53 protein-coding genes (2 of these 53 cut by a window edge) are annotated in these 57,671 nt (G+C 43.3%); 35 read left to right on the top strand and 18 right to left on the bottom strand.

Annotated features, from left to right (window positions below; genetic code table 11):
- From Q8M62_RS19985 to Q8M62_RS19950, 8 genes are all read left to right on the top strand, one after another.
- Positions 1-2,451, top strand: partial view of an ATP-binding protein gene (locus Q8M62_RS19985; RefSeq protein ID WP_304902623.1) — the 3' portion only. It extends 801 nt beyond the left edge of the window; only the last 2,451 of its 3,252 coding nucleotides appear in the window; its start codon lies beyond the left edge, outside the window; its stop codon occupies positions 2,449-2,451.
- Positions 2,452-2,455: 4 nt separating this feature from the next.
- A complete protein-coding gene (locus tag Q8M62_RS19980) occupies positions 2,456-2,836 on the top strand; it encodes a response regulator (RefSeq protein ID WP_304902622.1) in 381 nt (126 codons plus the stop codon).
- 39 nt (positions 2,837-2,875) lie between these two features.
- On the top strand, positions 2,876-4,207 hold the full coding sequence (locus Q8M62_RS19975) for a sensor histidine kinase (RefSeq protein ID WP_304902621.1): 1,332 nt from the start codon (positions 2,876-2,878) through the stop codon (positions 4,205-4,207).
- Positions 4,208-4,217: 10 nt separating this feature from the next.
- Complete coding sequence (locus tag Q8M62_RS19970) at positions 4,218-4,598, top strand: response regulator (protein ID WP_304902620.1); 381 nt, start codon at positions 4,218-4,220, stop codon at positions 4,596-4,598.
- Position 4,599: 1 nt separating this feature from the next.
- On the top strand, positions 4,600-5,640 hold the full coding sequence (locus Q8M62_RS19965) for an adenylate/guanylate cyclase domain-containing protein (RefSeq protein WP_304902619.1): 1,041 nt from the start codon (positions 4,600-4,602) through the stop codon (positions 5,638-5,640).
- 18 nt (positions 5,641-5,658) lie between these two features.
- On the top strand, positions 5,659-6,402 hold the full coding sequence (locus tag Q8M62_RS19960) for a DUF6090 family protein (RefSeq protein WP_304902618.1): 744 nt from the start codon (positions 5,659-5,661) through the stop codon (positions 6,400-6,402).
- Between the two features lie 151 nt (positions 6,403-6,553).
- Entirely contained in the window at positions 6,554-10,183 is a 3,630-nt protein-coding gene (locus Q8M62_RS19955) for an amidohydrolase family protein (protein WP_304902617.1), read from the top strand.
- A 573-nt stretch (positions 10,184-10,756) separates the two neighbouring features.
- Positions 10,757-12,019, top strand: a complete 1,263-nt coding sequence (locus tag Q8M62_RS19950) for an ATP-binding protein (protein WP_304902616.1) — start codon at positions 10,757-10,759, stop codon at positions 12,017-12,019.
- 260 nt (positions 12,020-12,279) lie between these two features.
- On the opposite strand, the gene Q8M62_RS19945 is transcribed toward Q8M62_RS19950, so the two are convergent.
- Together Q8M62_RS19945 and Q8M62_RS19940 are read right to left on the bottom strand one after the other, a co-directional pair.
- The gene (locus Q8M62_RS19945; RefSeq protein ID WP_304902615.1) at positions 12,280-12,744 is read right to left on the bottom strand and encodes a TspO/MBR family protein; all 465 of its coding nucleotides are present in this window, start codon (positions 12,742-12,744) and stop codon (positions 12,280-12,282) included.
- Between the two features lie 2 nt (positions 12,745-12,746).
- Positions 12,747-13,049 (bottom strand): DUF4286 family protein, encoded by a 303-nt coding sequence (locus Q8M62_RS19940; protein ID WP_092731324.1) that lies wholly within the window; start codon positions 13,047-13,049, stop codon positions 12,747-12,749.
- A gap of 96 nt (positions 13,050-13,145) precedes the next feature.
- On the opposite strand from Q8M62_RS19940, the gene Q8M62_RS19935 reads away from it, so the two are divergent.
- The 10 genes from Q8M62_RS19935 (at position 13,146) to Q8M62_RS19890 (ending at position 23,072) form a co-directional block, all read left to right on the top strand.
- Positions 13,146-13,811 (top strand): carotenoid biosynthesis protein, encoded by a 666-nt coding sequence (locus tag Q8M62_RS19935; RefSeq protein ID WP_304902614.1) that lies wholly within the window; start codon positions 13,146-13,148, stop codon positions 13,809-13,811.
- 96 nt (positions 13,812-13,907) lie between these two features.
- Entirely contained in the window at positions 13,908-14,354 is a 447-nt protein-coding gene (locus tag Q8M62_RS19930; protein ID WP_304902613.1) for a sterol desaturase family protein, read from the top strand.
- Positions 14,351-15,247 (top strand): MerR family transcriptional regulator, encoded by an 897-nt coding sequence (locus Q8M62_RS19925; RefSeq protein WP_304902612.1) that lies wholly within the window; start codon positions 14,351-14,353, stop codon positions 15,245-15,247. Before Q8M62_RS19930 ends, Q8M62_RS19925 begins: the two co-directional genes overlap by 4 nt.
- A gap of 193 nt (positions 15,248-15,440) precedes the next feature.
- A complete protein-coding gene (locus Q8M62_RS19920) occupies positions 15,441-15,953 on the top strand; it encodes an RNA polymerase sigma factor (RefSeq protein WP_092731316.1) in 513 nt (170 codons plus the stop codon).
- 4 nt (positions 15,954-15,957) lie between these two features.
- Positions 15,958-17,442 carry an NAD(P)/FAD-dependent oxidoreductase gene (locus Q8M62_RS19915; protein ID WP_304902611.1) on the top strand — a complete coding sequence of 495 codons (1,485 nt, stop codon included), beginning with the start codon at positions 15,958-15,960 and terminating at the stop codon, positions 17,440-17,442.
- A gap of 21 nt (positions 17,443-17,463) precedes the next feature.
- A complete protein-coding gene (locus Q8M62_RS19910) occupies positions 17,464-18,306 on the top strand; it encodes a phytoene/squalene synthase family protein (protein WP_304902610.1) in 843 nt (280 codons plus the stop codon).
- Positions 18,306-19,010 (top strand): lycopene cyclase domain-containing protein, encoded by a 705-nt coding sequence (locus Q8M62_RS19905; protein WP_304902609.1) that lies wholly within the window; start codon positions 18,306-18,308, stop codon positions 19,008-19,010. Before Q8M62_RS19910 ends, Q8M62_RS19905 begins: the two co-directional genes overlap by 1 nt.
- A gap of 11 nt (positions 19,011-19,021) precedes the next feature.
- A complete protein-coding gene (locus tag Q8M62_RS19900; RefSeq protein WP_304902608.1) occupies positions 19,022-19,867 on the top strand; it encodes a 4-hydroxy-3-methylbut-2-enyl diphosphate reductase in 846 nt (281 codons plus the stop codon).
- Between the two features lie 16 nt (positions 19,868-19,883).
- Positions 19,884-20,588 (top strand): fatty acid desaturase, encoded by a 705-nt coding sequence (locus Q8M62_RS19895; protein ID WP_304902607.1) that lies wholly within the window; start codon positions 19,884-19,886, stop codon positions 20,586-20,588.
- Positions 20,589-20,669: 81 nt separating this feature from the next.
- A complete protein-coding gene (locus Q8M62_RS19890) occupies positions 20,670-23,072 on the top strand; it encodes a TonB-dependent receptor (RefSeq protein ID WP_304902606.1) in 2,403 nt (800 codons plus the stop codon).
- On the opposite strand, the gene Q8M62_RS19885 is transcribed toward Q8M62_RS19890, so the two are convergent.
- The 7 genes from Q8M62_RS19885 to polA form a co-directional block, all read right to left on the bottom strand.
- On the bottom strand, positions 23,069-23,530 hold the full coding sequence (locus tag Q8M62_RS19885) for a DUF1905 domain-containing protein (protein WP_304902605.1): 462 nt from the start codon (positions 23,528-23,530) through the stop codon (positions 23,069-23,071). The two genes, Q8M62_RS19890 and Q8M62_RS19885, sit on opposite strands and share 4 nt — an antisense overlap.
- Before the next feature lie 47 nt (positions 23,531-23,577).
- Positions 23,578-24,021, bottom strand: a complete 444-nt coding sequence (locus tag Q8M62_RS19880; RefSeq protein ID WP_092731300.1) for an outer membrane insertion C- signal — start codon at positions 24,019-24,021, stop codon at positions 23,578-23,580.
- 76 nt (positions 24,022-24,097) lie between these two features.
- Complete coding sequence (locus tag Q8M62_RS19875) at positions 24,098-25,558, bottom strand: aminotransferase class V-fold PLP-dependent enzyme (RefSeq protein WP_304902604.1); 1,461 nt, start codon at positions 25,556-25,558, stop codon at positions 24,098-24,100.
- 4 nt (positions 25,559-25,562) lie between these two features.
- Positions 25,563-27,239 (bottom strand): arylsulfatase, encoded by a 1,677-nt coding sequence (locus tag Q8M62_RS19870; protein WP_304902603.1) that lies wholly within the window; start codon positions 27,237-27,239, stop codon positions 25,563-25,565.
- Between the two features lie 92 nt (positions 27,240-27,331).
- Positions 27,332-27,700 (bottom strand): DMT family protein, encoded by a 369-nt coding sequence (locus Q8M62_RS19865; RefSeq protein WP_304902602.1) that lies wholly within the window; start codon positions 27,698-27,700, stop codon positions 27,332-27,334.
- A 71-nt stretch (positions 27,701-27,771) separates the two neighbouring features.
- Positions 27,772-29,145 carry a DNA repair protein RadA gene (radA, locus tag Q8M62_RS19860; RefSeq protein WP_304902601.1) on the bottom strand — a complete coding sequence of 458 codons (1,374 nt, stop codon included), beginning with the start codon at positions 29,143-29,145 and terminating at the stop codon, positions 27,772-27,774.
- Positions 29,146-29,386: 241 nt separating this feature from the next.
- Positions 29,387-32,224, bottom strand: a complete 2,838-nt coding sequence (polA, locus tag Q8M62_RS19855) for a DNA polymerase I (protein WP_304902600.1) — start codon at positions 32,222-32,224, stop codon at positions 29,387-29,389.
- Positions 32,225-32,386: 162 nt separating this feature from the next.
- Here polA and Q8M62_RS19850 point away from each other — a divergent pair, with 162 nt between their 5' ends.
- On the top strand, positions 32,387-32,683 hold the full coding sequence (locus Q8M62_RS19850) for a hypothetical protein (protein WP_304902599.1): 297 nt from the start codon (positions 32,387-32,389) through the stop codon (positions 32,681-32,683).
- Positions 32,684-32,753: 70 nt separating this feature from the next.
- Here Q8M62_RS19850 and Q8M62_RS19845 read toward each other — a convergent pair whose 3' ends face one another.
- Complete coding sequence (locus Q8M62_RS19845) at positions 32,754-33,203, bottom strand: hypothetical protein (protein WP_304902598.1); 450 nt, start codon at positions 33,201-33,203, stop codon at positions 32,754-32,756.
- A 74-nt stretch (positions 33,204-33,277) separates the two neighbouring features.
- Between Q8M62_RS19845 and Q8M62_RS19840 the strand changes: the two genes are divergently transcribed.
- Positions 33,278-34,954, top strand: coding sequence for an amidase (locus Q8M62_RS19840; RefSeq protein ID WP_304902597.1), 1,677 nt, complete (start codon positions 33,278-33,280; stop codon positions 34,952-34,954).
- Positions 34,955-35,020: 66 nt separating this feature from the next.
- Here the strand turns inward: Q8M62_RS19840 and Q8M62_RS19835 are convergent, their stop codons facing one another.
- Together Q8M62_RS19835 and gpmI are read right to left on the bottom strand one after the other, a co-directional pair.
- Positions 35,021-35,578: a hypothetical protein gene (locus tag Q8M62_RS19835; protein ID WP_304902596.1), complete on the bottom strand. Its 558-nt coding sequence runs from the start codon at positions 35,576-35,578 to the stop codon at positions 35,021-35,023.
- Between the two features lie 181 nt (positions 35,579-35,759).
- Complete coding sequence (gene gpmI, locus Q8M62_RS19830; RefSeq protein WP_304902595.1) at positions 35,760-37,283, bottom strand: 2,3-bisphosphoglycerate-independent phosphoglycerate mutase; 1,524 nt, start codon at positions 37,281-37,283, stop codon at positions 35,760-35,762.
- A 196-nt stretch (positions 37,284-37,479) separates the two neighbouring features.
- On the opposite strand from gpmI, the gene Q8M62_RS19825 reads away from it, so the two are divergent.
- Both Q8M62_RS19825 and nadC read left to right on the top strand, forming a co-directional pair.
- Positions 37,480-37,815 (top strand): DUF4783 domain-containing protein, encoded by a 336-nt coding sequence (locus Q8M62_RS19825; RefSeq protein WP_305668241.1) that lies wholly within the window; start codon positions 37,480-37,482, stop codon positions 37,813-37,815.
- A gap of 42 nt (positions 37,816-37,857) precedes the next feature.
- On the top strand, positions 37,858-38,715 hold the full coding sequence (gene nadC, locus Q8M62_RS19820; RefSeq protein WP_304902593.1) for a carboxylating nicotinate-nucleotide diphosphorylase: 858 nt from the start codon (positions 37,858-37,860) through the stop codon (positions 38,713-38,715).
- Here nadC and queG read toward each other — a convergent pair.
- Positions 38,708-39,643, bottom strand: a complete 936-nt coding sequence (gene queG / locus Q8M62_RS19815; RefSeq protein ID WP_304902592.1) for a tRNA epoxyqueuosine(34) reductase QueG — start codon at positions 39,641-39,643, stop codon at positions 38,708-38,710. The two genes, nadC and queG, sit on opposite strands and share 8 nt — an antisense overlap.
- A gap of 91 nt (positions 39,644-39,734) precedes the next feature.
- On the opposite strand from queG, the gene Q8M62_RS19810 reads away from it, so the two are divergent.
- Positions 39,735-39,992 (top strand): DUF6364 family protein, encoded by a 258-nt coding sequence (locus Q8M62_RS19810; protein WP_304902591.1) that lies wholly within the window; start codon positions 39,735-39,737, stop codon positions 39,990-39,992.
- Complete coding sequence (locus Q8M62_RS19805) at positions 39,985-40,395, top strand: PIN domain-containing protein (protein WP_304902590.1); 411 nt, start codon at positions 39,985-39,987, stop codon at positions 40,393-40,395. The genes Q8M62_RS19810 and Q8M62_RS19805 overlap by 8 nt, the downstream gene beginning before the upstream one ends.
- Here the strand turns inward: Q8M62_RS19805 and Q8M62_RS19800 are convergent, their stop codons facing one another.
- Positions 40,396-40,635 (bottom strand): hypothetical protein, encoded by a 240-nt coding sequence (locus tag Q8M62_RS19800; RefSeq protein ID WP_304902589.1) that lies wholly within the window; start codon positions 40,633-40,635, stop codon positions 40,396-40,398.
- A 135-nt stretch (positions 40,636-40,770) separates the two neighbouring features.
- Here Q8M62_RS19800 and Q8M62_RS19795 point away from each other — a divergent pair, with 135 nt between their 5' ends.
- The 3 genes from Q8M62_RS19795 to Q8M62_RS19785 all read left to right on the top strand — a co-directional run bounded on the left by Q8M62_RS19795 (position 40,771) and on the right by Q8M62_RS19785 (position 43,921).
- Entirely contained in the window at positions 40,771-41,871 is a 1,101-nt protein-coding gene (locus tag Q8M62_RS19795; RefSeq protein ID WP_304902588.1) for a VWA domain-containing protein, read from the top strand.
- 2 nt (positions 41,872-41,873) lie between these two features.
- Entirely contained in the window at positions 41,874-43,397 is a 1,524-nt protein-coding gene (locus Q8M62_RS19790; RefSeq protein WP_304902587.1) for a magnesium chelatase, read from the top strand.
- Between the two features lie 146 nt (positions 43,398-43,543).
- Positions 43,544-43,921 carry a GxxExxY protein gene (locus tag Q8M62_RS19785; protein ID WP_304902586.1) on the top strand — a complete coding sequence of 126 codons (378 nt, stop codon included), beginning with the start codon at positions 43,544-43,546 and terminating at the stop codon, positions 43,919-43,921.
- Positions 43,922-44,056: 135 nt separating this feature from the next.
- On the opposite strand, the gene Q8M62_RS19780 is transcribed toward Q8M62_RS19785, so the two are convergent.
- Complete coding sequence (locus tag Q8M62_RS19780; protein WP_304902585.1) at positions 44,057-44,422, bottom strand: DUF1304 domain-containing protein; 366 nt, start codon at positions 44,420-44,422, stop codon at positions 44,057-44,059.
- A 175-nt stretch (positions 44,423-44,597) separates the two neighbouring features.
- Between Q8M62_RS19780 and Q8M62_RS19775 the strand changes: the two genes are divergently transcribed.
- Positions 44,598-45,974, top strand: coding sequence for a tRNA/rRNA cytosine-C5-methylase (locus tag Q8M62_RS19775; protein WP_304902584.1), 1,377 nt, complete (start codon positions 44,598-44,600; stop codon positions 45,972-45,974).
- A gap of 3 nt (positions 45,975-45,977) precedes the next feature.
- Here Q8M62_RS19775 and Q8M62_RS19770 read toward each other — a convergent pair whose 3' ends face one another.
- Together Q8M62_RS19770 and Q8M62_RS19765 are read right to left on the bottom strand one after the other, a co-directional pair.
- Positions 45,978-47,072 (bottom strand): P1 family peptidase, encoded by a 1,095-nt coding sequence (locus Q8M62_RS19770; RefSeq protein WP_304902625.1) that lies wholly within the window; start codon positions 47,070-47,072, stop codon positions 45,978-45,980.
- Positions 47,073-47,364: 292 nt separating this feature from the next.
- Positions 47,365-47,577: a hypothetical protein gene (locus Q8M62_RS19765; protein WP_304902583.1), complete on the bottom strand. Its 213-nt coding sequence runs from the start codon at positions 47,575-47,577 to the stop codon at positions 47,365-47,367.
- 180 nt (positions 47,578-47,757) lie between these two features.
- Here Q8M62_RS19765 and nth point away from each other — a divergent pair, with 180 nt between their 5' ends.
- From nth to Q8M62_RS19750, 3 genes are read left to right on the top strand one after another with little or no spacing between them, the layout of a single operon-like run.
- Positions 47,758-48,429 (top strand): endonuclease III, encoded by a 672-nt coding sequence (gene nth, locus Q8M62_RS19760; protein WP_092728026.1) that lies wholly within the window; start codon positions 47,758-47,760, stop codon positions 48,427-48,429.
- Positions 48,430-50,202 carry an asparagine synthase (glutamine-hydrolyzing) gene (asnB, locus tag Q8M62_RS19755; protein ID WP_304902582.1) on the top strand — a complete coding sequence of 591 codons (1,773 nt, stop codon included), beginning with the start codon at positions 48,430-48,432 and terminating at the stop codon, positions 50,200-50,202.
- On the top strand, positions 50,199-51,422 hold the full coding sequence (locus tag Q8M62_RS19750) for a glycosyltransferase family 4 protein (protein ID WP_304902581.1): 1,224 nt from the start codon (positions 50,199-50,201) through the stop codon (positions 51,420-51,422). Before asnB ends, Q8M62_RS19750 begins: the two co-directional genes overlap by 4 nt.
- Here Q8M62_RS19750 and gldB read toward each other — a convergent pair.
- Positions 51,385-52,389: a gliding motility lipoprotein GldB gene (gldB, locus tag Q8M62_RS19745; RefSeq protein WP_304902580.1), complete on the bottom strand. Its 1,005-nt coding sequence runs from the start codon at positions 52,387-52,389 to the stop codon at positions 51,385-51,387. The genes Q8M62_RS19750 and gldB overlap by 38 nt on opposite strands.
- A gap of 118 nt (positions 52,390-52,507) precedes the next feature.
- Between gldB and Q8M62_RS19740 the strand changes: the two genes are divergently transcribed.
- The 4 genes from Q8M62_RS19740 to Q8M62_RS19725 all read left to right on the top strand — a co-directional run.
- Positions 52,508-53,512, top strand: coding sequence for a radical SAM/SPASM domain-containing protein (locus tag Q8M62_RS19740; protein WP_304902579.1), 1,005 nt, complete (start codon positions 52,508-52,510; stop codon positions 53,510-53,512).
- Between the two features lie 278 nt (positions 53,513-53,790).
- Positions 53,791-56,376: an SLBB domain-containing protein gene (locus Q8M62_RS19735; RefSeq protein WP_304902578.1), complete on the top strand. Its 2,586-nt coding sequence runs from the start codon at positions 53,791-53,793 to the stop codon at positions 56,374-56,376.
- Entirely contained in the window at positions 56,376-57,443 is a 1,068-nt protein-coding gene (locus Q8M62_RS19730; RefSeq protein ID WP_304902577.1) for an exopolysaccharide biosynthesis protein, read from the top strand. The genes Q8M62_RS19735 and Q8M62_RS19730 overlap by 1 nt, the downstream gene beginning before the upstream one ends.
- Positions 57,444-57,455: 12 nt before the next feature.
- Positions 57,456-57,671: the beginning of an oligosaccharide flippase family protein gene (locus Q8M62_RS19725; protein WP_304902576.1), read on the top strand. It continues 1,077 nt past the right edge of the window; 216 of the gene's 1,293 nt are visible here — the first part of the coding sequence; the start codon lies at positions 57,456-57,458; the stop codon falls past the right edge of the window.

Below are 57,671 nucleotides of genomic sequence, written 5' to 3'. Positions count from 1 at the left end.
AAAGGAATAATGCTATCCTCAGATAAATATGCCTTGGGCATTGTAGGCGGGGGATTAGTCCAAATGGATTCCCAAGGAAAGCTTCTCAGCAACTTAACAACCAAAAATTCTCTGGTAGATGACAGTGTTTATTCTCTTTTATTAGATACCACAGGAACCCTTTGGGCAGGGACTAACAATGGGATTTCGAAAATCGAAATCTCTTCACCTCTGACACGATTTCTTTCCGAGGATTATGAGATTGGAAGCCTTCTTTCCCTGAAAAAATTAAAAGACAAATTATACATCGGAGGTTCAACCACGGTTTTATATCTGGATGATGCAGACGGAAAAATCAAAAAAGTAGATGGAATCCCCAATGCTCAAGTTTTTGACTTACAATTGGACGGAGACCAACTGCTTTCTTCCAATGTTGGAATATATACCATCCAAAATGGGACTGCCAAACAAATTCCTGGGACTGAAAAACTTCAGATTATTCGAATTTTGATTTCAGAAAAGCATCCAGGATATGTTTTCACGAGTGGTTCCTTCGGAATTTTTGTTTTCAAAAGAACAAAACCTCTCGGGTCCGATACGTACAAGTTTGAGCAGGTTGGCCTTTTAAACCAAATAGAGCGATACATATACACATTAGAGGAGGATGGGGAAGGTGAACTTTGGGCAGGAACCCAAGCCGGAAATCTGTTTCATATTAGCTGGGCAAAGACCGCATCTGGCAATTTGGATCTGCCTTCTACAAAAGTCCAACAATTTACAGATTCAGACGGTATCCCCGGTTTGGCAGGAAGGGTCTCCAAAGTTCAGGATAGAATTTACACTTCGGGAATTCAGGGTTTTTATTATTTCGATAAAAAAAGCAATGCCTTTGTCAGAGACTCGGTATTCAGCTTTTCCAATGAAGTGGCAAATATCAATATTGACAATTATGCGCTTCAAACTGACGAATTGGGGAGGGTTTTCATTGTATTTAAAGATGAAAGAAAGTTGGCTGTACCTCAGTCAGACGGCACCTATATCCTTCAGGATTATCCGATCAATCTTTTCACCGGAAACACAACTTCATCAATCTATTCCGAACCCGACGGAGTACTATGGCTGGGTACAGATGAAGGTCTTATTCGGATAAGCAATGAAAAATCACTACTTACTGAAGTTCCATTTCCTGTTTACTTTTCCCGTATCATTGCCAGTTCGGATACATTGAGGCATTCTTCTCAAGCCGAGGGTGCTGAAATTCATGAGATGGAATTCAAAAACAATTCTATCCGCTTTGCTTACACTGCTCCGTTTTTCATTCAGGAAAAACTGACCAAATACCAGACATATTTAGAAGGCTTTGATCAGGATTGGGGTAAGTGGGAGGAAACTAATTTTAGAGAGTTTACCAACCTTCCCCATGGCGACTATACCTTCCGCGTGAGAGCAAAAAATATTTACAACATAGTTTCCGACGAGATCACCTATAAATTTGTAATCCTTCCACCTTGGTATGCCACTTGGTGGGCCTATTTATTTTATTTCCTAGGATTGGGATTGCTAGTCTTTGGCTTGGTCAAATTTCAATCTGGCCGCCTGGTTGCCATCGAAAAAGAACGAGCAAGACAAAAAGAACTGGAGCATGCCCATGAAATCGAAGAAGCCTACCAAAATCTAAAATCCACGCAGGAGCAACTGCTCCAGCAGGAAAAACTTGCTTCGCTCGGTCAACTCACTGCGGGTATAGCACACGAAATCAAAAACCCCCTGAACTTTGTCAACAATTTCGCCGATCTCAGCATAGAACTCATCGATGAAATGCGTGATGAACTCGAAAATGATAATAAAACCGAAGCCTTGTCAATTTCTGAGGACATCAAAAGCAACTTGCTTAAAATCCATCAACACGGCACCCGGGCAGATAGCATTGTGAAATCCATGCTCCTTCACAGTCGAGGTGGAAGTGGAAAAATGGAACCCACAGACCTCAATGCCATGATTCAGGAATTTTCCAATCTCGCTTTTCACGGTATGCGTGCAAGCAAAAACCCAATCAATGTGGGCATCGAGCTGAAGTTGGACGAAAGCATCGTTAAAATCCCACTTTACACAGATGACTTCAGCCGCGTGATCCTCAATCTCTGCAACAATGCCTTTGACGCCATGCGAGAAAAAATTGAGATTGAAGAAAACAGCACAAAAAAGTACACTCCTGAATTAATCATTGTCACCAAAAGCTTAAAGGACGGCGTCGAGCTGATTTTTAATGACAACGGTCCCGGCATTCCGGAAGAAATTCAGGATAAGATTCTCCAGCCTTTCTTTACCACCAAAAAAGGGACAGAAGGCACCGGTCTTGGACTCAGCATTACACATGACATTGTCAAGCGTCACAGTGGAAACCTGACCATTCACTCCCAAATTGGAGTCGGAACCCAATTCACAATTTTTTTACCAAACCAAAATCCATAAGCTTATGAAGATTCTATTTGTAGACGATGAAAAAGATGTAGAGGCCTTGTTCCGTCAGAAGTTTCGAAAAGAAATCAAATCCGGCGAAATTGAACTGGCTTTTGCCTTTTCTGGCAAGGAGGCCTTAAACGTGCTGGGTGATGAAAATCCCCCAAAATTTGTCTACGTTTTTTCCGATATCAATATGCCGGGAATGAGCGGTTTGGAGTTGTTGGACCAAATAAAAACCCGTTTCCCAGCTATTCAGGTGAGTATGATCTCTGCCTATGGAGACAGCGAAAACTATGATCGCGCCATGAATTCGGGAGCCAAGGGCTTTTTTACCAAACCGGTGGATTTTGAACGACTGAAAAAGGAAATTGCCGAAATGGTCAAAAATCAATAAGGAGGCTTTCCCCCACTCAATTTCCAAAAAAGGAAAATTATGGACTCCCTGAAAGAGAAACTTTTGTCTGAAGCACTTCAAAAAGTCCTTGACATGACTGTCACGGATGATTTCCTTTTGGACACCATAGGCGATTATGTTGTTTCTGATGTAATGGGATTTGGCACGACCGTGGATGAGAAAATAACTGGACTTGAAGGTTTCAAAAAATTATTGGAAGATCAGCGGGAGCAATCCAGAGAAATAGCGATTCGATTTAACACAAGTTTGATCCACCAACGGATTTTTGCAAACGAAAATGCAGCCTATTTTTCTCATGACTTCATCATTACCATTAAAACCGAAAGCGATGAAAACGTACTTCCTTTGCGGTTTAGTACTGTCTTTGAATATCTTGATCAGAACTGGAAATTGGTTCATTGGCATGGCTCACAGGCTGTAGATTCGGAGAGAGACACTTGGCATAGAAATGAATTGGTCAAGAAAAATGAGGCCTTGCAAAAGCTGGTGGATGAAAAAACTGCTGACCTTATCCAAAAAAACGCTGAGCTCAAACAAGCAATTCTTACGCTGAAAGAAACCCAAACTCAACTTTTACAGCAAGAGAAACTCGCTTCTTTGGGGCAGCTGACCGCTGGCATTGCTCATGAAATCAAGAATCCGCTAAACTTTGTAAACAATTTCTCGGAACTCAGTCAGGATTTTATAGATGAGATTGCCGAAGAATTGGAAAAACTACAAGACAGCTCGGAAAAGGAAAACATTCAGGAACTTTTAGAGGATGTCAAATCCAATCTTGGGAAAATCCGGCATCATGGATCTCGGGCAGACAGTATCGTCAAGTCAATGCTGATGCATTCCAGAGGCGGCTCAGGAACTGTGGAGCCCACCGACCTCAATGCGCTGATTAAGGAATATTCAAATTTGGCCTTTCATGGAATGAGAGCCAGTCCCAATCCGATCAATGTAGAAATCCATTTGGATTTGGACGAAAATCTTGGGTTGATCACTTTAAACGCTGAGGACTTTAGTCGGGTGGTTCTCAATTTGATAAAAAACGCTTTTGATGCTATGCGCGACAAAATAAGTATGGTAGGATCAAATTATAAAGCTAAATTAGAAATCAGAACCAAGAACTTAACCAACAGAGTTTTGGTAGTGGTAGAAGACAATGGACCGGGTGTTCCGGAAGACATACGTGACAAACTTTTAATGCCTTTTTTTACAACCAAGAAAGGTACAGAGGGAACTGGATTAGGACTGAGTATCACCCATGATATTATCAAATCCCATCTAGGCACGTTGGAAATTGAATCGACGGTAGGGGTATTTACCAGATTCACAATAGAATTACCTATTAATAAAACCTAACTTTTTTCACATGAAAATTTTAATCGTAGATGATGAACAGGATGTAGAAATCATGTTTCTGCAAAAATTCAGAAGAGAAATTAAAAGCAAGCTATTGGAAGTAGAATTTGCTTTTTCGGGACAGGAAGCTTTGGAATATTTAGGACGGTCCGGATCGCCCGATGTCGTATACGTCTTTTCGGATATCAATATGCCAGGAATGAGCGGACTAGAACTTTTGGAAAATATTAAAAGCCGATTTCCCCATATACAGGTCAGTATGATCTCGGCCTATGGGGACAAGGAAAACTACAACAAAGCCATAAAATCTGGCGCAAAGGGCTTTTTTACCAAACCCGTAGATTTCGAATCCCTCAAAAATGAAATAGCAGAATTGCTTACCGACAAATAGAATGGCAAAAATCCTGGTAGTGGATGATGAGGAAGATTTGGAGATGCTCTTCCGCCAGAAGTACAGACAAAAAATTCGCTCGGGTGAGTACGAAATGTTTTTTGCGCTCAATGGCCAGCTTGCTCTTGACACCTTGAAGGAGCACCCTGACATGGACATGATCCTCAGCGATATCAACATGCCCGTGATGGATGGATTGACCCTGCTTTCTAACACCAAGGAACAAAATCCCTTGCTGAAAACTGTGATCATTTCGGCCTATGGCGACATGGAAAACATCCGAAAAGCGATGAATTTGGGGGCTTTTGACTTTGTGACTAAGCCTGTGGATTTTCAGGATTTGGAAATTACCGTGGAAAAAACGCTGAATTATATCAATCAGATCAAGTCCAACATCAAAGCAATCCGGGAAAACGATATCCTGAGAATGTATGTTGATGAGACCGTACTGAATTTCATGGGTGGCAAAGAAATTGAATCTGCCTTGATGGAAAATGAAACCATCGTTGGGACCGTCGCTTTCGTTGACCTTTGTGGGTTTACAAAAATTTCAGAAAATGAAGACCCAAATACCGTGGTGGGCTTGCTCAATGAGTATTTTGACCTGATGGTCCGGGAGATTATTGATGAAAAAGGAAGTGTGGATAAGTTCATCGGAGATGCGGTAATGGCCGTCTACCAAGGACCAAATCATCTGGAAAGAGCCATCTCCAGCTGCATTGCTATTCGGGACAAAATGGAGGCAATTCCCGAATATTCGGAAGCAACTCATTTCAAACCACAAGTGTCCATCGGCATCAACTCCGGGGAAATGGTTTCTGGAAATATCGGCTCAAAATCCCTAAAACGCCTGGATTACACTGTGATTGGAGATACGGTCAATGTTGCAGCACGCCTTCAGGCAAAAGCAAACCCAGGGCAGATTCTAATCATGGAACACTGTCAGACACAGATACCTGACAAATTTGCTTTTAATCGAATAGGGGAAATGGCCTTGAAAAATAAAGCAAATCCAGTCACAGTATATGAAGTGAGCAAGTAGAAACCTTTCTCAGCGAATATGATCTCTCTATTCCGAAAAATCCGCCAATCACTCCTCCAACAGCAAAAAATAACTCAATATCTCGCCTATGCAATCGGCGAGATTTTTTTGGTCGTGATTGGGATTTTGATCGCACTTCAGATCAATACCTGGAATGAGCTTCGCAAAACACGGGTTTACGAACTGAAAATGCTTAAAGAGCTTAAATCAACTTTGGAAAAAGACAGAAGGTATTTTTCTTCACAGATTCCCCGATTAACCACCAAGCAAAATGCATCAAATCGGCTGTTGTTTATGGTAGAGAACAAAGAAGAAAATCCCGACACCCTGAATAAATATTTTTCCAACTTACGATTTGACATCCTTTTTCAGTATAATTCCGGTGCCTATGGATCGATCAAATCAGGTGGAATTGATAAAATTTCCGACGATTCGATCCGGTCCAAAATGGCCGACATCTATGAATTTTGGATCCCCAGAAGTGAAAAGATTTTTGAGGGGCTAAGTGACTCAGACGCCATCGAAAAAGAACTTGTAGAGGCACTCACCGAAAGAGTCATCGTCAAATTGGGGAACGGCGAAAAATCCATTCAAAACAGAATAGCTGATCCCAAAGTGATTTACGATGACAGATTTTTACAGTTAATCCAACTGCACAAAAGAAACACAGCTGTCACAAAAACCCGATTAGAAAGCCTTTTCCCCCCAATGGATAACCTTCTTGAACTACTTGATGCAGAGCTTACTAATTCGAAGAAGTAGTTTCACCATTCATTGTCCCTTGAGCACGGCTGCTCTTTGAATCAAAATCTCTTTAAAAATGTCCGAATACGATCTATTTGGAATGACTTGAGTCTTAATAGTTGCATAAAACCAAAGATTCCCAGTAGATTAATTGCCCAAATAAAATCATATGAGAAAAATCACCCATCCTGCATTGCTGCTTGCCCTTGGGGCTTCGGTAAGTTTTGCAGCATTGATTCCAAGAAATAGCAGCTCAATATTCCCAATGGAAATAGCAGCTGGAATCCCCGCCGACAGCGTCAAAAAAGACAGCTTGGAGTATCCAAAATTCAAAGAACTTCCTCTAAAGCCTGAGCGCGAAGTCAAATTTACCACCAAGGAAGGGACATGGATAAGTATAGATGTGAGTCCTGACGGTAAAACGATCGCTTTTGATCTCATGGGAGACATCTACACTATTCCTATGGAAGGCGGCAAAGCGTCGCCGATCACCACAGGAATAGCTTATGAGACTCATCCGAGATTTTCTCCTGATGGAGAAAAAATCCTATTCACATCAGACCGTGCCGGTAATGATAATCTTTGGTATATCGACCTAATCAAAAAAGACACCGTGCAAATCACAAAAGATAAAACCGGTGACGTCCCCAGTGCACATTGGACCCCGGACGGTGAATACATCGTCGTATCCAAAGGCCGAAGAATTTCCAAACTTTGGATGTACCACAAAAATGGCGGAGGAGGAATCCAGTTGAATGAGAATCCGGCGACAATGAAAACCATTGATCCGTTTGTGAGCCCTGATGGAAAGAAAGTCTATTTTTCTCATCGAACAGGCGCATGGAATTACAATGCCACATTGCCTCAATATCAAATCGGGACTTACGATTTCGACAAAGGTGAAATTACCAGCATCACCTCACGGTACGGATCAGCTTTCACCCCCACACTCAGCAAGGACGGAAATTGGATGGCGTATGGTTCCCGTTGGGAAGATAAAACAGGATTGGTTTTACGCAATCTGAAAACTGGCGATGAAAAGTGGCTGGCCTATCCTGTGCAGCGGGATGAGCAAGAATCCATCGCCCCACAGGGAGTTCTGCCGGCAATGGCCTTCACCCCGGACAGCAAATTCCTGATTGCGTCATACGGTGGGAAAATCTGGAAGCTTGCCATTGACGGTAGCCCTGCCCAAGAGATTCCTTTCGAAGCAGACGTCAAATTGGCCATGGGGCCAAGACTCTATTTCAACTACGAAATCAAAGATACAACAGCCAAACTTGCCACTCAAATCCGGGATGCCGTCCCTTCTCCCGATGGGAAAAAACTGGCTTTCACTGCCTTGAACAGATTGTACGTCATGAATTACCCGGACGGAAACCCAACCCGGGTGACTTCAAACGAATTCACCGAAGCGATGCCGACTTGGAGTCCGGATGGCTCGCAGCTGGTATTCACCACTTGGGATGAAAAGCAAGGAGGACATCTTTATAAGGCATCCTTTACTCCCAAAGGTGGAGTGACTAAACTGACAACTGAATCAGCATTATACATGGGCCCTGTATGGGGACCAAAAAATAAAATCGTCGTCTTCAAAGGCTCCAATCGCCTGCTTCAGGAAGCCGAAGGCCCCGGCGTCAGCGGAGCTGAGGCAGAATTGGTCTGGATACCTGCAGCGGGGGGGCCGTCGCGAAAAATCATGAATGCCGGAAACCGAGGCAATGTACACTTCACCCAGGACACTTCGCGGATTTTCTTAAATGGGCCCGGCGGAGCATTACTCAGTGTGAAATGGGACGGGACTGACGAGAAAGTCTATGCCAGAATCACTGGAATCACGCCTTTCGGTTCTGCTGCCGATCCTCATGATGATCACGAGCATGCCAGCTTGGAAGAAATTTCCTCTGTAAAATATATCATGGGTGTACCTGTTTCGACAGCAGATGCGGTAAACTATTGCATGCTGCCGGAAGGATCCAATGCCCGCGAACCTCAGATGACACCTGCGAGTGCAAGTACTATTTTGATGGCTCCAACCGGAAACAAGGCTTTGGCCAAAGTCAACAACAACATTTATGTAGTCACCATCCCGACTGTCGGCAAAGTTCCAAGCATCAATGTGGGAGATCCGGCTTCAAGCAATTTCCCTTCAAGACAACTGACCGAAATCGGCGGGGAATTTCCTGCCTGGGAAGCCAATGGCAAAAAAGTACATTGGTCTCTTGGCAATGGACACTGGGTATATGATGTCGGTCGCGCGGAATTTGTTGAAGATTCTGTGAAAGCTGCCAAAAAGGTTAAAATACTGGCTGATGCAGACAGCGTTTCAACGCTGAAAGCGAAAGGTCCTGATGCTCTGAAACTGGCTGACTCTTTGGCAAAAGCTGAAAAAGAACGAATCAAAGAACTTTTCAAAACCGATAAAGAAAAGGCCAAAGCAGACAGTATCCACAAGGCTCAACTGAAGGAAAAAGAATCCTACAAACCCGATGAGCATCAAGTCAAAGTTTATTTTGCGAAGGACACTCCGAGCGGAAGCATACTTTTGAAAAATGCCAGAATCGTGACCATGAAAGGATCGGAAGTCCTCGAAAATGGGGACATTTTGATTGAAAATAATCGAATAAAAGCGGTAGGAGCCACTGGAACTCTGGATGCCGGAAACGCAAAAGTCATCGATGCTACCGGCAAAACCATCTCTCCGGGCTTCATCGATACCCACGCGCACATGTGGCCTACTTGGAACCTCCACAAAAACTCGGTGTGGATCTATGCTGCCAATTTAGCTTATGGAGTGACCACCACCCGTGACCCTCAGACTGCTACTACAGACGTATTGACTTATGGCGACATGGTGGAAGCAGGGATGGTTCCCGGCCCTAGAGTATATTCCACAGGCCCTGGTGTGGGCTACTGGATGTATAACCTCAAGTCCTTGGATCAGGCAAAAAGTGTCCTGAAGCAATACAGCAAATATTACAACACCCAGTACATCAAAATGTACCTAGTGGGTAATCGTCAGCACCGTCAGTGGGTAATCATGGCTGCCAAGGAACAGAAGCTGATGCCGACTACCGAAGGTGGATTGGATTACAAACTCAACATGACGCAGCTATTTGACGGGTACCCCGGTCATGAGCATTCTATTCCTGTGTATCCACTTTATTCTGATGTGACCCGAACGATTGCCGAAAGCAAAATGGCATACACGCCAACTTTGCTGGTTTCCTACGGTGGACCTTGGGCCGAAAACTTCTATTATACTACAGAAAGCCCACTGCACGATCCGAAACTGAATCGCTTTACTCCTTTCAATGAAATAAACTCCAAGGCAAGAAGAAGAGTCGGTGGTCTCGGGGGTTGGTTTGCTCCGGAAGATCATGTTTTCGAAAAGCACGCCAGAGGTGTCAATTCAATTGTTAAACAAGGTGGCTTGGCGGGAATTGGATCACACGGTCAGCTGCAAGGCTTAGGGTATCATTGGGAACTTTGGTCTGTAGCCAGCGGTAACATGAGTAATCTCGATGCGATGCGAGTCGCAACCATTCTAGGAGCAGAATCGCTTGGGCTGGACAAGGAGTTGGGAAGTATCGAGGCAGGAAAGTTGGCCGACTTGGTGATCATGGATAAAAATCCGCTGGAAAACATCCGAAACACCAATACTATCACGCATGTTGTGAAAAACGGTCGGGTGTACGATGGAAATACCTTAGATGAAATCCTACCAACACCTAGGAAATTGGATGTGAGCTCCTGGACGAAAGAGGCACCGAAAGTGACAACCTCGATCAAGGAATAATCAATAATTTTCAAAATTGATAACCTCCACTTTATCGGTGGGGGTTATTTTTTTGCCTCTCCAATTTTTTGTTAATTCCTGTCAAAAAATCAGGAAGGAAAACCTGGGGAGAAGTTTTTTGAATCACTCTGGCGAATTGAGAATCAAGGAATTGATATCTATGAATTTAGCCTTAGAGAACATAGTGTGAAAATTGAACAAAAATCCTTTGTTTCCATAGGGTTGGTACATGTTGATGATCAAAAGAAATTTGGAATAATTACGATACCGGTATCAATTTCATTAGGAAATCACTTCGTCCGACTATCAAGTTTGGGCGCATGGACAAAAGCGAAAGGCAATCCTGCTATTCAAGTGATCCTTAAAGAAATGTAAGATTCAATTCAAAACCTGCAAATTTATGAGAAGACTGAGTTTGAAGATTACTAACCTTCGGATCTGGATCGAGATTTTTAAGCTGAAATGCTATCTGGCAAACTCTTGTTGAATCAAAGAGTTGCAGGTTTTATAATTCAATATTATCAAAACTTGCAAAATTTTCAGGTTTTGATAATTTAAGTGTATCTTAAAGGTATGAAGTTTTACACACCTCGTGAAGAATACACCCGCAAATTATTGGCTTACAAGGATCAAGACCTAATAAAAGTGGTCAGTGGATTACGCAGAAGTGGCAAAAGTACCTTATTTGAACTCTATCGCAGGACGCTTTTGGAAATGGGTGTGTCAGCCAACCAAATAGTTTTCTTAAACTTTGAAGATTTCGAATTACGTAAATTTATTGATGACTTGGATGGGTTATATGCGCACATAGTCATGCAACTAGATTTGACCATTCCCGGCTATGTTTTTTTAGACGAAGTGCAAAATGTAAAGGAATTTGAACGGTTAGTGGACGGTTTGTTTGTAAAAGAAAACATAGATGTTTACATCACAGGCTCAAATGCCTTTTTGTTGTCAGGTGAACTGGCAACGCTTTTAAGTGGACGCTACATCGAAATAGCCATTTTACCATTTTCATTCCAAGAATACTTAACCGCTCGCCACATTGATACCTCAAGCAAATACCTTAATTACGAAGCTTTGTTTTTTGACTATGTCAATGAAACATCTCTTCCGAAAGGGGTTGAATTACGGGAAGGGGGTTATGACAAGCTATACGAATATTTGGAAGCCATTTTAACCACTATAATTGAAAAAGACATCACACAACGGCATCAAATTAATGATAAGCGGGCTTTTGGCAACATCGTCAAATTTGTCGCTTCCAACATTGGCAATTCGCTTTCGCCCAGCAATATTTCCAAATCACTCAAGCAAGATGGACAAAGTACCCATCACTCCACAGTAGAAAAATATTTAGAATATTTAGAGGCAAGTTTTGTATTTTACAAGGTAAATCGCTTTGATCTAAAGGGTAAAAAGCAATTGGCGACCCAAGAGAAGTATTATCTAGTAGATGTTGGACTGCTTAATGTGTTGGTAGGTAAAGACCGGACGACCGACCGAGGACATATCTTGGAGAACGTGGTTTATCTTGAACTTCTGCGTAGAGGATATAAGATTTGGACAGGCATGACGCGCAATTCGGAAGTCGATTTTGTTTGCAAAAATGCCACAGGGGACCTAGAATATTATCAAGTGTCTTGGCAAATGGAAAATGAAAAAACTGTAGACCGTGAGTTTGGGGCTTTGGAAAAGATCGGCGACAATTATCCAAAGTATTTGTTGACTACAGATTCCTTTCCCCAAAGCCGAGGTGGAATAAAGCACTTGAATGTTTTTAATTGGATGCTGGAAGGAAATAAAGGAAGGAATAGGCTCGACCCAAAGATGTGATTTTGTTCATTAGTTTATAAGCCTATATCCTTTTTTGGATTTCTTTAGCTCAACCAACGATAGATATCAGCAGCAATCGGGATCCTTGGTCATCGGATTTTTTAATCAGAAAAAAAGAGACTTTAAATTAAAAAATTGAATAGAAAGAAATAGAAGATAACTAATCTTCGGATCTGAATTGGGATTACTGACTATACTATAGCTTCTCGAAGTGTTGAATAAAAGATATATAAGCCAGAAGCGCTCTGTGCGTCCAGCCTTCAGTTCAAAACAAAAATCGCCGTATTCAATGCCGTAGCAAAGGTCACCCAAAGCAGATACGGCACCATCAGCCCTGAAGCCAGTGGACTAACTTTACGGAACTGAAGGATACAAAGGACAATCGCTACCCAAAGCGGAATTATGACCAACAGACCAAAAAGTGGGGATTGCATTCCAAAAAAAGCCGGAGACCAAAGTGCGTTGAGAATCAATTGTACCGCGTAAAGCTTCAGAATTGGTTTTTTCAGAGGATGATCGCTTTTCCAAATCAGGTAGCAGGCGACTCCCATCAGCACATAAAGCAGTGTCCATACGGGTCCAAATAGCCAGCTTGGCGGATTCCAACTGGGCTTAATGAGCGTCGGAAACCACGTTTGTACCGAAGTAAAAGTGAAAAAAGCTCCCAAGCCTCCGGCTATTTGAGGTAGGGCTATACTAATCAGAAATTTGAGGTAGTTTGGCATATTCAGATAGTTTCGAGCAAAGTCCGAAAAGCTATTGCCTTATCCTTGTAGCGCGATTGCGTCTTAGTCCGAAGTCCGGGTGCATGCTTACTTTCATACTCCATCATCAATTTTAGACTTTCGGTAAAAAACTGAATACAATAATTGGTGGATCCGTCATCCGTATCATGAATTAGCCTGAAAAACTTATGCTCATGAAAAATCCCGGTTTCCATCACTTCGGGAATATGGGTGCTTTTCATCCATAAAATAAAGTCCTGCTCGATGTCCGGGCTTACGTTTATAGTAATATTGTAGAGGATCATAATCAGTGAATGGGGTTTTATTTACTTTTGTGGCTAACAATTGCGAGACTGTAAAGTTAGGAATCCAAATACGAACTGCCGCCTACTCAATCAAATATGCACAAATATGTCCCTTCCCGTGGGGAGCCTCGGATTACCAAACTACTGATAGCCAAGATAATAATCGTTGCGCTTCATTTGGTAGGGATTATTGGTCTCAGCCTACCTGAATATCAGGATTTGTTTTTGAAACTGACTCCTGCACAGTTATTAACCTCCTTGATTTTGATTCTAGCTTTTCATAAAGGCTGGACCGACGCATTTCCGATCTTTGCAGCAGCTGCTTTTTGGATAGGCTTTGGATCCGAGATAATAGGCATCCATACAGGATATCTCTATGGAGACTATGTCTATGGCCACACTTTAGGCACAAAACTTTGGGATGTCCCCATAATTATCGGTGTCAATTGGTTTATTCTGAGTTATTTAACCGGCTCCCTTTTTCACAAAATTCCCAATGATTATTATGCTGCTTTTTTTGCTGCAAGTGCAATGACTGCATTGGATTACATCATTGAGCCGGTTGCTGTAGCCCTTGATTTTTGGGTTTGGAAGTTTGACGTTATTCCAACAACCAATTATTTGGGCTGGTTAGGCGTTTCCTTTCTTATTCAACTGATTTATCGGAAAGCAAATTTTGAAAAATCCAATCCAATTAGCGTTTTTCTATTGATGGCTTTGATTATTTTCTTTGCGATTTTAAACCTTACCTTGGAGGTTTAACCAAATTTAATTCAGAATAATTACCAATTCTCCTAACATATAACACAGATTTGAATTAAAATTTAACAAAACCATTTAAATCAAGTTGTTTCGGTAATGATTACAGCAATAGGATTTATAGCATTAGGATTTGCTGCCATGGAATTTTCTGGTTGGTTTATTCACAAATACCTGATGCATGGCCCACTTTGGATGATCCACAAAACGCATCATCAGCCTTCGAAAAGTTTTTTCGAGCTCAATGATTTGTTTTCTCTTTTATTCGGAAGCATTGCTTTGATACTAATAGTTCTGGGAGCGGAGCTACTTGACTACCGCTTTTGGATAGGTATGGGAATCAGCCTTTATGGTGTGTTGTATTTCGTGTTGCACGATGTATTAGTTCATCGTAGATTAAAATGGTTTGATCGACCAAGAAACACATTCCTAAAGGGAATTTTTAAAGCACATCAGGCGCATCACCGAACTAACCAAAAGGAAGATGCAGTCTCTTTTGGTTTGTTTGTAGTACCCAAAAAATTCTTTAAAAACGAAGAAAATTGAGCACATATTCGATAAAAGATCTGGAACAGTTGTCGGGGATCAAGGCCCACACCCTTCGTATTTGGGAACAACGCTACAATCTGCTTAGCCCTAAGCGGACAGACACCAACATTCGTTTTTATGATGATGATGACCTCAAACTTATTCTCAATGTCGCTTTACTTAATGACAATGGTTATAAAATAAGCAAAATCGCATCCATGGACATGGATGAATTGAGGCGGGAGGTAATGAAGCTTACGGACAGGACCCTCACCCACGACGACCAAATCCATGCCTTAACTATCTGTATGATAGAAATGGATGAGGACCGATTTGACAAGGTGCTCTCTACCAATATCCTGAAACTGGGGTTTGAGCAGACCATGATGAATATCATTTATCCTTTCATGTCCAAAATTGGCGTACTGTGGCAGACAGGAGCAATCAACCCAGCTCATGAGCATTTTATCTCAAATCTTGTACGCCAAAAGTTAATTGTGGCCATTGATGGACAAGTGGCCAATGGTGAAGGCAAAAAATTTCTTTTGTTTCTACCAGAAGGTGAACTTCATGAAATCTCCCTCTTATTTGCCTCCTATTTGATCAAGAGCAAAGGAAACAAGGTGATTTACCTGGGCCAGAATACTCCCAATGAAGATTTAATGGCAGTATATAAAATCCATCAGCCAGACTTCATGATGACGGTAATCACGACATCTCCCTCATCTGAACATGCCCAAGATTACCTGCACTCCCTTTCTGCCCGCTTTCCCAAAACTCAACTTTTGGTCACGGGTTATCAGGTCATCGGTCACGACCTTGTTATGCCTGTCAATGTGAAACTGATGAATTACATTCGAGATATCAAAGATTTCCTGGACGAAATGAATCTGATCTCTGAAGTAAAATAGTTTAACAAAAATATCATTCGATTAAACAAAGGCGTTTTTACCAAAAAACGCCTTTTTTCATTCTCAGAACCTTTTTTGAGGCGAATTCGCTTTGATGTTTAATTTTTGTTGAATCTTTTTGAAAAATAATTCAACATTGTGCTTGTTTTTTGTTTAATCATTACTAGATTTGATTCAACAAAAACAAACAGCCATGACGACTCTAGAATTTAGCTACTCACTTAACAAGCTTTCAAGTTCGTTAAAGCCTTTTGCCATGAAATTGACAAGAGACGTTGACGATGCAAATGACCTTTTGCAGGATACTATGGTGAAAGCATTTACCAACAAGGATAAGTTTACAGAAGGAACCAACCTGAAAGCATGGTTGTATACGATCATGAAAAACACCTTCATCACCAACTATCAGCGAATGGTGAGAAGGGGGACTTTTGTTGACACTACAGATAATCTACATTACATCAATTCCAGTGATTCTTTGATTGAAAATGGTGTCTTCGGAAATTTCACCATGGATGACATTAATGAAGCCATTGACAAACTTGATGATGTTTATAAAACTCCATTTATGATGCATTTCCGCGGATTTAAGTATCATGAAATCGCAGAGAAGCTTCAAATACCGATTGGAACTGTAAAAAATAGGATTCATATTGCCCGTAAACTGCTCAAGGAAGACTTGATCGTTTACAAGCATAAAAATTGATCCGATGAGTAAAAAACAGGTAGTGGTTATTGGCTCCGGTTTTGCCGGACTCTCAGCCGCCACACATCTTGCAAATAGTACCGGTTGTTTAGTCACCCTTCTTGAAAAAAACGATTCCCCGGGCGGTCGAGCCAGAAAGTTCGAACACCAGGGGTTTGTTTTTGATATGGGTCCCAGTTGGTATTGGATGCCTGATGTGTTCGAAAATTATTTTGCACATTTTGGAAAAAAACCATCAGATTATTACGATTTGGTGAGGCTTGATCCATCCTACACAGTAATTTATGGTGAGAATGACCTACTGGATATTCCTGCTGATCTGAAGGAATTCAAAAAAATACTGGACGAGATCGAACCCGGGGCGGGAGCGCAGTTGGATAAATTTTTGGCTCAGGCAAAATACAAATACCAAGTCGGAATCCATGATTTGGTAAATCGACCAAGTCGGTCTCTTCTCGAATTTGCCTCACCGGGCTTGCTGGTCGATATGATCCGGATGGATATTTTCCAATCCATGTCAAAGCACGTGCGGAAATTCTTTTCCCATGATAAAATCATTCGTCTGATGGAATTCCCAGTGCTTTTTTTGGGAGAAACAGCCGAAAATATCCCAGCACTTTACAGCCTGATGAACTACGCAGACATTGCATTGGGAACTTGGTATCCCAAAAAAGGGATGCACGAAATCATCAAAGGCATGGTAGCCTTAGCAGAAGAAAAAGGAGTAAAAATTCGCTATTCTGCTGAAGTAGACCAAATTGAGATCGAGAACGGACTTGCCAAAAGCGTCCGTTTGAAATCCGGGGAAAAAATCCTTGCTGATGTAGTAGTAGCAGGTGCTGATTACCACCATGTAGACAAGCATTTGCTCGACCCTGCTTACAGTAACTATTCCGAGGAATATTGGGATAAACGAGTCATGGCTCCCTCAAGCTTACTGTTTTATCTTGGAGTAAATAAACGATTGAAGAACCTTAGACATCACAATCTTTTCTTTGACGAACCGCTGGGCCCACATGCAGATGCGATTTACAAAAATCCAAGATGGCCTGACAAACCTTTGTTTTACGCTTCAGTACCTTCAATTACTGACCCAACAGTAGCTCCAGAGGGTATGGAAAATATGTTCTTGCTGATTCCACTTGCTCCAGATCTCGAAGATTCGGAAGAGATGCGGGAAAAATACTACCACATCATCATGGATAGACTTGAAAAAATCACAGGGCAGGAAGTACGCAGTCATGTAATATACAAGCGCTCCTATGCACACAGCGATTTCAAGTCGGATTACCATGCCTTTAAAGGCAATGCTTACGGACTGGCTAACACTTTACTTCAAACTGCGATCTTAAAACCCAGTCTGAAAAATAAAAAAGTAAGCAATCTGTACTACACCGGACAGCTGACGGTACCGGGCCCCGGTGTCCCCCCATCATTGATTTCCGGGGGAGTTGTGGCGAGAGAAGTGATGAAAGAAAACAATTTGTAGACAAAAAGGTATATTAAAGCAATGGATGCAATTGCGCTATATGACCAAACAACGCTAGAGTGTAGCCGTCTGATTACCCAGCGGTACAGCACTAGTTTTACGCTAGGAATTAAGACCCTGGACAGAAAGTTACACCTGCCTATTTACGCCATATATGGCTTTGTGAGGTATGCTGATGAAATCGTGGACACTTTTCATAATCAGGACAAACAAGCACTTCTGGAGCGATTTAAGAAAGATACCTATGAATCGATTAAAGCGGGCATCTCACTCAACCCTGTACTGCATGCATTCCAGTTAATCGTCAACAAATATAAAATCGACCTGGACCTGATCGAGGCATTTCTCCACAGTATGGAAATGGATCTTGATTTCAAATCCTACAACGATTCCAAATACCACGAATACATCTATGGTTCGGCCGAGGTGGTCGGATTGATGTGTCTCAAGGTTTTCTGTGAAGGAGATGTAGCCATGTATGAAAAACTGAAAGAACCGGCCTGTAAGCTCGGCGCTGCTTTTCAGAAAGTGAATTTCCTGCGTGACATAAAAAGTGATTTTGAAGAGCGGGGAAGAGTTTATTTCCCGGGTGTTGATTTTAACCAATTTAATCAGTCTGTAAAAAAGCGCATTGAAGATGATATCCAAAAGGACTTCAATGATTCCTTGATTGGAATAGAGCAGTTGCCGAAAAGCGCCAAATTGGGCGTGAAAGTCGCCTACCTCTACTACCAAAAACTATTTGATAAAATTAAAGGCCTCCCGGCAGAAACAATTACTCAAACTCGAATCCGAATTCCCAACTCCCAGAAAATATCGCTCTTGGTAGGCACCTATTTCGAATCCAAACTCGGCCTCACGTGATGGAAAAGTATATTTATCTTGGTGTAAACCTTTTTGCGATATCTTATCCACTCGCTCGATCTTTCGAACACCGGGTTAAATTCTCCTCTCATTGGTATGCGCTTTTTCCGGCTATTCTGATCACTGGAGCAGTTTTTCTGAGTTGGGATTATTGGTTTACGCAAATGGGCGTTTGGGAATTCAATCCCAGATACCTTTTAGGAATCTATTTCTTTGACCTTCCACTGGAGGAATGGCTTTTTTTCATCACAGTACCATTTGCCTGTGTCTTTATATATGAAGTTTTGATTTATTTTTTTCCAAAAGACTATTTCCAACCATTCGCCAAACCTTTTGTCTACGTCGTGATTCCCTTCCTCATTGGCTTGGGTCTCTTTCATCTGGATAAATGGTACACCTCAGTCAATTTCTTGGTAGGCGCCGCAGCACTTTTAGTGCATTTTATGATTTTCAATGATAAATACTTGGGCAGATTTATGTTCGCTTACCTCGTTCATTTGATTCCTTTGATGCTTTGTAATGGAATATTGACAGGAGGGCTGACCGAAGAGCCTATTGTGATTTATAATAATGCAGAGAATCTGGGAATCAGGATCTGGACCGTACCAATCGAGGACACGATCTATTCCATGACGCTCTTTCTTGTGAATATCAGTATCTTCGAAAGTATTCGAAGCAAAAAAAACAATCCGGGTCCAAAGTAGTTTTAATGCTTATGAAAAATCTTCAGGTTCAAATTGACAATCATTCCGGCTTCTGTTTTGGGGTGGTTTACGCCATAGAGATGGCCGAAGAGATTCTTGAAGAGCAGGGGTACCTTTTTTGTCTTGGTGATATTGTCCATAATGATGAGGAAGTCAACCGACTGACCAGAAAAGGCCTAAAGATCATTGATCATGAGGAGCTCTATGGACTGAAAGATGAAAAAGTACTTATCCGTGCGCATGGAGAGCCCCCTTCTACCTACGAATTGGCCATAAAAAATAACCTGACTCTGATCGATGCAAGCTGCCCGGTGGTACTGAAGCTGCAAAATCGAATTAAAAATTCTTTTGACAAGGACGAAACGATCTACATCTACGGTAAACATGGTCATGCAGAAGTGATCGGCCTACTGGGACAAACCAACAATAAGGCAGTAGTCTTTCAGGATATTTCAGAATTGGACATCTCAAGTCTGCCAAAAAGCATCACGCTGTATAGTCAGACGACCAAAAGCACCGATAAATTCTACGAAATCAATGAAATCCTAAGACAAAACGGCATCACTGTCAACACCAATGATACGATCTGCCGCCAAGTGTCAAACCGGGACAAAGAACTTCGGGATTTTGCCGAAAAGTTTGACAAGATTATATTTGTCAGTGGAACCAAATCTTCGAACGGAAAGGTTCTTTACAATGTCTGCAAGGATAAAAATCAAAATACTTATTTTGTTTCCAACGCTGAACAGATTGAGAGTGATTGGTTCAATCCCAACGAAACTGTAGGGATCTGTGGGGCGACCTCCACACCCATGTGGCTGATGGAGCAGGTAAGGGAAAGGATTCTCACCTTTTGATTAAACACAACAAGCCATGAATACGGCCATCACTTCCAAAGGCTTGGATCCAAAAGGTCTTTTGATCGGCTGGGGAATAATCTTTTTATGGGCCATATCACTGGTTTTTCTGCTTTCTATTGAAATCAACTGGAAAAATCCGCTGGTATACCTTGGGATATTGGTTCAAATGCACCTTTACACCGGGCTTTTTATTACCGCACATGATGCAATGCATGGGATTGTTTCTTCCAATAAAAATTGGAACAGACTAACCGGATGGATTGCGGCCTTGCTCTTTTCTTACAATTTCTATTGGAGACTATTCCCAAAACATCACGAACATCATCGGTTTGTAGCTACCGAAAAAGATCCGGACTATCATGCTTCAGGCAATTTCTTGGTTTGGTATTTTAGTTTTATCAGACAATACATCACCATTTGGCAGTTTCTCCTTATGGCTGTTACATTCAACATATTGAAGCTTTTTATTCCAACAGAAAACCTAATCGTGTTCTGGATGGTCCCCGCAATCCTTTCTACCCTTCAGTTATTCTACTTTGGAACCTACCTGCCCCACATGGGTGAAAGTACAAACAGGCACCACTCAAACTCCCAATCAAAAAATCATGTTTGGGCATTTATTACCTGCTATTTTTTCGGATATCATTTCGAACACCACGACTCCCCCGGTACCCCTTGGTGGAGACTATGGAGAGTAAAAGAGCAACAAACGGCGTAATTCCGTTGATTTTTGTCAAATTTTCAAGGAGAAACAAACTTTCTGAGTGATTTTTAATTGTACTTCTAAGCCAGCTTTCAAATGACTTTCAGACTGATTTTACTAGTTCTTTTTATTATCCCATTTCAGGTTTTTTCACAGGGAACCATCAAAGGTAAAGTCTTCAATCCTGTCAATAATCAACCCGTTGCTTTTGCCAATGTATTGATTTTAAATACTGACTTAGGTGCAATCACCGATGAAAATGGACTTTATGAAATCAAAGCAGTGCCTCCTGGACTTTACAATGTGCGTGCAAGTTTCGTGGGATACAAAACCTCCACAGCTTTCGAAGTCCAAATTACCCTGGCTAGAGCAGTTCAGTTGGATTTTGAACTGGCCGAGTCGGCATCTGATCTTAGCGAGGTAGTCATTACCAGTGATTTTACCCGATCAGAGGAAACTCCACTTTCGGTAAGAAAACTCAACACCAATGAAATCGAACGCTATCCGGGAGGTAATCGGGATATCTCACGAGTAATCCAAGCTTTCCCTGGGGTCGCGAGTACTCCAAGTTTCCGAAATGATATCCTGATCCGAGGAGGAGCACCAAACGAGAATAAATTCTATGTAGATGAGATCGAAGTACCGGTCATCAATCACTTCTCTACACAAGGCTCCTCAGGCGGTCCGGTAGGAATTCTAAATGTAAACCTGATCAAAAACCTGGATCTCATCGCAGGAGGATTCCCTGCAAACCGGATGGACGCACTGAGTTCTTTCTTCGAAATCCAACTCAAAGACGGTCGGCGGGATAAAATGGCAACCCAAGTAACCGTGGGAGCTTCGGAGTTGACACTTTCTAATGAAGGCCCTATTTCTGAAAAAACCACCTACTCCCTTTCAGCTAGAAGATCCTACCTGCAGGGATTATTCAGGCTTTTGGGCTTACCCTTTCTCCCGACCTTCAATGACTTTCAGCTCAAGACCACAACAAAACTGAACGACAAAACCGAATTGACTTTCATCGGACTGGGTGCGATTGACAATTTTGAGTTGAACCAAGATATTCCTGACAAAGAAACGGAGGAGGACCGCGAAAACCGTCTTTACTTACTGGATGTGCTACCTATCCAAACTCAATGGAATTATGTCACTGGACTTAAATTGAAACGTTTCCGTGCGAATGGCTTTTGGACTTTTGTGCTCAGCCGGAACATGCTAAACAATCAGTCCATCAAATTTGCCGGAAACGACAACAGCTCGGTGGCAAACCTTCTTTTTGACTACAGCTCTCAGGAGTCTGAAAATAAATTCCGGGCTGAAAACAGCATCTTTGGAAAGGGCTACACGATCAAATACGGGATGAATTATCAATATTCCCGCTATTTCATCCGTAATTTCGACAGGGCTACACTTGCAAGTTCGGGCGGAGTGATTGATATAGAGTCCACCTCCTTCTTCAGTCAATACGGAATCTTTATTTCAGGAAGTAAAAACTTCTATCAAGATCGCCTTCTGTTGACTGGAGGGGTTCGAATGGATGGGGCGGACTTTTCGGAGACGGCCGCTAATCCCTTCAACCAAATCAGCCCAAGAATTTCCGCTTCTTATCAACTCAGACCCAATTTATTTGCAACAGCAAACGCAGGCATATATTACCAAAAGCCCGCCTATACCGTGCTGGGATTTAGAAACGATGAAGGAGAATTGGAAAATCGAGAAAATGATGTTCGGTTCATCCGAAATTCACAACTCATCGCCGGAATTGAATTTCTTGTTCCCGAAAAAAACCGAAGGTTTACTGCCGAAGCGTTTTATAAAAAATATAGCTATTATCCGACTTCGATCCGAAATGGAATCGCTCTTGCCAATTTAGGCGCCGATTTTGGGGTAATTGGAAACGAGCCTGTAGTTTCCGATGCAGAAGGAAGGGCGTATGGATTGGAGTTTCTGGCGCAACAGCGCCTCTTCAAAGACTTCTACGGAATCGCTGCACTGACTCTGGTCAGAAGTGAGTTTACCAATCCAAATACCACTGGATTTGTACCATCCTCATGGGACAATAAGTTTATTGTGAGTTTGACAGCGGGGAAGAGATTTGGCAAAAATTGGGAAATTGGGACTAGATGGAGATTTCTTGGCGGAACACCCTACACCCCATTTAACCCGGAGGAATCCAGCCTGATCAGCAATTGGGATTTGAGAAACTCGGGAATCTTAGATTTCAATCAAATCAATGCCATCCGACTGGATCCTTTCCATCAGTTAGATCTTAGGATCGACAAAAAATACTTCTTCAAGCGATGGAATCTCAACTGGTACGTGGACATCCAAAATCTCTATAATTTCCAAGCGGAGCAGGTTCCCCTCCTGATTCCTGTCAGAGCCAGTAATGGAAGTATCTTGGTAGATCCCAATGATCCTTCACGCTATCAATTGAAATTACTGTCCAACACCGCAGGTACTATTTTACCAACTGTTGGGATAATCATTGAATTTTAAGTCAAAGTTCCGAGTTCAGCCAGCAATTTGACAATTCGGTTAGCTTTCGCCTCCTCAGAATTTGCCGTGTAGATATACTCGATCCATTGCTTTTGAGCTGCATCACTGAGGTTTCTGAAAATCGGGAGTTTACCGGGGTCATCTTCGAGACAGGCTATTAATTCGTCTGGAATGGTGGTGGGTATTTCATCCCGAAAGAGTTTGAAGAGGACTTTATCTCCTTCTTCTTTTCCTATGGCTTGTCGGATTGGCTTGGCAATCGGCATAAATAAAAATCCATCTCCCATAGGCATGAGGTGCTTTCCTTCAAATTCAAATCCATCGATTGACCCACAGACTTTCAGCATTCCAAAAGCCTTTCCCGAGGGTAAAATTGAAATCGGTATTCGAATCAAAGTCCAGCCTCCCTTACCGGGAAATCTTTCCAGAAAAAACTCTCCTTCGATGATTTGTTCCATAAAAAAGCCGTCTGTGTCAGACGGCGAGAGCTATAGATTTATAAACTTTACTTCAATCTCCAACGGACATTTAATCCAAAACCGGCTCTAAACTCGGTCACCTCCACTAAGAACAGATAGGGCCTGAAATCCAATCCTATGGTAATCGGAACTTCAGAAAATGCATATTCGGCTCCAACCTCTGCGGCTGCTCCGAGTCTAAAATTCTCAGAGAGATAAACGGAAGGTCCAAAACCGGCATACCATTGGAAATCCGTATCCGGAATATCAGCATAGATCGGGTTCCAAAGTGCGTCAATTCCCAGACCATTTCCTCCGAAACTGACGTCAGCGTGAATCCTGCTAAATTCACCGAGAGCAAATACTCCGTCAATAGCGACGTTGTTACCATAAAAATCTCCAAATCGAAGACCGATTTCCTGAGCATGAGACTTCACTGAAGCCAAAAGAGAAATGCCCAAAACAAGAGCGAATAGTTTGATTTTTTTCATGTTGATTTTAAAAGTTTGGTGGAAAATTAGCGAAAATTGAGCCAAATTTTCAGACAAAACCACATCAAAAGCTTGTTCATTGAATTTCAGAGCCTATTCTCAACACTTCCCTGATCAGCAAATCCATGTCGCCCATTTGCGTCCGCTGATTTACATTGGCGATCCGCAAAGTGTATTTCCCGTTTAGAATGGTAGAACTCGGCGAGGCAATTCCCTCTTCCTGAAGCCGAAGTAAAATCTCCCGATTTAGCTCCCTTAGCTGATTTTCAGTATAACCCAGTTTGATCATTCGAAAACAGGTAATGCTCATGGAAACAGGTGCCATCAGTTCCAAATCTGGACTCTTGTTCACCAAATCTGCCAGATATTCTGCCTGCCGATTGTTTTGGGCAATCATCTGTGCATATTTCTCTCGGCCATGTTCTTTAAGCGACATCCAGATCTTAAGCGCTTTGAATCCCCGTGATAGCTCAAATCCATGATTGTTGATTGAATCCAAGCCCCCTGAAAGACCCCTACTTTCCTGAATCAAATAATTCGGCGTGAGCGCAAAGGAGTCCCGATGTTTTTTGGCATCGCGGATCAGCGTACACCCGACTTCATAAGGCACATAGAGCCACTTGTGGAGGTCAAACGCCAAACTATCGGCCTCCTCGATAGCTTTGAGTCGATCAGCATATTTTGGATCAAGCTTGGCCAGGGCACCATAAGCTCCGTCAACATGAAACCAGAGCCCATATTTTTTTGAAACAGCCAAAAGTTCATCCATCGGATCAATCGCTCCGGTATTTACCGTGCCTGATGTGCCGACAATGCAGAAAGGCAGCAGCCCTGCTTCGATATCTCTCTGAATTTGAAATTCCAGCTCATCTGCTTTCATTTCATAGTGGCCGTTTACGCCGATCTTGCGTACGGAATCAGTTCCCAAACCAATAATCTCGGCGGCCTTTTGTATGCAGGAATGTGTCTCTGTAGAGCAATATAAAACCAACTGCGCCGATGCAGCTTTTAGACCTCTCTGGCGGATTTTTTCATCCCGAAAAGAATTTCTGGCGACGGTCAATGCTGTGATATTCGCCATCGAACCGCCACTGACCAGAATTCCTGAGGCATCAGCAGGAAAGTTCATCAACTCTTTGCACCAATTGACAACTTGACGATCCACGTACATGGCTGAATGCTCGCCAATCGCCACGTTGGGATTCATACCGGAAGCCAGCAAATCCGCCAAGACACCAAGTGGTGTACCCGTTCCCTGAATCCATGCAAAAAAGCGCGGATGGACATTCCCTTTGTTATAAGGGAAAATATTTTGCTTGAACTCTTGGTACACTTCCTCGGGATTTTGGCCTTTCTCGGGAATCGGCTGATCCAAAAACTCCTTCACTTCCTGAGGAATTGGCTTCCAGATTTTTTCATTTCGAATATTTTCCCAGTAGTCAAAGAGATCATCGATCATCCGATGCCCAAGTTGGCGCATGGCGTCCCAGTTCTCCGGGTCGAGTGTAAGGTTTTCTTTGGTGGTATCTGTTTTCATTTTTCTAATTTTGTCCTCCCTTAATCGGCCGAAGTCTTATGCTATAAATATCACCAAGTCCCGCTTTAGGAATATCCTGAGCTGTAATTCTCAATGTCTGCGGACCCGCATTTAGCGTGATGTTGCCAAGTGGCATGAGTTCCCATGTTTGTTCAGGTGCTTCTTTTCGCTGGACTCGGTCCGGACTTGGGATGGTTTTAGAAATAAAGGGTTCTGAGAGTGTCCAGGATAATAAATTTGAGCCATTAGCCAAACGAAACTTTGCGCCTATTTGATACTCGTTAGCGGCAAATTCCACCCAAACTTGAAATTCTCCAGAGTCTAAGACATTCAATTTCCAATAAATACTATCACTATCATTCTTCCAATTGGTCAACCAATCTTGGGCCCAACCGTGCCCTTCAAAAAATCTAATCTCACCATTGAACCTCGCTTCATAAGCAGCCAGAAAGATCTCTGGACTTTGTTTGGAAACAGGAATCGGTCGATCTTCCAGATTCTGAGGAGCCACTTTTTGCCACCAGGCCTGGTATTCTTCAGAGAGCTTTTCAGTTATTCCAGGAGATTGTAAAGCCAGATTTTCTGTCTGATCGGGATCATTTTTTAAATCATATAATTCAACACCCGAGGGCAAAAAGGCCAGAAGCATTGAATCTTTGCGGATAGCACCGGGAAAAGGGCCCAATTCGCTTTGTGGAAAGGCAACATGGGAAAAAATCGGTCTGGACACTTGCTGTGTTTCGCCATTCAGAACTGTTGCCAAACTGATCCCATCAATTCCTCGTCGCCCATTTGATTTTAATGAAAGTAGTTCCGCCAAGGTGGGCAAAACATCAATGTGAGCTGCAGGAGTACTGATAAGCCTAGGATCAATTTTGCTCGGCCATCGCCAAAATGAAGGAACTCGTACTCCTCCTTCATGAACAGAGCCTTTGATTCCTTTCATTTGAGCATTGAATCGATTGCCATTTGGACCATTGTCTGTCAGAAATATTACTAAAGTATTTTCCTCCAAACCAAGTGTTTCTAGCTTTTCCAATATTCGTCCTATGTTGTGATCTAAATTGCTGATCATACCATACACAGCGGCCAATTCATCATCAAGACCAGCTGCTTTGTATGGGTTAAAATATTCGTCAGGAACTTGGTGCGGGCTGTGAGGCGTATTGAAGGCGAGATATGCGAAAAACGGCTGGTCTTGATTTTCCTCGATAAAAGCCAAGGTTTCATCTGTCAGTACATCAGGTAAATAGCCAGGAAAAGTTTGGCTTTTTCCATTTTTCTCCAATTCTGTATCAAAGTAATTAGACCAGTGACCGGCAAGAAATCCTGTAAATTCATCAAAACCTTGCGCCAAAGGATGGTGCGGATAGTGCTGCCCATTATGCCATTTTCCAAAGAGGCCAGTGCGATAGCCATTGTCCTGGAAAAGCTCACCCAAGGTATACTCTTCGGCATCCATAGTCTCCAGTCCATTGGATACAGAAATCGTACCGGTACTTAAGTGATACCTTCCTGTAAGTAAGCTGGCCCGCGTAGGTGCGCAAAGCGGACTGACATAGAATCGGTTAAATTGTGCTGACTCTAATGCAAATTGATCCAAAACCGGAGTTTTAATAGCTGTGTTTCCATGCACACCCAAATCCCCATACCCTTGATCATCCGTCAGTATTAGAATCACATTTGGTTTTCTTCGAATTGGTTTTTCCTGACAGGAAAAAATTAGTGCTATTAAAAGAAAATGTGCAAAAACCCTGACCATTAGCTAAGCTTTTATTTTTTGAAAATAAAATATACTGCCAAAATCAGGAATATTGCTCCAATCAGGTGATTAAGCTTTAGTGTTTCGTTTTTGAAGGCGATCAGGCTAAAGATCATAAAAATGACCAGCGTGATGACTTCCTGCAGCACTTTGAGCTGGACAAGCGAAAAAGGACCTCCATTTCCTGCAAAGCCAATTTTATTGGCAGGAACCTGAAAAATGTATTCAAATAGCGCAATCCCCCAACTAATCAGAATGATGGACACCAATCCAAGTTTGTTAAACCATTTCCACTCGGCAAATTTCAGGTGACCATACCAAGCCAAAGTCATAAAGGTGTTGGAAAGGACAAGAAGACCAATGGTGAGGAGCGCTTTCATAGACGAAGATTTTAACTTTCGAATTTGCAAAAAAGCTAGACTTCCTCAAGTAAATATTAGGGTAGCTAATCTTAAAAAATCAACTGATACATCTCCTCCAACTTACTCACTTGGAGGATTTGTATCTTGAATTTCTTCAGGTCCAAACCTTTCACTGCATACTTGGACACCATGATTTTCTTGAAGCCTAATTTTTCTGCTTCAGCGATCCGGTTTTCAATACGTGACACCGCCCGAATCTCTCCTCCCAAACCCACTTCTCCTGCGAAGGAAATATGCTCCGAGACAGGAGTATCCTCATAACTGGAAATCAGCGAAGCACAAACCGCCAAATCCAAACCCGGGTCGTCCACTCGCAAACCTCCCGCGACATTCAAAAACACATCCTGCTGCCCAAGTTTCATACCTCCACGCTTTTCCAATACCGCCAGCAGCATATTTAGTCGCTTGGCATCATGACCGGTACTACTTCGCTGAGGTGTACCATAAGTCGCCGGACTGACCAAAGACTGAATTTCAATAAGTAAGGGCCGATTTCCTTCCATCATCGCTCCAATGGCGACACCATTGAGTACTTCCTCACGCTGCGTCAGCAAAATCTCTGAAGGATTGGCGACCGATCGAAGTCCCTCAGCTCGCATCTCGTAGATACCAAGTTCATGCGTGGATCCAAATCGGTTTTTTGATGTCCGCAGAATCCGATAAGTCAAATGCCGATCTCCTTCAAATTGCAAAACGGTGTCCACCATGTGTTCGAGGACTTTGGGCCCTGCAATCGAACCATCTTTCGTGATATGGCCAATCAAAAAAACCGGAGTGCCGGTTTCTTTGGCGAATTTCATCAGCTCAGCGGTGCATTCTCGAACCTGAGAAACCGAACCCGCGGCTGATTCTACAAATTGGCTGTTTAAAGTTTGGATGGAGTCAATGACCAACAAATCAGGTTTGAGTATTTCTATCTGCTGAAAAATCTGCTGTGTATTTGTTTCCGATAGTACATAGCAATCCGGATTTTTTGCCTCCATCCGATCTGCCCGCATCTTGATTTGGGCTTCACTTTCTTCTCCTGATACGTACAGAATTGTTCTTCCTTTCAGTATCAAAGCGATCTGAAGCATCAGCGTGGACTTTCCGATACCGGGTTCGCCCCCGATCAAGACCAATGATCCCGGGACAATTCCTCCACCCAACACCCGATCGAGCTCAGGATCTCCGGTGATCCAGCGGGCTTGGGCCTCGTAATTTACTTCGTGGATTTTCTTAGGCGCATTGGCCTTTTTGGTCCCGGCGCCTTGAGGTTTCCAACTTCCTTTTCCTGTTTCCTCCTTTTGGACAATTTCTTCTACGTAAGTATTCCATTCTCCACATGCAGGACAACGGCCGATCCATTTAGGGCTCTGCGCTCCGCAGTTTTGACAGAAAAAGGTGGTTTTTACTTTAGACAAGGTGATTTATGATTTATGAGTTACGAGTTACGAGGGTTTGAAGAGCTTCAAAGGAAGAAGATATTCGTGACACTTTTCGGCTCTTTCCATTTACAAAACAGTGTAAAATTGCATTTAAGATTGGCTTCGACTCCGCTCAGCCTGACACATTGTCTAACATCTTGATACCTATGTCTCAAATCTTGTCTCTTGCTTCTTGTCGCTGTCTTGATACTTGCGTCTTGATACTAGATACTCCCCATCAATGAGCCTGCAACCAATCCGGTCCCACTCCGACTTCTACTTCCACTGGTACGGCAAGCTTTATTGCGTTGGACATCAGACCGGGAATGTGTTTTTTCAATAACTCAACCTCGTCCTTATGCGCATCAAAAACCAATTCATCATGTACTTGAAGTATCATTTTTGATTTCAGCTTTTCCTTTTTCATCCATTCATACACATGGATCATGGCGACCTTGATCAGGTCGGCAGCAGAACCCTGCAGCGGAGCATTGATTGCATTTCGCTCGGCAAAGCCACGCATGGTCATATTGCGGCTGTTGATGTCGCGCAAGTAGCGACGGCGTCCAAGGATGGTCTCGACATATTCATCCTTGCGCGCCTTTTCGATGGCACCATCCATGTATTCCTTCACTGCCGGGAATTCAATGAAATAGGAGTCGATGATTTCCTTCGCCTCACCTCTTGGAATTGATAATCGCTGAGCCAATCCAAAAGGAGAAATGCCGTAAATAATACCAAAATTTGCCGTTTTGGCTTTTCTTCGCATATCAGACGTCACCTCTTCCAAAGGGACTTTGAAGATTTTAGCGGCTGTGGTGGCATGAATGTCCCGCCCATTGCGGAAGGCTTCCAACATGGATTCATCCTGCGAAAAAGCTGCCATCAGCCGAAGTTCGATCTGGGAATAATCAGCAGAAAGCAATACATGATTTTCATCTCTTGGAACAAATGCCTTTCGGATCTCACGTCCACGGGCTGTCCGGATGGGAATATTTTGGAGATTTGGATTAATGGAGGAAAGTCTTCCTGTAGCTGCGACGAACTGATTGTAGGTCGTGTGAATCCTTCCGGTCTTTGGGTTGATCATGGTCGGCAGGGCATCCACGTAGGTAGATTTCAATTTGACCATCTGTCGGTAATCCAAGATCGCTTCGGCAATAGGATGTTCATTGGCCATTTTGCTGAGAATCTCCTCTCCGGTGGCATACTGACCGGTTTTGGTCTTTTTGGCTTTTGGGTCCAACTTCAGCTTTTCAAAAAGCACGTCCCCCAATTGCTTTGGAGAAGCCAGATTAAACCGAACTCCGGCCAATTCATAGACTTTCTTTTCGATCTCCTGACTTTCTTTTTCCAGCAAAACAGAAAGCTCCGCGAGACTCTCCGTATCGATTCGGACACCTTCAAATTCCATTTCTGTCAAAACCCGAATCAGCGGATTTTCCACGTCATCAAACAAACTTTCCAAACCATTTGCTTTGAGGATCGGATCAAATTTTTCTTTAAGCTTAAGCGTAATATCGGCATCCTCTGCGGCGTAGGCTGTCACCTCATCCTCGTCCACGTCCCGCATATTGCCTTGGTTTTTGCCCTTCTTCCCTATCAGTTCGGTGATGGAAACCGGCATGTAATTTAAGTATTGCTGAGCTAACCAATCCATGCTGTGCTTTCCTTCAGGTTCGATGAGGTAGTGAGCCAACATGGTATCGTAGAGCGTTCCTTTGACATCAATCCCATAATTTTTCAGCACAAGCATGTCATACTTTACATTTTGGCCGATTTTGGTGATGGATTCATTTTCAAAAACAGGTCGAAGGAGCTCCAAGATTTCCTGCGTTTCCGCCTGATTGTCCGAAACAGGAATGTAATACGCTTCTCCGGGGATGTAAGAAAAAGACAAGCCTACCAATTCAGCCTGCATCGCATCCAATGCCGTAGTCTCGGTGTCAAAACAAATCTCCTTTTGCAAAAGCAAGTATTCCACCAGCTCTTTGACTTCTGCTTTGCCCTTGACTTTATGGTAATTGTGGACGTTGGACCAGATCGTGTCCAAGACCGGAGGAGAACCAAGTTCCAGCGGTTCCGATTCTTCATCTTCTTCAGAAATTGAACCTACCGGGGCTGCTGCTGCTGCAGGGGACCCAAACAAATCCATCTGTGCAGGAGCGTTGAGGGTGGCTTTTTTTGCACTTGGCTCTTTAAAAATACGTGCAGCGAGTGTTCTGAATTCAAGTTCAGTGAAAATCGCACGTAGTTTTTCCTCGTCTATTCCATCATATCTCAAGTCCTCTTCATGGAAATCTACCGGTACGTCGATTTTAATCGTCGCTAATTCTTTGGATAGTAAACCCTGCTGGGCAAAGTTCTCTACGTTTTCCCGTTGTTTCCCTTTAAGCTTATCCACATTGGCGATCAGTCCTTCGACCGTACCATATTCTTTTAGAAGCTTTACGGCCGTCTTTTCGCCGATACCGGGGATACCGGGGATATTATCCACCGCATCTCCCATCAAACCCAGAATGTCCCGAACTCTGTCGACATGATCAATATCCCATTTTTCACATACTTGCTTGGGGCCCATTACATCGACGCCATTTCCCATGAAGGCAGGTTTGTATAAAAAAATATGATCGTCTACGATCTGACCAAAATCCTTGTCAGGAGTCATCATATAGACTGTAAACTGTTCTTTTTCGGCTTTTTTTGCCAAAGTCCCAATAATATCGTCCGCTTCGAAGCCATCCATTTCCAAGATTGGAATACGAAAAGCTCTGACAATTTCCTTTACCCAGGGAATGGAAGCTGTAATATCCTCCGGCTGATCTTGGCGGTTTGCTTTGTAGGGTTCGTACTGTAAATGTCTAAAAGTTGGGGCTTTTGTGTCAAATGCCACCCCAATGTGGGTAGGTTTTTCCTTATCCAGCACCTCCACCAAGGTATTGGTAAAGCCCAGCATGACTCCTGTATTCAATCCTTTTGAACTGATTCTTGGGTTCTTGCTGAAGGCAAAATGCGCCCTATAAATCAGGGCCATCGCATCTAATAAAAATAGCTTGTGTGCTTGTTTTTGGGACATTTTTTGAAAGAAATTTTAATAATCGGAAGGGCCAAGTTGAGGGTTCTAAGTTACAATTTTTCCCGTACGGGCTTTTAGGGAATTGTATTATCTCTTTAAACTGTCATCCTTGGAATTCAATTTGTACATTTAAAAATGTCATACCTTAAATCAAATACTATTATGAAAAAGTTACTAGCTGTTTTGGCAATATTTGTCAGTGTTCAATTTGCAAACGCAACACCTGAGAAAAATCCAAAAATTGAGCCTACTGAAGCTCAAAAAGTTCGATTGGTAGAAATGGAAGAAAGACTTGAAGAAATCAAAGCCATGGATTTTAAATCAATGAGCAAGGATGAAATTAAGTCTATCAGAACCGAAATGAAGGATATGAAGGCTGAGGCGAAAAGAGCTGGAAATGGTATCTACATCTCTGTAGGCGCTATCATTATCATTTTGCTTATCTTACTTCTTATCTAATAAAAGCAGGCTGTCTTTATTTTCAAGGCAGCCTGTTTTATTTAAATTTTTTCAACCGCTCAGTACCTTTTCATTTTCCGTCTTTTTGTTCGGTCTCATTGAGGTAATTTTTAACCTGAAGACTTCTGAGAAAAATCAGAATTAGGGGAATCAGCCATACCACTTCATTGAAAAATAGGTGAAAAATACTTCGCTTGTTCCAACTCAGCTCCGGAGCGAAACCCAAGGTAAACCAGATTGCAGTGATGATTTTTCCGGTAATCCCGGCTAAAATTAGCCATACCCAGCTCACGGGGTAGAAAGCCGATACAAAAATTATCAAGCCCACTACAATTCCGAAGGTGCCAAAATAAGTCGCAGGAAGCGCTTGTAAGTCGGAATTTCCCATCGCCAACCAAAGGAGCAATTGAGGCCCAAACCACTTATAAAAAGCCGACCAAGCTATGGTGTACATCCCTGCCAAAAGCAGTAATCCTCGGAAATGCATCGGAAAGGTGGGATTTACGGTAGTTTGATCCATGGATGGTTTGATTATTTCAGCCGAATTAAACACCTTCAGCCGCTTTAAGTTTGGTATTTACACAAAACTATCCAATGGAACGAAAAAACCGCTCTCGCTCACAACCTTTTCTTTTTTTAGTCGCCGTGGCTTTTTTAGCTGTTGGCTTTACTCTTGGCAGAAAAGCCGGTGAAATCACCCCTATTTCAATCGATGCTGCTGCGGATTTAATCGGTCTGTCGTTTTCCCCTCCAGAAAAAGACAGCATGATTGCAGCACTAAATACGCAGCGAAATAATTTTGAAATTCTTCGAAAGACAAAACTGGAAAATTCCGTGGCGCCGGCATTGATCTTCAATCCGCTACCACAGGGCTTTTTCCCGAGTCAACTACAAAAACCTTATGATTGGGGTCTCCCTGCAACTGTTACATTGCCTGAAAAGGAAAATGACATCGCCTATTTGCCCCTAAATCAATTGGCGGTGCTGATTAAAACCAAACAAATAAGCTCTGAACGCCTAACCAAAATCTACTTGGATCGAATCAAAACCTATGCTGATACGCTTCAGTGTTTGATCACCTTGCTAGAAGAACCGGCATTACAAAAAGCCCGGGAAATGGATCAAGAGCTTGCTTCAGGTAAATATCGCGGCCCACTGCATGGAATACCGTATGGCATCAAGGATTTGCTGTCAGTCAAAGGGACTAAAACGACTTGGGGAGCCAATCCTTACAAAGACCAATCCTTTGATGAAACAGCAACTGTTGTTGAAAAATTGAATGAAGCAGGAGGAGTTTTGGTAGGAAAATTTACCCTCGGCGCATTGGCAATGGGTGATATCTGGTACGGCGGAGTCACCAAAAACCCATGGAATCTAAGTCAGGGTTCAAGCGGATCTTCCGCCGGTTCGGCCTCGGCTGTCAGTGCAGGTTTGGTGCCTTTTGCCATCGGTACAGAGACCTTGGGATCGATTGTTTCTCCATCCACCAGAAATGGCGTGACAGGTCTCCGGCCCACTTATGGGCGAGTAAGTAAGCATGGTGCCATGGCTTTGAGCTGGTCGATGGACAAGATTGGGCCAATCTCCAGATCGGTCTTGGACAATGCCATCGTACTCGCCGTGATCAATGGCAGGGATGAAAAAGACGCTTCTACGATTCCGGCCTCCTTCAATTACTCTGCTAAAAATGATGTCAAAAAACTCAAAATTGGCTATTTCAAAGCCTTCTTTGAAGGAGAACGAGCAAGCAAAAATGATCAGGCGGTTATTGAAGTGCTCAAAAATCAGGGAATTGAACTTCATCCGCTGGAGCTAAAAACCAGCATGAATCCCGGTCCTATCGTGAATATGCTTGTGGTCGAAGGTGCCGCTGCATTTGATGAATTGACACGACTTGATCTGGACGATCAACTGGTCGCACAGGCAAGAAATTCCTGGCCAAATATCTTTCGTGCAGCCCGACTGATCCCTGCCGTAGAATACGTGCAGATGAGCCGGCAACGAAGCCTCTTAATTGCAGAAATGCACGAATTGATGAAAGATTACGATGTGATCGTAACGCCGTCTTTTGCCGGACAGCAACTGCAAATCACCAACCTAACAGGTCATCCTGCCTTGTGCATGCCAAATGGATTTGCTGAAAATGGAAGCCCTACATCTATCACCCTCCTGGCCAATCTCTTCGAAGAAGAAAAACTCATTATGCTGGGCCGGTTAATTCAGGAAAATACAGATTGGCAGGCGAAACGTCCGCCGATGTTTGACAAATAGAAATTTTCAAAAAAAAGGCCTGCGACTTAAGAAAAAATGGCAGGCCTTTTTTTTATTACAAAACGACTACCTCACTATACCGGCGACTTTTATGTTTGTGGGTTTCAAAAACCAAACTTTTTGCGTCGTTTCAATAGAATAATGATCCAGCTTGTTTGAGGCCAAGTTCATATGGAATTCACCGTGTGTTGCGGAAGAGAAAAAGAGATTTTTATCAGTCATTCTAAATGTTATGGAAGAAGGATAATTATTCACATACATGATTTTTATCTCCTTGACCTTTCCTTTAGCCTCAGGCAATAATTTATGCGTCAAATAGTCAAAATTCGTCTCTGTGGAATAGGAAAGTGCCAATGAAGGCGAATTGATGTCAGCCAGATAGAAGGCTGCAAATTCTGCTTTCCATTGGTCCAAAGTATAGGTGGTATCCACGGTTTTCTCTTTCCCGTTTACCCTGGAAGTTTTTGTGACCAAATCACCATCCAACTTGGCCATTTCCACATCCAAATACCCGCTCAAATTAAAGTAGGGAAGCTTATCCATTTTTTTCCCTTTCTCTTCGGATACACAGGAAGAAGCTAGCCAAATGAGCAAACCAATCGCCGGAAAGATTCTGAATTTCATCTGTTTATAATATGTTTTTTGTGGTCAGATGGAATCTCGCATGGTGGATAATCATGCCAGTGTGTGACGTTTTCGTCATGCTCAATTTCATGTGTTTATAATTTTTTTTAGCGGTCACATGGAATGCCCTTTCAATCATCCCCCTGTGTGATCCCGTAACTACAGGATAATGGGCATTTCATTATGCCAAAAGGATTTCACCAGTCATTTCTTCAGGAATTTCCACGCCCATTAGTTTCAATATTGTTGGGGCCAAATCTCCGAGTTTTCCGTCTTTAACCGCAATTTGCTCTTTCCCATCCGCCATAATGAAAGGTACCAGATTCGTGGTATGCGCCGTATTAGGGGTGCCGTCTTCATTGATCATCATGTCCGAATTACCATGGTCTGCGATGACGATTATGGTATAGTCATTTTCCAAAGCTGTGGTTACTACGCTTTGCGCGCAGGTATCCACTGCTTCGCATGCTTTGACAGCTGCGTCAAAATCCCCGGTATGCCCCACCATATCCGCATTGGCAAAGTTGAGGCAAATAAAGTCTGCGCTTTTTCTTTTGAGCTCGGAATTGATCTTAGATGCAATCTCAAACGCACTCATTTCGGGCTTGAGGTCATAGGTTGCAACCTTTGGCGAAGGACAGAGAATCCTGCTTTCTCCATGAAACTCAGTTTCTCTTCCTCCGGAAAAGAAAAAGGTCACGTGGGGGTATTTTTCAGTCTCAGCAATTCGAATTTGCTTTTTACCAGCTCTTTCGAGGACTTCCCCGATGGTATTGTTTAGGTTATCTTTTTCAAAAAGCACCTCTACTCCGACAAAAGTATGATCATAATGTGTGAAGGTGATGTAATCCAACTGAAGTTTTTTCATATTGAAATCCTCAAAATCCCTCTGCGTCAGCACTTGCGTGATTTCGCGGCCACGATCAGTACGGAAATTGAAACAGATCACCAAATCACCTTCTTCAATGGTAGCCAAGGGTTTGTTATTTGTTCCTACATGAATAATCGGACGGATAAACTCATCTGTCACGTTGTTATCATATGATTTTTTTACAGCAGCAAGAATATCCTTTGATTTTTCGCCTTCCCCTCTGACCATCGCGTCATAGGCAAGTTTGACTCGTTCCCAGCGATTGTCGCGATCCATGGCATAATATCTTCCGACTACTGAGGCTACTTGGCCCACGGAGCCCTTCAGGTGATCTTGTAAATCTGCCAAGTAGTGGATTCCTCCCCTTGGATCCGTATCACGCCCATCTGTGAAGGCATGGATAAAAACCTGGTCCATTCCATTGAATTTGGCCGCATCACAAAGGCCTTTCAAATGATTGATATGTGCATGAACTCCGCCGTCCGAAACCAATCCCATGAAGTGAGCTTTCTTTCCGGCGGCCTTTGTTTTTGCGAAGGCAGCAGTCAAAACCGGGTGGGTATTAAGTTCGCCGTTTTCTACAGCAAGATTTACTTTGACAAGATCTTGATAGACAACTCTGCCTGCACCAATATTCATGTGTCCTACTTCGGAATTGCCCATTTGTCCCTCAGGAAGACCAACTGCAAGACCCGAAGCCTCTAATTTTGCATGGGGATATCTGGTGTAAAGACTATCTACAAAAGGTGTTTTTGCCTTGTCAATTGCAGAAACTGCAGGATTGGTAGCAATGCCCCAACCGTCCAAAATCATCAATAAAACTTTTTTGTCCATGGGGCAAATATATTACTTTTCAACCCAAAGATCCCCCCAAAATCTTTTCTGACACCACTTGTCTTCCTGATTTTTCTATTCTTAAAAATGAGCCTTGCATCTCTTTTTTTGGCTTGGATTTTGCCAAACGAGGATGATGCAAGTGCTAAGTCTTATCCTTTCTGCTTTTCTATGGTTCTATTCACCTGATTCAGGGATGAATACGGACAAATCCATAGACCCCATCGTATCCGCTATCGGAAGTGGATCAAGCAGCGAATTGGCTCGCTTTTTTGACTCCAGCATCTCTATGAATGTAAATGGTCAACAAGGGGATTACTCTAAAAACCAAGCAGAGATAGTCCTGAGAGACTTTTTTAAGAAAAATCAGTCCCTTGGCTTTTCCCTCATTTTTCAAAACGAAAATCCGGGAAGTCTCAGTACCTACATCGGCGAGTACTCAAGTAACCAGGGAATGTTTAAGGTTTTTATCAAAGTTTCCCAAAACGGATCCGGTTTTCGGATTTATAGCTTGGATTTTGTAAAAAGCTAATTTCAAAAGGTTCAAGCTGGTAGTTTTGGCTATTTTTGTGCTATGAAGCCTGCTTATCTGACTCCGGAATCTCTCCAAAATTTCATCCAATCTGCACTTCTTGAGGACATTGGTCCCGGAGATTATTCTTCTTTGGCTTCCATACCTGAAGGAAAAACCGGAAAGGCCAAACTCCTGATCAAAGATGATGGTATTCTTGCAGGAGTTGAACTTGCCGGTGAAATCTTCAAGGCGGTAGATCCAAGGCTTGAAGTGCAATTTTTAAAAAAAGATGGGGATCCAGTGAAAGCAGGAGATGTGGGACTGGTTGTTTCTGGACCTTCAGCATCCATCTTATCTGCAGAACGTCTCGTGCTCAATTGCATGCAGCGAATGAGTGCCATCGCCACCAAAACACACCGACTAAGTCAACTGATTTCCCATACCAAAGCCAAATTGATGGATACCCGCAAGACTACTCCCAATTTCCGATTGATGGAAAAATGGGCGGTGCTCATTGGTGGCGGCGTCAATCACCGTTTTGCGCTTTATGATATGGTGATGCTCAAGGATAACCATGTCGACTTTGCCGGAGGAATCCGTGCCGCGATCGATCGAACCAAAAAATACCTCTCAGACCATAGCCTGAAATTGAAAATCGAGATCGAAACCCGAAATCTAGCCGAAGTTAAGGAAGTTCTTGCCGTTGGCGGAGTAGATTACATCATGCTGGACAACATGGATTATTCCACCATGCGTGAAGCGGTGCGATTGATCGACGGAAAATATTCAACCGAAGCTTCCGGTGGAATCACTGAAAACACACTTGCTGCTGTAGCTGAATGCGGAGTAGATTACATATCCATGGGTGCTTTAACTCACTCGGTAAGTAGCTTGGATATCAGTTTGAAAGCTATTTGAGACTCAAAAAATCCACATTTCGTTTTAGTCCAGAAAACTTGGTGCGCTTCACCGCAGATTTGGAAAAAACCCGGCTAAACGTCTCCTCCGTCATTTCGAACCATTCCTTGTTTGAAAAATTGGCCAACTCCTCGTTTGGCTGAAAAGCAGGTTCCCGATTTGGTCGGGAAAAACTGTTCCAGGGACAAACGTCTTGGCAAATGTCACAGCCAAAAGCCCAATTTTCCATTTTTCCGGCAAATTCATCGGGAATTGCTTCTTTCAACTCAATCGTCAAATAGGAAATACAACGAGACCCGTCCACCACTCCGGGCTGCACAATCGCATCGGTCGGACAGGCATCAATGCAAGCTGTGCAGGTTCCGCAGTAGTCTTTTACCAGCGGCGCGTCCGGAGTCGCTTCGAGATCGATGATCAGCTCGGCCAAAAAGAAAAAACTTCCCATTTCTCGATTAAGGAGCAGGCTGTTTTTCCCGATCCAGCCTAAGCCTGCCTTCTGAGCCCATTGTCGCTCCATGATAGGTGCCGAATCGACAAAGGATCGACCCCCGATTTCCCCGATTTCTTCCCGAAGCACTTCCAAAAACTCGGTGAGCTTGGTCCGAATCACATTATGGTAATCTTCCCCATAGGCGTATTTTGCCAGTTTGATGTCCTCCGATTGATGTGGAAGTTGTTTTTCGGGGTAATAATTATAGATCAGCGAAACGACCATTTTAGCACCTTCGACGAGTTTGGTGGGGTCCAATCTTTTGTCAAAATGGTTGGCCAAATAGCCCATTTTTCCCTGATAATTCCGATTCAACCAATCTTCTAATCTCGGCGCCTCCGACTCCAAAAACTCCGCCTTGGCGATCCCACAAAAATCAAAGCCCAGTCGCTTGGCGGTGGATTTGAGGATTGAGGCGTTTTTATCGGCTGGAGTCATAGGGATTCGAAAAGTAGTTTAAATCATTTTAATGCGAAAATTGAAAACATTGAGAAAAAGACACGTATATTTCATTTAAACACGTGCAATCATGAAGACGAAACTTACATTGACGATCAAAAAAGAAGTTGTAGAAAAAGCCAAGAGGAAAGCGTCAAGTCAGGGGATTTCTCTTTCCAAGATGATTGAGGATATTTTTGAAAAGGAAGATCCTTCAGTTCAATACTCAGAATCGCAACTTGCTGCTAAAAAACTCTTAGAAAGATTGGAGGAAATGGAATCTACTAAGGCACCACTAGAGTCCGACAAAGTAGCTTTGACTAAATATTTGAAGGAAAAATATGGTTAAGATTTTTCTGGATACAAATGTGGTCTTAGACATCATTGGGAAAAGAGAGCCATTTTACCAGGAAGCAAAATTATTTTTGGATTTGCATGCCAATGGTCTAGCCAAACTTCAAATAGCTGAAAGCAGTATTGGAAATCTCTATTACTTGGCATTCAATGTATACAAATTGCCTTACTCTGAATTTACAATGAGTCACTTTTTTAAAGCTTGTGATATACTTTCAGCTGGCAAAGATTTGATATATAAGTCTTTAGAGTCCGATTTTAAAGACAAAGAAGACGCCTTGCAGTACTATACGGCTTTAATGAATAGATGTGATTTTTTGGTCACAAGGGATAAAAAGGACTTTAAACATGCCAAAGAAATCCGTGTCCTTTCTCCTATGGAATTTTTCTCGAAATGATTAACCCTCTCCCCTCCTTAAATCCTTCCGATCCTGATACCACTGCTCCTCAAAAGTTTCCTTGACCTCCACGGGAGCAGCCAAAACCGCCCACACCATCCACAAAACCAAAAACGGTCCAGCTAAGAAAATTGCCCAAATCAACGAATAGGCTACATTAAACTGGATCAAGGTCACAAACAGGATCAATACCCCCGTCACGGTTCCAACTGCGCTGAAGTAGTTTTTCATCTTTTCCATGGAATTTATTCGGAATACTAAACTCACTAGCCCATCCCTTTGTTAATCCTTCAATAAATCCAGGTATTTTATTTCTTGATACACGATACCAGCTAATAAATCTTGTGTCTTGTGTCTAACATCTAGCGTCTACACATGAAAGGCTTCCGCTTTACCCAATATATTCCTCCCAATGACCCGGAGAAAAACACCTTCGAGAATCTCCTGAACGTATTCCTACAACTCGTCACAATGACCGGTGGAGATGTCGCAGAGGCACTCAGCTGGCTGACCAATCTGGACAAGCGCTACAATATGACCAATCCGAACTACGGAATTGGAGACTTCATCGATGACCTCAAATCCAAAGGCTACCTCACCGAAGAAAATCAAAAAGGGGAATTCAAGATCACCGGAAAAGCAGAGCAAAACATCCGCAAAAATGCGCTGGAGGAAATCTTCGGCAAACTGAAGCGAGGCAAATCCGGTCAGCATAAAACCACGCATTCAGGAACAGGTGATGAACGGGGCACCGACCGTCGTGCTTTTGAATTCGGAGACAATCTTGATCAAATTGCCCTGACCGATTCCCTGCGGAATGCACAGGCCAATCACGGGTTTTCAGGTGATTACCTGCTCACCGAGAATGATTTGGAAGTGATGGAAAATGAAGTCCGATCGCAGACCTCCACAGTACTGATGATCGATATTTCGCACTCGATGATATTATATGGAGAAGATCGGATTACTCCTGCAAAGAAAGTGGCGATGGCTCTGGCTGAACTCATTAAAACACGCTATCCAAAAGATACGCTCGACATTATTGTATTTGGAAATGATGCCTGGCAGATCGAAATCAAGGATTTGCCTTACCTGCAAGTGGGACCTTACCACACCAATACCGTTGCCGGGTTGGAGCTTGCCATGGATTTACTCCGCAGGAGAAAGAATCCAAACAAGCAGATCTTCATGATCACCGATGGCAAGCCCACCTGCCTGAAAGTCGGTATCAAATACTACAAAAATGCTTTTGGGATTGACAGTAAAATCTTGGCCGAAACGCTGAAACTGGCTGCTCAATGTCGAAAGCTGAAAATTCCCGTGACCACTTTCATGATCGCTTCTGACCCTTACCTGAAAGAGTTCGTGAAGGAATTCACCAAAGTCAACAACGGAAATGCCTATTACTCCAGCCTCAAAGGGCTTGGAGATTTAATTTTTGAAGATTACAGACGAAACCGAACCAAACGCTTCTAAGCATGGACTACCAAAAACTTACCGGTCACCAACTCTTACAAATCAAAACCCTCGGACAGCTCAAAGCTTCCGGATACACTCCAAAATCCATCAAAGAAGAACTGCGTGATAATCTCATTCTGAAAATCAAGCGAAAAGAGAATGTCTTCGAAGGAATTTGGGGATATGAGGACACCGTAATTCCTGACATAGAGCGGGCCATTCTTTCCCGACACAATATCAATCTACTCGGTCTTCGAGGTCAAGCCAAAACGCGAATTGCACGGATGATGACGCATCTGCTGGACGAGTATGTTCCGGTCGTTTTTGGCTCCGAATTAAATGATGATCCACTGCAACCACTTTCCACTTTTGCGAAGAATTTGATAGAAGAAAAAGGAGACGATACCCCGATCATCTGGTGGCATCGTGAGGATCGCTATACCGAAAAGCTCGCCACACCGGATGTATCCGTTGCCGATCTTATCGGTGACGTGGATCCAATCAAAGCTGCTACCATGAAGCTCAGCTACAACGACGAACGCGTGATCCATTATGGACTTGTCCCAAGATCGCATCGTTCGATCTTCGTGATCAATGAATTGCCTGATTTGCAGGCAAGAATTCAAGTCGCTCTGTTTAATATTCTGCAGGAAGGAGACATTCAGATTCGTGGCTTCAAGTTGAGGTTACCTTTGGACATCCAGTTTGTTTTTACTGCCAATCCGGAGGACTATACCAACCGTGGCAGTATCGTGACGCCACTAAAAGACCGGATCGAAAGCCAAATCATCACACACTATCCAAAATCCATCGAGATCGGCCGCCGGATCACCGCTCAAGAAGCCAATCTGAAAGGAAAACCTGTGGAGAATATCCATGTGCCTGAACTGATGAAAGATCTCATCGAACAGATTGCGATCGAGGCAAGAGGGTCAGAGTTTGTGGATGAAAAAAGTGGAGTTTCCGCTCGATTGACAATTTCTGCCTACGAAAACCTGATTTCCGCAGCTGAGCGAAGGCTCTACATGAACGGAGAATCCAATACCATGGTGCGGATTGCTGATCTGATCGGTGTGATTCCAGCCATTACCGGAAAAGTGGAATTGGTCTACGAAGGTGAGCAGGAAGGTGCAGGATTGGTCGCTTACAATTTGATCGGAAAAGCTATCCGCACACAGTTCGTGAATTATTTCCCGTCTCCTGAACAAAAGAAGAAAGACAAAAGCGGTAATCCTTATGTGCTGCCACTGTCATGGTTTGGGGAAGGAAATGTGCTGGACATCCTGGCCTCCCAGCCTGACAAGGAATATAAAAATCTACTTCATTCAGTACCTGGATTGGAAGAAGTAGTCACACAACTGGTAAAGAACCTGCCGGAAAAAGAAAAGGAGTTCTTTATGGAGTTTGCGCTTCACGGACTGGCTGAGTACTCCCAATTGAGCAAAAAATTATTGGATACCGGACTTCAGTTCAAGGATCTGTTCAGTTCGATGTTTGATATGGGACCGGGAGAGGATGACTTTGATGAGGAAGATGACAATTAAGAAAGGGGCGCAAGCCTCTTTTTTTTGATTTTACCGCAAAGGCGCAAAGTTCGCAAAGATAAGTTGAAGATTTTTTTAATTCATTTACTGCGAAATTTTAGTTAGCTTAATGGTCGTTTTTTAGCGCTTTTTAAACACATTGTTTTATGTCAGAAAATGAAATTTCATCTCAAATAATTGGTGCAGCAATCGAAGTTCATAAACATCTTGGACCGGGTTTGCTCGAGAGTAGCTACGAAGCCTGTCTTCTTTTTGAATTAAGGCAAATGGGGCTAAATGTTAAATCACAAGTTGCTTTGCCTATTTCCTATAAAGGGTTACGATTAGAAGCGGGGTACAGGATCGATATTCTTGTTGAGGAGAAAGTAATTATTGAGATAAAGGCAGTTGATGAATTTTCTGACATTCATACTGCACAGATTCTGACTTACCTTAAACTAACAAATCTCAAGCTTGGATTATTAATCAATTTTAATTCTGCCAAACTGGTTAATGGATTGAAGCGAGTAGTAAATAATCTTTAGGTTTCTCTGCGTTCTTCGCTTTTCTGGGGAGAATAAATGTTGCCAGTTAAACTATAGCTATTGGAAAATAAGTTGTATTTGAATTGACGAAAATTAAGCGAGCTTGCGAGCAAAATCCTCCGCGTACACCGCGTCTCAGCGGTTAAAAATAATCAAAACAATTCCTACCAGTGCCGGTAGGCCCTGTACATAAAAGATTTTTTTGCTAGCAGTGATCGCTCCGAAAATTCCTGCGATCAGCACACAGGTCAGGAAAAACAAGGCCACCTTATCCGCCCAAACCGGATCTAAAATCACCAAGGACCAGACCAACCCAGCCACTAAAAACCCATTATACAATCCCTGATTTGCCGCTAACGCTTTTGTTTTTGGGAACATTTCTGCAGGCATTTGACGAAATATTTTCCTTCCTGTGGTCTCCCAGGCAAACATTTCAAACCATAAAAAATACAGATGAAGTGCGGCTACCAAGCCGATGACGATGTTGGTGAGTAGATCCATAGATTCGCTAGTTTATCATCAAGATAAGAAATTTTGGAGTAGGCTGTAGCCAGTTGGCAGTAGGCAAAAAATTTGCAAATGAACACTGCTGAACGCCTATTAGAATCTGCCCATTGCTTTCTACCGCCTGCTAACTGCTTACTAAATACTGCCTACTGATCCCTATCTTTGCCTCATGTCCGAAATAAAACTGCCCGCAGAATTCGAGTCTCAAATGTTTTCACTTTTGGGAAAAGAAGAATTCGAAGCTTTTAAAACTGCAGTCAACCAAACACCACGTACCTCCATTCGTCTGAATTCGGCCAAACCGTTCACTCTAAACTGGCCAAATTCTCCAATTCCTTGGTCCAGACAAGGTTTTTTTCTAGAAGATCGCCCAAGTTTCACCCTTGACCCCGCATTTCAGGCAGGCGCCTATTACGTGCAGGAAGCTTCGTCTATGTTTATCGAACATATCCTTGATAGCCTTCAGATTCCCAAAGGAATTTATCTTGATTTGGCCGCAGCACCTGGCGGAAAAAGCACATTGCTTTCCGCTTATTTAGGAGGTGAAGGCCTTCTGGTAGCCAACGAAGTCATACAATCGCGGGCCCAAACCCTTAAAGAAAATGCCATCAAGTGGGGATTGGGAAATATCATCGTCTCCAACAATGATCCTGACCATTTTGAGCCCTTGGAAGGTTTTTTTGAATTGGTCTTGGTGGATGCTCCATGCTCCGGCGAAGGGATGTTCAGAAAAGATCCACAAGCCCGGGAAGAGTGGTCACCTGATCATGTCAATCTTTGCTCATCGAGACAGAAGCGGATCATGGACAAGGCCGGGGCCTTGGTCAAAGGGGGTGGTTACTTAATCTATTCAACTTGCACTTTCAATAAGCAGGAAAACGAGGAAATGATCCAATTTCTTACGGAGGAATTTGCTTTTGAACCCGTTCAAATTCCGTTCGACCCAAGTTGGAATATCGTAGAATCTCAAGTGGAAACTCCCGATGGGACATTTTTCGGATACCGATTTTTCCCTCATAAGGTAGAAGGTGAGGGCTTTTTTATCACCATTCTAAAGCGGCCAGATTCCGCCTCCTCGCAGGAACCTGGAAAAATCAAGGACTTCAAACACCCAGTTCTGAAATCCATCAATGAGCGGGAAGAACTAGGATTCGATACAGAATTAGGATTCGAAGGAAAAGGCAAATACTACAGTCTCAACGACTCAATATTCAGAATTAACCAAGCCTTTTTCAGACATTTTGAGCGGATTGCATTGCATCTGAGTTTGCGGTATTTCGGAGTAGAGTTGGGGAAAAAGCAAAAAAACGACTGGATTCCGAGCCACGAATGGGCACTTTCCACCTTGCCAAAAAATGGTTTCGCTACCCACGAACTCAACTTGGACCAAGCTTTGGATTTTCTCCGAAAAAACGATCAGGAAATCGCCGATCTGCCTATTGGCTGGGTGCTGATGACTTATCAAAATCTTCCGCTGGGTTGGGTCAAAAACTTGGGAAATCGTGTGAATAACTATTTTCCGAAGGAATGGCGAATAAGGATGTGAGAATTAATGATTTCCCTTTTTCACCCAATCTAAAACTTTTTCCTTCGGCAACGCCTCCACTTTTCTTCCGTCTTTTCCCACCATCGTTTCCGCTGCAAAAAGTGAATTAATAATCGCTTCCTCTGTTGCCTCGATTACTGCGAGGAAAAGCGAAGTCATGTCATCATTTCCGAGAAATTCGGCTTTCTGAAGCAATTGAGAAGGAATAGAATGAGGTATTCGCAGGCCCTCTGCTGTGGAAAAAGCGATTACATAATCTCCCGAGCCATTGGATGCGATTCCTCCCGTCTTTGCCAAACCCATCATCGCACGCTGAGCCATGCGCTCCAGATTTCGCTCCAAAACCGGAGCATCAGTCGCCACGATAATCATGCAACTGCCGTCAGACTTTTCCAGCGCATCTTTGAAAGGGTACTTTCCAAGCTTTTCCCCGACGGGAACACCTGCAATCTGCAAGTTTCCGCCAAAATTGGTCTGGACCAGAACACCAACTGTATATCCTCCGAGGCTTTCGGGCAGCTTTCGCGAAGAAGACCCGATTCCTCCTTTCCAGCCAAAGCAAACTGTACCCGTTCCGGCACCGACATTCCCCTCTTCAACAGGACCGGATGTGGCATTTTGAATAGCTTCAATGACTTCATCTGAACTAATATGCATCCCTCGAATGTCATTCAGGTAGCCGTCGTTTGTTTCTCCGACCACAGCATTGACAGATTGGATTTGTTCATTTCCCGGCTGGGACAGCGAATAGTGCACCACCCCTTCAATTCCCGCGGCAACGCTAAGCGTATTGGTAAGAATGATCGGAGACTCGATATTTCCCAACTCCTGTACCTGCGTCACTCCGGCCAACTTGCCGAATCCATTTCCCACAAAAATGGCCGCTGGCACTTTCTCCTGAAAAAGATTTCCTCCATGAGGCAAAATTGCTGTCACGCCGGTTCGGATATTCTCCCCTTCGATTATAGTAAAATGGCCGACTTTCAAGCCTTTCACATCTGTGATGGAGTTAAGCTGGCCCGTGGGTAGCACGCCAAAGGGAATACCGAGTTCACGTGGGCGGGTTTGGGAAATTCCTCCCAGAGAAATAAAGGTCATTAGAATGATTATGATAGTTTTTTTCAAAACATTGAAGTTAAATTTTTAGGGGAAAAACCTGTAAATATCCTTTCTGTGAAGGATTCGAATAAAAATCAGATGGTCATTTTTCCATAGTAATCCAACACGATAATTTCAAAGCCTTTCTTTAAAGTAACTCTTTGTGCCTACTAATTTTTTCAAGTTTGAAAGGGAACTGAGGGACTCAGCTTTTTGAATTTCCACAATGAAACTCAAAACTTTCTGATTAAGATCTTGGTCTTTGATTTTCTTCCAGTCCTTATAAAAGGATTTATCTATCAGAATTTTCATTTTTCAGTTCGCTCAAAAAATTAGCTAAGTCCACATATTCTCCAGTCTTCCCACTTTCGATGGCATTTGCCAAAGCTAAATCTTCGGCCAACTCGTCTTTGATAATTGAAAACTCAACGCCAAGAGCTATGGCAAGCTCTTTGATTTGCTTCAAATTTTTGGACGATTTACTTTTTAAAATGATCGCTTCCATGACTCTGATATTTTCTTAAATATACCCAAAAGCACCAAAAATCTGTTGGTTATAAACGTTTGAAATTAAATCCTACTTCTTTGAAGCAATAAAAAAATGTCGCCTAATTTTTCAATTTTCAAATCTTCCAATATTCCAATTATACCTATCTTATCCTCCGTTTCCAACTAGAACTTATTCATGCTTAAAAAACAGCGATACGAAGCTTTTATTTCTCACTTTTCGGAAAACATGCCCATAGCTGAAACGGAACTTCAATACGAAAATCCCTTCCAGCTCTTGGTAGCTGTGGTCCTCTCTGCCCAATGTACAGACAAGCGTGTAAATATTGTAACACGAACTCTTTTTGAGCATTTTCCCACCCCAGCACATTTGGCGGCGACTCATTTTGATGAACTTTTCCCCTACATCCGCTCCATTTCCTATCCCAATAATAAAACGAAACACCTGATCGGATTGGGTAAAATGCTGATGGAGGAGTTTGGCGGAGAGGTTCCGTCCACCGTCGATGAACTAACCAAACTTCCCGGAGTTGGCCGAAAAACTGCCAATGTCATCACCTCTGTAGTATGGAATCAACCCAATATGGCGGTTGACACACATGTTTTCCGGGTGTCCAGACGACTTGGCCTTGTCCCTTTGACTGCTAAAACACCCTATGATGTGGAGAAACAACTTGTCAAACACATCCCCAAACAATACATCCACGTAGCCCATCATTGGCTGATTCTTCATGGGAGATATACTTGTCTAGCGCGCAGACCCAAATGTGAGGAATGCACTATCACCCATTTTTGTAAGTATTTCGAAAAGGCCAACAAGATCGCAGCTAAGGAGGGTGTGCAAAAATAAATGTGCGGGATACATTTAATTTGGGGCAAAAAGGCAAGTAAAAAGTCCATTCAGGCTTTGGTCGATGCCACTCACCACAGAGGTCCGGATCAGTCTGCCATCTATTCTCCCTGGAACGGGCTTTGGATTGGCGTAAATCGCCTCAAAATTCTTCATCATGGGCCAGATGCAGACCAGCCATTTTGGGCTCCAGATGGCAACAGTCTGCTAATTTTGAATGGAGAAATTTACAATTTTCAGGAACTGAGGAGGCTACTGACCAAGATGGGTATCGAATTCATCACGCAATCCGACACCGAGGTTTTATTGCATTACCTGAAGATTTTTGGGCAAAAAGGCCTGGAAAAACTCAATGGAATGTTTTCGATCATTTACATCGACTTGATCAGCAAATCAGTATTGGTAGCAAGAGATCGAAACGGCGAAAAACCACTCTATTATGCCCAAAGCCCAGATAATTTGGTCATCTCTTCAGAATTGAGAGGGATTACAGCTTTTCAAGCTCATGTCCCGGATTGGGATCAGGTTGATCATTATTTTTATTTCCGTGCTCCCGCTCCGGGAAAAACCTTTCATCGAGGAATCAGTGCCTGGAAACCCGGTAGATACAGTACGCTTTTCAGACACGACACTTTCAGATGGGATACGCTCCCGGTACCGCAAGGGAATAATGAACCGCCAAGTCAAACCTCCTTCGCAAAACTCCTGGAAAAAACAGTACTCAATCAATTTCATGCTGATGTACCCGTAGGATTGCTTCTGAGCGGTGGCGCAGACAGTAGTTTGCTATACTCACTTTGGTACAGAAAAACCGGAACTTCACTACCCGCATATACCATTCAGGTTGAGAAAAAGTACCGGTCAAAATACGCAGATGGAGACCAAGCTATTCGGTTTTCCAAACAGATTCCAACCGATCATCATCTCATTGACATCGACCAAAAGGCCTTCTTGGAAAACTGGGAGGAATACATCCGAAGTGTGGATCTTCCCATAGGAGATTCGGCAGGGTTTCTGACTTGGATGATTGGGAAAAAAGCCAAATCCGAGGTAAAAGTCCTGATTTCAGGGGCAGGATCCGATGAGCTCTGGGGTGGGTATCAGCGACATGCCGCATTTGATAAATATTTGCAACTGCAGCGTTTTTGGTGCAAATGGGCAGACTATTTAAAAAAACTGCCTTTTGGAAAAAATTGGAAAAAGTTCACATCAGGAATCCAGCTTGACCCCAATACCACCTTCCTGAATTTCTCCGCCTTGCAAAACCCTCCAACAGAAATGATCGGGGATTATGAGCGAATTTTCAATCCAAAATTACCAGTATACAAGCGAATGCTGGACTTTGACCGGCAAGTTTACCTAGTACAGGACGTTTTAAAAGTCCACGACAATGCCCTGATGGCTCATGGTATCGAAGGCCGCTCGCCCTATCTGGATTCCTCACTTTTGGGGCTATGGCAACGGGTGGAAGATCCTGCACTCCTCCTTGGCAAACCCTGGATTAAGAATTTGCTTCGAGAAAATGAGCTTGGCTGGGTTGCAGATCGAAAGAAGTTTGGTTTTGGACTTCCATTGCAAGAGTGGCTTAACGAATCCGGAGAATTATCCAAAAGAGTATTCGCTACACTCAAGGAGTTTGATAAAACACAGGGTGAAAACTTTTCAGATACGGTAAGACAAATCCTACGGAATCCAGAGTCAGGAGTGAAAACGCAATTCTTAACCCTTTATAATCTGTTTCTTTTGGCAGAATGGTCGAAATTGCGTCTATGAAGGTAATCTACATCCATCAGTATTTCCGAACCCCCGATCAAGGTGGAGCGGTGCGCTCATACCATCTAGCCAAAGGCATGGTGGAGGCTGGAATTGAAGTGGAAATGATTACCACGCATGCCTTATCCGATTATGATCAACGCTGGATCGACGGCATCCGGGTTCATTACCTGCCTGTGGATTATGACCAAAAGTTCGGCTTTTTTAAGCGGATTTGGGCATTTTGGCGCTTTGTAACAAAAGCTAAAAAACTGGTAAAAAAGCTACCAAGACCGGATTTGCTCTACATTACCTCAACCCCCCTCACCACGGGACTGATAGGACTTTGGGTAAAAAAAAGAATGGCCATCCCCTATGTTTTTGAAGTGCGGGATCTTTGGCCGGAAGCCCCGATACAAGTTGGAGCAATCCGTAATCCGGTCACAAAATCCCTGCTCTATTCCCTTGAAAGGAAAATTTACGATCAGGCCTTGAGTTTAGTCGCCCTTTCTCCTGGGATAGCGGCCCATTTGCAGAAAATCAGCCCACAGCGGGAGGTAGCCTTGATTCCGAATTTTTCAGATCTGAACCGATTTTATCCAAAAGAGAAAAATCAAAAATTAGCAGTGGAGCTTGGGATTTCAGCCGGATTGACACTGGTATACACCGGAGCATTGGGTCAGGTAAATGCCGTGGAAGAATTGCTGGAATTGGCTGAAATAGCCCAAAAAAGAGGAAAAAACTGGGGGTTTCTGATCATGGGAACAGGAAGTTTCGAGCAAAGGTTAAGAGATCTCACTAAAGCAAAAAACCTGAAAAATGTCTGGTTCATCCCTTTCGGATCCAAGGAAAAGGTAAACGAAGTCCTTTCCCTGGCAGATTTAGCATGGATTTCTTTTGCGCATTTGCCAGTACTTAAGACAAACAGTCCCAATAAGTTTTTTGACGCCTTGGCTGCCGGAAAGGCTATCATAGTGAATCACAAAGGCTGGGTATACGACTTGGTAAAAACCTACGAACTTGGAATCTCCTGTCTTCCCGGAAAAATGGACGCTGCTTTTGCCAAGCTTGAAAAACTGGAAGAAAATCCTACAGCGCTCGACCGCCTGAGCAAAAACTCAAGAATACTGGCAGAAACCTATTTTTCAAAAGAAATTGCTGTGAGCAGGCTTTTGGAACTGATCAACCCTCAGCCGAAAACAACTACTCAGGGCGGCGCGGTCGATATCCGGACTGCCTGAAAATCTTCTCCACATCCCACTCCATCATCAGCACTGCCAAGTCTACATTCTGGTTGGACTGATAGTCGTCCACAATATTCCAGCCCAGCCATCGTCCCAATCTTCCGGGGGCTTTTGTGGAGATTGCATCCGTAAAAGGGGCTTCTCCGATGTATTTTCTGATTTCAAAGGGGTTAGTCTGGTAAAGCAGTTCATTTTCTACAAAATGGGCCCAAATGAACTCCTCATTTTCAAAGCATTCAGCAATTTCCTCCGGAGTATAACCAATGATAAACTGGTCTGAGGTGCAAGGCATAATTGCTTTGACAAAATGATAAGCCTTCCCATAATACATCATCTCAGACAGCAAGGTGTTGTTTGTGGGGTCAGTGATGTTGTAGCGGGAGGAAATGGCAAGCACGATCATTGGAACCAAATATTCACGTTCATAGCGTACAGCCATGTATCGCGCAATATCGGGCTGAAAACTGTGATCAGCAGGTAGGTAATAGTCCAAACCGATTACAATCATGTCGTCCGTAACAATCAGATCCGAATTGAAGCCGGAGACAAAGGTATAAACCTTGGGTATTTTGAAATCTGGGAAATAGTATTTAACGGACTTGAAGGCATTTTTGAGGTCAGTTTCAATATCAGAAATATCCGCAAACTCCACTTTGACTGAGTCATAGAGTACCCGCAGAGCCGAATCCTGATGAATTTCGAGTAGGCTGGCGGCGAGTGAATCAGGAGAGAAATACATGCTTTCCTGAAGGTACACCTCAGCAAATTCAGGATGCTTGTCCAACAGAAACAAGTAATCCTTTACTGTATTTGCACCAAAGAACTCATCCTCCAAACGGGTAATAGACAAGTCAATGTCCTGATCAAGAATATCGGGATCCAATTCACAGGTTTGGTTTTTTTTGCCACAGGCGAAAACTAAAATCAAGATCGGAATCAGAAAAGCAATTCGGGTAGGCCTCATGGGATGTTGGTTTCAGATTCAAAAATAGGGATTCCAATCTTAATCCATCAATTCGTTCTCCTCTGGCAATCCTAATTTTCCGTTTGCTTCTTCCTTCCTTAATTCCGTATTTTCCAAAGTGAAAAACAGGTGGATCACCGGGCTGGCATTTTTTCGATACCTGACTTTTGGGAAAGTCCTCAATTTCCTTTTGCTGAAAAGCTCTTTTCATTTGAGCCAAATCGTCCAAAGGCCCATCATTTGGGGAAAACCCACAACGCTCAGCATCGAACCGACGACCTCATGCAATCTTCGCTGCCCAGAGTGTCCATCCGGGTTGAGATCCTTCTCCCGTCCCACGGGAATGCTGCAGGAAGCGCTTTATGAAAAGGTCATTGATCAGGTCAAAGGACATCTTACGTGGTTACATCTCTATTTTCAAGGTGAGCCTTTTTTGAATCCCCGGTTTCTGGAAATGGTCACCTACGCTGATCACAAACACATTTTCACTTCTACTTCTACCAACGCGCATTATCTCGGGGAAAATCAAGTGGACGCAATTTTGAAAAGTGGGCTCAAGCAGCTGATCGTATCCATGGATGGAATCACGCAAGAAGTCTATGAGCAATACCGGATAGGGGGAAGTCTGAATAAAGTTCAGGAAGGACTGAGGCGGTTGCTTTCGGAGCGAAAAAAAACCGGACAACAATTCCCGAGAATTGTACTCCAATTTTTGGTAACAGGACAAAATGAGCATCAGCTTCCCGCCTTGAAATCTTGGGCTAAAGCTTTAGAGGTTGACGAACTCCAACTCAAAACCACCCAAATCTATGATTTCGAAAACGGCTCTGAATTGATCCCTTCAAACCTTGGATATTCCCGTTACATTCCTGACGGGATAGGCAAATGGAAGCTGAAAAAGCAACTGGAAAACAAATGTTGGAGAATGTGGCAAGGGGCTGTGGTGACCTGGGACGGAAAGGTCGTCCCCTGTTGCTTTGACAAAGATGCCCGTCATGTGATGGGAGAGCTAGGGGAACAATCGCTTACCTCAATTTGGAATTCTTTGCCCTATTTCAATTTTCGAAAACAATTGCTAGCCGATCGCACTCAGATCGAAATCTGTAGGAATTGTACGGAATAAGCCTGTAAGGGTATTGAGAAACTTTCTCCCTGCCTGGTAAGGGAAATACTTCTCCTTCCCTTTTGATAGTTTAATTTTTCCCATTCCTTCCTGAAAATGGAGAAATGCCGGATAATAATCTTCGAGAATTTTCAAAATATCCAATTTTTTGATCGAAACCACGGTTTCAGCATCACCCAATAAAGTACTTTTTAGACCTATATTTGGTAGAATTAAGAAATTGACGGATTTTTAAATTCTATTTTCCCCCTAATTCACCCGGAACAGTCCTTAAAATCATGGTTTTAAACATAAGAATCTGGTATTTTTTTGCCTTAATCGCCCTGCTGATAGGATCAGTACCTCAAGTCAATGCGCAGCAAAATACTGACCTGACAAGCATCAAAGTCGATGAACTCAGCGATGAACAGGTAGCAGAATTGGTCAAACGGGCCAATGAGGCCGGATTAGGAGTGGATGATTTCCTCCAGATGGCCCAACTCCGGGGAATGCCATCTGTTGAGGTAGAAAAACTCCGCAACCGTATCGGAGAACTGGACTTGGGCGGAAGTACCAGCCGAAGCAGCAAGGCTTCACGTAGAGAGCCACGACAGCAAATGGACCTAAACGAAATCACCCGCGGACTCTATCAACCCCAGGATGAAATCCTGAATCAGGCAACGGGAGAGGAGATTTTCGGAACTTCGCTTTTCTATCAGAAAAACCGGCGCCTTAGCTTTGAGCCAAGCCTCAATCAGGCGACGCCCCAAAGTTATATTCTCGGTCCGGGCGACGTTATTTTTGTGGATATCTACGGACAGTCTGAGCAATATTATGAGGCCACGGTCAACCCTGACGGCTTTGTGATTTTGGACAATATCGGGCCGGTGTCGGTGTCGGGAAAAACCATCACTGAAGCCACGGGAATCATCAAAAGCAGAGTTTCCAGATACTATCCGGGACTTTCGGGCGCCAATCCCAGCACCTTCCTACAAGTGACTTTGGGAAATGTGCGGACAATCAAAGTGCATATTTTAGGCGAGGTCCGATTGCCCGGCACATTTACACTCAGCGCTTTTTCCACCGTCTTCAATGCCCTGTATTCTGCCGGTGGACCGAATGAAAACGGTACCATGCGCGCTATCAAAGTAATACGGAATAATAAGCCGATAGCAACGATTGATGTGTACGATTTACTCATCAACGGAACAGCCGATTTGGATTTGCAACTTCAGGATCAAGATGTCATTCTAGTACCGCCATTCCAATCCAGAATCAAAGTCAAGGGAGAGGTAAAGCGCCCGATGACGTTTGAAATAAGCCCCGAAGATACCTTTGAAAATCTCCTGAACTATGCCGGTGGATTTACAGATTTGGCGTTCAAAGACCGTGTTGCAATCTCCAGAATCACCGGAAATCAGCGCTCGGTTTCGGATGTGTACCAAAACCAATTCAACCTTTTCCTCCTGAAAGGCGGGGATGAAATTACCGTAAGCAAAATTCTAAACCGCTTCAGTAATCGTGTCCAGATCAGAGGCGCAGTTTATAGGGAAGGCACATTTGCACTTTCGGAAGGCTTGACACTGTCCCAGTTGGTAAAAAATGCCGAGGGTCTTAGAGGCGACGCCTACACCGAGCGTGCGAGCATCCTTAGAACCAAGCCGGATCTCAGCACAGAGATGATCGAAGTCAATCTGAAGAATGTTTTGGCAGGAACCGCCCCGGATGTAAGGCTACAGCGCGAGGATGTGATTCGAATTTCCAGCATCTATGATGTTCAGAATGAGCGCTACGTCCAGATTTTGGGCGAAGTGAAAAAGCCGGGAACCTATCCCTATTCCCAGTCCATGAAGATCGAGGAACTGATCATTCTGGCGGGAGGACTACAGGAATCAGCCAATTCTCAGGACATCGAAATCGCCAGAAGACTGGAAGATTCAGACCTTGGAACCCTTTCTGACATCATTCCTGCACGGGTCAATCCGGACCTTTCCATCAATACCAGCTCCCAATCCCTTCAGCCCTTTGATCAGGTAATCATTCGGAAAAGGGCAAATTTCACCATGCAAAGACTGGTGGCTGTCGAGGGGCAGGTGAATTCTCCGGGAATTTTTGCCATTCAAAACAGTGTTGAACGAATCTCTGATTTGATAAATCGCGCAGGAGGACTGAATCAGTTTGCTTATTCCAAAGGCGCGACTTTGATCCGTCGGACCGAATTTTTCAACACAGAATCTGAGCAAATCAGAAGACAGCGGAACCTGGAGGCCTTGAAAATGAAGTTGATCGAAGATCCCAACAATTCCGAAGCACAGGAAGAAATGCTGCAGCGCCTATTCCGGGACTTACCTGCGGAAAAAATCAATCCTATCGACACAAGTATTTCCAACGCCAAAAAAGAATCCTTGGATCAAATTGCAGAAGGAACTCCCGGATTTGCCGTGAAACTTAAAGAGACTGAAGCAGTAGCGATTGATTTACAGAAAATCATCGACAACCCAGGTTCGGAAAACGACCTGATTCTCGAAGAAGGGGATATCCTCTCCATTCCAAAACTTCTGCAGACTGTCCGCATGCGGGGAGATGTGGTTTACCCGACCACCCTGCGCCATGAAACAGGACGCGGTCTGAAACACTACATCAACGGGGCCGGCGGCTTTGAGCGTCGTGCCAACAAAAAACAAACCTACGTGGTCTATGCAAACGGGGCAGTGAAACGCACCAAAGGCTTTTTCGGAATCCGCAATTTCCCTCCAATCGAACCTGGAGCAGAAGTGATCGTACCCACCAAAGGACCAAAAATGCCTATCCGGCTGGGAGACGTGGTTGGTGTAACTACCGGCCTGGCCACGCTTGCTTTGGTTTTATCTCAAATCAACAGGTAATGGCAGATTCGAAGCATTTTTCAGAGAATCAGTTTACGCTCAAAGAGGTCTTTCAAAACCTCGGGGAATGGTTTGGCTATTTTCTTTCCAAGTGGAAAATTCTCCTTCTCGCAGGAATCATCGGTATGGGTTTAGGCGCATTGGTTTCGATCTTTAAAAAGCCGGTTTTCCATGCCGAAACTTCCTTTGTGCTCGAAGAGGGCGAAGGAGGAGGGATCGGGCAAATGTCAGGTTTAGCTTCGCTCGTCGGAGTAAACCTGGGGTCCTTGGGCAGCACCAGTGGACTCTTTCAGGGTGACAACATCATGGAGCTTTACCGCTCAGACCGGATGCTCGGGGAGGCATTGCTCAGCCCCTTCAATGATAGGCAATTGTTGATTGACCGTTTTGTCGAGTTTCAGGAACTGGATAAAAAGTGGAAATCAAAAGTCAATTTTGCGGACTTGGATTTTTCTGATCCGAGAGAAAAATTCTCAGTCACTCAAGACTCAGTCGTGATGGAAGTGTCGAAATTGATCCGTGAAAATCAGCTTTCTGTAAGCAAACCTGATCGAAAGCTCAGTATCATTCAAGTCAGCATTTCTTCGAAGGATGAGCTTTTTGCCAAGGCGTTCAATGAGAAGCTGGTGGAAAAGGTGAATTCTTTCTACCTCGAAACCAAAACCAAAAAAACGGGTGAAAACCTGGCTATTCTCCAAACTCAGGCGGATAGTGTGCGGGTAATTTTGGACCAAAGTATCGGTGCTTATGCCAGTGCCACAGACCGGGTTCCCAATGCGAACCCGCTGCTGAGTTCGGCCACAGTTGAAAGCAGGAAAAGGCAAATAGATGTGCAGGCAACCGGTGCGGTATATCAGGAGATTGTCAAAAACCTGGAAATCGCCAAAGTCAATCACCGAAACAATTCCCCTTTGATCCAGATCATTGACTCTCCGAGGCTTCCCTTGAAGCGGTCTGAGATTCGTTTGGTCAAAGGAATCGTCCTCGGAGCGATCATAACCGGAATAATCGTGATTTTTGGGCTCTATTTCCGCAGGCTGTTCCAAAAACATGTGCAGGAAAGCTAAACCCAAGCTGCCATGTTTGAAAAACTAAACCTGCTCATTCCTTTTGGAAATTTTATCCGAAACAAGTCGATCCAGAATTTCCTGTTTTTGGCCATTATTCAGTCATCGAATGTGCTGATTTCGATCATTTCCATGCCTTTGCTTATCCAAAGTATTGGCGTGGATCAGTTTGGACTGGTCAATCTGGCGCTATCGGTGATCATCCTGCTCAACATTTTGGTTGGCTTT

The organism is Algoriphagus sp. (assembly GCF_030694375.1).
Lineage (GTDB): Bacteria > Bacteroidota > Bacteroidia > Cytophagales > Cyclobacteriaceae > Algoriphagus.
Note: the sequence above shows the minus strand (reverse complement) of the source record. Positions and strands in the feature narration are given on the sequence as shown.

Excerpts from the sequence above, each read along its gene's own strand:
- Q8M62_RS19980 (WP_304902622.1), top strand. The coding sequence starts at position 2,456 with ATGAAGATTCTATTTGTAGACGATGAAAAAGATGTAGAGGCCTTGTTC.
- Q8M62_RS19975 (WP_304902621.1), top strand. The coding sequence starts at position 2,876 with ATGGACTCCCTGAAAGAGAAACTTTTGTCTGAAGCACTTCAAAAAGTC.
- Q8M62_RS19970 (WP_304902620.1), top strand. The coding sequence starts at position 4,218 with ATGAAAATTTTAATCGTAGATGATGAACAGGATGTAGAAATCATGTTT.
- Q8M62_RS19965 (WP_304902619.1), top strand. The coding sequence starts at position 4,600 with ATGGCAAAAATCCTGGTAGTGGATGATGAGGAAGATTTGGAGATGCTC.
- Q8M62_RS19960 (WP_304902618.1), top strand. The coding sequence starts at position 5,659 with ATGATCTCTCTATTCCGAAAAATCCGCCAATCACTCCTCCAACAGCAA.
- Q8M62_RS19955 (WP_304902617.1), top strand. The coding sequence starts at position 6,554 with ATGAGAAAAATCACCCATCCTGCATTGCTGCTTGCCCTTGGGGCTTCG.
- Q8M62_RS19950 (WP_304902616.1), top strand. The coding sequence starts at position 10,757 with ATGAAGTTTTACACACCTCGTGAAGAATACACCCGCAAATTATTGGCT.
- Q8M62_RS19945 (WP_304902615.1), bottom strand. The coding sequence starts at position 12,744 with ATGCCAAACTACCTCAAATTTCTGATTAGTATAGCCCTACCTCAAATA.
- Q8M62_RS19940 (WP_092731324.1), bottom strand. The coding sequence starts at position 13,049 with ATGATCCTCTACAATATTACTATAAACGTAAGCCCGGACATCGAGCAG.
- Q8M62_RS19935 (WP_304902614.1), top strand. The coding sequence starts at position 13,146 with ATGCACAAATATGTCCCTTCCCGTGGGGAGCCTCGGATTACCAAACTA.
- Q8M62_RS19930 (WP_304902613.1), top strand. The coding sequence starts at position 13,908 with ATGATTACAGCAATAGGATTTATAGCATTAGGATTTGCTGCCATGGAA.
- Q8M62_RS19920 (WP_092731316.1), top strand. The coding sequence starts at position 15,441 with ATGACGACTCTAGAATTTAGCTACTCACTTAACAAGCTTTCAAGTTCG.
- Q8M62_RS19915 (WP_304902611.1), top strand. The coding sequence starts at position 15,958 with ATGAGTAAAAAACAGGTAGTGGTTATTGGCTCCGGTTTTGCCGGACTC.
- Q8M62_RS19910 (WP_304902610.1), top strand. The coding sequence starts at position 17,464 with ATGGATGCAATTGCGCTATATGACCAAACAACGCTAGAGTGTAGCCGT.
- Q8M62_RS19905 (WP_304902609.1), top strand. The coding sequence starts at position 18,306 with ATGGAAAAGTATATTTATCTTGGTGTAAACCTTTTTGCGATATCTTAT.
- Q8M62_RS19900 (WP_304902608.1), top strand. The coding sequence starts at position 19,022 with ATGAAAAATCTTCAGGTTCAAATTGACAATCATTCCGGCTTCTGTTTT.
- Q8M62_RS19895 (WP_304902607.1), top strand. The coding sequence starts at position 19,884 with ATGAATACGGCCATCACTTCCAAAGGCTTGGATCCAAAAGGTCTTTTG.
- Q8M62_RS19890 (WP_304902606.1), top strand. The coding sequence starts at position 20,670 with ATGACTTTCAGACTGATTTTACTAGTTCTTTTTATTATCCCATTTCAG.
- Q8M62_RS19885 (WP_304902605.1), bottom strand. The coding sequence starts at position 23,530 with ATGGAACAAATCATCGAAGGAGAGTTTTTTCTGGAAAGATTTCCCGGT.
- Q8M62_RS19880 (WP_092731300.1), bottom strand. The coding sequence starts at position 24,021 with ATGAAAAAAATCAAACTATTCGCTCTTGTTTTGGGCATTTCTCTTTTG.
- Q8M62_RS19875 (WP_304902604.1), bottom strand. The coding sequence starts at position 25,558 with ATGAAAACAGATACCACCAAAGAAAACCTTACACTCGACCCGGAGAAC.
- Q8M62_RS19865 (WP_304902602.1), bottom strand. The coding sequence starts at position 27,700 with ATGAAAGCGCTCCTCACCATTGGTCTTCTTGTCCTTTCCAACACCTTT.
- polA (WP_304902600.1), bottom strand. The coding sequence starts at position 32,224 with ATGTCCCAAAAACAAGCACACAAGCTATTTTTATTAGATGCGATGGCC.
- Q8M62_RS19850 (WP_304902599.1), top strand. The coding sequence starts at position 32,387 with ATGAAAAAGTTACTAGCTGTTTTGGCAATATTTGTCAGTGTTCAATTT.
- Q8M62_RS19845 (WP_304902598.1), bottom strand. The coding sequence starts at position 33,203 with ATGGATCAAACTACCGTAAATCCCACCTTTCCGATGCATTTCCGAGGA.
- Q8M62_RS19840 (WP_304902597.1), top strand. The coding sequence starts at position 33,278 with ATGGAACGAAAAAACCGCTCTCGCTCACAACCTTTTCTTTTTTTAGTC.
- Q8M62_RS19835 (WP_304902596.1), bottom strand. The coding sequence starts at position 35,578 with ATGAAATTCAGAATCTTTCCGGCGATTGGTTTGCTCATTTGGCTAGCT.
- gpmI (WP_304902595.1), bottom strand. The coding sequence starts at position 37,283 with ATGGACAAAAAAGTTTTATTGATGATTTTGGACGGTTGGGGCATTGCT.
- Q8M62_RS19825 (WP_305668241.1), top strand. The coding sequence starts at position 37,480 with ATGAATACGGACAAATCCATAGACCCCATCGTATCCGCTATCGGAAGT.
- nadC (WP_304902593.1), top strand. The coding sequence starts at position 37,858 with ATGAAGCCTGCTTATCTGACTCCGGAATCTCTCCAAAATTTCATCCAA.
- queG (WP_304902592.1), bottom strand. The coding sequence starts at position 39,643 with ATGACTCCAGCCGATAAAAACGCCTCAATCCTCAAATCCACCGCCAAG.
- Q8M62_RS19810 (WP_304902591.1), top strand. The coding sequence starts at position 39,735 with ATGAAGACGAAACTTACATTGACGATCAAAAAAGAAGTTGTAGAAAAA.
- Q8M62_RS19805 (WP_304902590.1), top strand. The coding sequence starts at position 39,985 with ATGGTTAAGATTTTTCTGGATACAAATGTGGTCTTAGACATCATTGGG.
- Q8M62_RS19800 (WP_304902589.1), bottom strand. The coding sequence starts at position 40,635 with ATGGAAAAGATGAAAAACTACTTCAGCGCAGTTGGAACCGTGACGGGG.
- Q8M62_RS19795 (WP_304902588.1), top strand. The coding sequence starts at position 40,771 with ATGAAAGGCTTCCGCTTTACCCAATATATTCCTCCCAATGACCCGGAG.
- Q8M62_RS19790 (WP_304902587.1), top strand. The coding sequence starts at position 41,874 with ATGGACTACCAAAAACTTACCGGTCACCAACTCTTACAAATCAAAACC.
- Q8M62_RS19785 (WP_304902586.1), top strand. The coding sequence starts at position 43,544 with ATGTCAGAAAATGAAATTTCATCTCAAATAATTGGTGCAGCAATCGAA.
- Q8M62_RS19780 (WP_304902585.1), bottom strand. The coding sequence starts at position 44,422 with ATGGATCTACTCACCAACATCGTCATCGGCTTGGTAGCCGCACTTCAT.
- Q8M62_RS19775 (WP_304902584.1), top strand. The coding sequence starts at position 44,598 with ATGTCCGAAATAAAACTGCCCGCAGAATTCGAGTCTCAAATGTTTTCA.
- Q8M62_RS19770 (WP_304902625.1), bottom strand. The coding sequence starts at position 47,072 with ATGACCTTTATTTCTCTGGGAGGAATTTCCCAAACCCGCCCACGTGAA.
- Q8M62_RS19765 (WP_304902583.1), bottom strand. The coding sequence starts at position 47,577 with ATGGAAGCGATCATTTTAAAAAGTAAATCGTCCAAAAATTTGAAGCAA.
- nth (WP_092728026.1), top strand. The coding sequence starts at position 47,758 with ATGCTTAAAAAACAGCGATACGAAGCTTTTATTTCTCACTTTTCGGAA.
- asnB (WP_304902582.1), top strand. The coding sequence starts at position 48,430 with ATGTGCGGGATACATTTAATTTGGGGCAAAAAGGCAAGTAAAAAGTCC.
- Q8M62_RS19750 (WP_304902581.1), top strand. The coding sequence starts at position 50,199 with ATGAAGGTAATCTACATCCATCAGTATTTCCGAACCCCCGATCAAGGT.
- gldB (WP_304902580.1), bottom strand. The coding sequence starts at position 52,389 with ATGAGGCCTACCCGAATTGCTTTTCTGATTCCGATCTTGATTTTAGTT.
- Q8M62_RS19735 (WP_304902578.1), top strand. The coding sequence starts at position 53,791 with ATGGTTTTAAACATAAGAATCTGGTATTTTTTTGCCTTAATCGCCCTG.
- Q8M62_RS19730 (WP_304902577.1), top strand. The coding sequence starts at position 56,376 with ATGGCAGATTCGAAGCATTTTTCAGAGAATCAGTTTACGCTCAAAGAG.